The 45496-nt window shown below is 67.0% G+C and carries 46 protein-coding genes and 1 pseudogene (1 of these 47 running past the window's edge); 21 read left to right on the top strand and 26 right to left on the bottom strand.

Features of this window, described 5'->3' with window-relative positions; translation table 11 throughout:
• On the top strand, positions 1-84 hold an 84-nt coding region (locus tag AC56LK_RS20760; RefSeq protein WP_497186378.1), incomplete at its 5' end, for an IS3 family transposase.
• Between the two features lie 47 nt (positions 85-131).
• Here AC56LK_RS20760 and AC56LK_RS20755 read toward each other — a convergent pair.
• The gene (locus AC56LK_RS20755; RefSeq protein WP_497186373.1) at positions 132-2465 is read right to left on the bottom strand and encodes a xanthine dehydrogenase family protein molybdopterin-binding subunit; all 2334 of its coding nucleotides are present in this window, start codon (positions 2463-2465) and stop codon (positions 132-134) included.
• Positions 2422-5610 carry a bifunctional diguanylate cyclase/phosphodiesterase gene (locus tag AC56LK_RS20750; protein ID WP_497186372.1) on the bottom strand — a complete coding sequence of 1063 codons (3189 nt, stop codon included), beginning with the start codon at positions 5608-5610 and terminating at the stop codon, positions 2422-2424. The genes AC56LK_RS20755 and AC56LK_RS20750 overlap by 44 nt, the downstream gene beginning before the upstream one ends.
• Before the next feature lie 187 nt (positions 5611-5797).
• Between AC56LK_RS20750 and AC56LK_RS20745 the strand changes: the two genes are divergently transcribed.
• Positions 5798-6304 (top strand): DUF1993 domain-containing protein, encoded by a 507-nt coding sequence (locus AC56LK_RS20745; protein ID WP_497186371.1) that lies wholly within the window; start codon positions 5798-5800, stop codon positions 6302-6304.
• Positions 6305-6336: 32 nt separating this feature from the next.
• Here AC56LK_RS20745 and AC56LK_RS20740 read toward each other — a convergent pair whose 3' ends face one another.
• Positions 6337-6537 (bottom strand): DUF1289 domain-containing protein, encoded by a 201-nt coding sequence (locus AC56LK_RS20740; protein ID WP_497186370.1) that lies wholly within the window; start codon positions 6535-6537, stop codon positions 6337-6339.
• The gene (locus AC56LK_RS20735; protein WP_497186369.1) at positions 6518-7087 is read right to left on the bottom strand and encodes a DUF1415 domain-containing protein; all 570 of its coding nucleotides are present in this window, start codon (positions 7085-7087) and stop codon (positions 6518-6520) included. Before AC56LK_RS20735 ends, AC56LK_RS20740 begins: the two co-directional genes overlap by 20 nt.
• Positions 7088-7421: 334 nt before the next feature.
• Between AC56LK_RS20735 and AC56LK_RS20730 the strand changes: the two genes are divergently transcribed.
• The 4 genes from AC56LK_RS20730 to selD all read left to right on the top strand — a co-directional run bounded on the left by AC56LK_RS20730 (position 7422) and on the right by selD (position 12843).
• Entirely contained in the window at positions 7422-8747 is a 1326-nt protein-coding gene (locus tag AC56LK_RS20730; protein ID WP_497186368.1) for a transglycosylase SLT domain-containing protein, read from the top strand.
• A gap of 354 nt (positions 8748-9101) precedes the next feature.
• Complete coding sequence (locus AC56LK_RS20725; protein WP_497186367.1) at positions 9102-10679, top strand: DEAD/DEAH box helicase; 1578 nt, start codon at positions 9102-9104, stop codon at positions 10677-10679.
• Positions 10680-10780: 101 nt separating this feature from the next.
• Positions 10781-11779 (top strand): selenoneine biosynthesis selenosugar synthase SenB, encoded by a 999-nt coding sequence (senB, locus tag AC56LK_RS20720; protein ID WP_497186366.1) that lies wholly within the window; start codon positions 10781-10783, stop codon positions 11777-11779.
• 8 nt (positions 11780-11787) lie between these two features.
• Positions 11788-12843, top strand: a complete 1056-nt coding sequence (gene selD / locus AC56LK_RS20715; RefSeq protein ID WP_497186377.1) for a selenide, water dikinase SelD — start codon at positions 11788-11790, stop codon at positions 12841-12843.
• Here the strand turns inward: selD and AC56LK_RS20710 are convergent.
• From AC56LK_RS20710 to egtD, 4 genes are read right to left on the bottom strand one after another with little or no spacing between them, the layout of a single operon-like run.
• Positions 12840-14033 (bottom strand): glycosyltransferase, encoded by a 1194-nt coding sequence (locus AC56LK_RS20710; RefSeq protein ID WP_497186365.1) that lies wholly within the window; start codon positions 14031-14033, stop codon positions 12840-12842. The genes selD and AC56LK_RS20710 overlap by 4 nt on opposite strands.
• A gap of 38 nt (positions 14034-14071) precedes the next feature.
• Complete coding sequence (locus AC56LK_RS20705; protein ID WP_497186364.1) at positions 14072-15007, bottom strand: YihY/virulence factor BrkB family protein; 936 nt, start codon at positions 15005-15007, stop codon at positions 14072-14074.
• Positions 15004-16227, bottom strand: a complete 1224-nt coding sequence (egtB, locus tag AC56LK_RS20700) for an ergothioneine biosynthesis protein EgtB (RefSeq protein ID WP_497186363.1) — start codon at positions 16225-16227, stop codon at positions 15004-15006. Before egtB ends, AC56LK_RS20705 begins: the two co-directional genes overlap by 4 nt.
• Positions 16227-17198: an L-histidine N(alpha)-methyltransferase gene (gene egtD / locus AC56LK_RS20695; RefSeq protein ID WP_497186362.1), complete on the bottom strand. Its 972-nt coding sequence runs from the start codon at positions 17196-17198 to the stop codon at positions 16227-16229. The genes egtB and egtD overlap by 1 nt, the downstream gene beginning before the upstream one ends.
• Positions 17199-17407: 209 nt before the next feature.
• Here egtD and AC56LK_RS20690 point away from each other — a divergent pair, with 209 nt between their 5' ends.
• The 6 genes from AC56LK_RS20690 (at position 17408) to AC56LK_RS20665 (ending at position 21863) form a co-directional block, all read left to right on the top strand.
• Complete coding sequence (locus tag AC56LK_RS20690) at positions 17408-18295, top strand: putative selenate ABC transporter substrate-binding protein (RefSeq protein ID WP_497186361.1); 888 nt, start codon at positions 17408-17410, stop codon at positions 18293-18295.
• A gap of 12 nt (positions 18296-18307) precedes the next feature.
• Positions 18308-19123, top strand: coding sequence for a phosphonate ABC transporter ATP-binding protein (locus AC56LK_RS20685; RefSeq protein ID WP_497186360.1), 816 nt, complete (start codon positions 18308-18310; stop codon positions 19121-19123).
• Entirely contained in the window at positions 19123-19944 is an 822-nt protein-coding gene (locus tag AC56LK_RS20680; protein ID WP_497186359.1) for a PhnE/PtxC family ABC transporter permease, read from the top strand. Before AC56LK_RS20685 ends, AC56LK_RS20680 begins: the two co-directional genes overlap by 1 nt.
• A complete protein-coding gene (phnE, locus tag AC56LK_RS20675) occupies positions 19941-20738 on the top strand; it encodes a phosphonate ABC transporter, permease protein PhnE (protein WP_497186358.1) in 798 nt (265 codons plus the stop codon). The genes AC56LK_RS20680 and phnE overlap by 4 nt, the downstream gene beginning before the upstream one ends.
• A 14-nt stretch (positions 20739-20752) precedes the next feature.
• Positions 20753-21397 (top strand): ABC transporter ATP-binding protein, encoded by a 645-nt coding sequence (locus AC56LK_RS20670; protein WP_497186357.1) that lies wholly within the window; start codon positions 20753-20755, stop codon positions 21395-21397.
• Positions 21398-21575: 178 nt separating this feature from the next.
• The gene (locus tag AC56LK_RS20665; RefSeq protein WP_036211798.1) at positions 21576-21863 is read left to right on the top strand and encodes a hypothetical protein; all 288 of its coding nucleotides are present in this window, start codon (positions 21576-21578) and stop codon (positions 21861-21863) included.
• A gap of 36 nt (positions 21864-21899) precedes the next feature.
• Here AC56LK_RS20665 and AC56LK_RS20660 read toward each other — a convergent pair whose 3' ends face one another.
• The 10 genes from AC56LK_RS20660 to AC56LK_RS20615 all read right to left on the bottom strand — a co-directional run bounded on the left by AC56LK_RS20660 (position 21900) and on the right by AC56LK_RS20615 (position 33754).
• A complete protein-coding gene (locus tag AC56LK_RS20660; RefSeq protein WP_497186356.1) occupies positions 21900-22307 on the bottom strand; it encodes a hypothetical protein in 408 nt (135 codons plus the stop codon).
• A gap of 63 nt (positions 22308-22370) precedes the next feature.
• Entirely contained in the window at positions 22371-23486 is a 1116-nt protein-coding gene (locus AC56LK_RS20655; RefSeq protein WP_497186355.1) for a response regulator, read from the bottom strand.
• Complete coding sequence (locus tag AC56LK_RS20650; RefSeq protein WP_497186354.1) at positions 23483-26530, bottom strand: response regulator; 3048 nt, start codon at positions 26528-26530, stop codon at positions 23483-23485. The genes AC56LK_RS20655 and AC56LK_RS20650 overlap by 4 nt, the downstream gene beginning before the upstream one ends.
• Before the next feature lie 22 nt (positions 26531-26552).
• Positions 26553-27371 carry a substrate-binding periplasmic protein gene (locus tag AC56LK_RS20645; protein ID WP_497186353.1) on the bottom strand — a complete coding sequence of 273 codons (819 nt, stop codon included), beginning with the start codon at positions 27369-27371 and terminating at the stop codon, positions 26553-26555.
• Positions 27372-27488: 117 nt separating this feature from the next.
• On the bottom strand, positions 27489-28469 hold the full coding sequence (locus tag AC56LK_RS20640; RefSeq protein ID WP_497186352.1) for a Ppx/GppA phosphatase family protein: 981 nt from the start codon (positions 28467-28469) through the stop codon (positions 27489-27491).
• A 539-nt stretch (positions 28470-29008) separates the two neighbouring features.
• Complete coding sequence (gene murI, locus AC56LK_RS20635; RefSeq protein ID WP_497186351.1) at positions 29009-29857, bottom strand: glutamate racemase; 849 nt, start codon at positions 29855-29857, stop codon at positions 29009-29011.
• 153 nt (positions 29858-30010) lie between these two features.
• The gene (fos, locus tag AC56LK_RS20630) at positions 30011-30421 is read right to left on the bottom strand and encodes a fosfomycin resistance glutathione transferase (RefSeq protein ID WP_497186350.1); all 411 of its coding nucleotides are present in this window, start codon (positions 30419-30421) and stop codon (positions 30011-30013) included.
• 217 nt (positions 30422-30638) lie between these two features.
• Positions 30639-31478, bottom strand: a complete 840-nt coding sequence (gene bla / locus AC56LK_RS20625) for a subclass B3 metallo-beta-lactamase (RefSeq protein WP_497186349.1) — start codon at positions 31476-31478, stop codon at positions 30639-30641.
• Between the two features lie 75 nt (positions 31479-31553).
• Positions 31554-33374 carry a penicillin-binding transpeptidase domain-containing protein gene (locus AC56LK_RS20620; protein WP_497186348.1) on the bottom strand — a complete coding sequence of 607 codons (1821 nt, stop codon included), beginning with the start codon at positions 33372-33374 and terminating at the stop codon, positions 31554-31556.
• Positions 33371-33754: a BlaI/MecI/CopY family transcriptional regulator gene (locus AC56LK_RS20615; RefSeq protein WP_497186347.1), complete on the bottom strand. Its 384-nt coding sequence runs from the start codon at positions 33752-33754 to the stop codon at positions 33371-33373. The genes AC56LK_RS20620 and AC56LK_RS20615 overlap by 4 nt, the downstream gene beginning before the upstream one ends.
• A 398-nt stretch (positions 33755-34152) precedes the next feature.
• Between AC56LK_RS20615 and AC56LK_RS20610 the strand changes: the two are divergent.
• A pseudogene (locus AC56LK_RS20610) lies at positions 34153-34283 on the top strand (IS30 family transposase); the annotation flags it as partial.
• Positions 34284-34365: 82 nt separating this feature from the next.
• Here AC56LK_RS20610 and AC56LK_RS20605 read toward each other — a convergent pair.
• Both AC56LK_RS20605 and AC56LK_RS20600 read right to left on the bottom strand, forming a co-directional pair.
• A complete protein-coding gene (locus tag AC56LK_RS20605) occupies positions 34366-35538 on the bottom strand; it encodes a GGDEF domain-containing protein (protein ID WP_497186346.1) in 1173 nt (390 codons plus the stop codon).
• Between the two features lie 8 nt (positions 35539-35546).
• On the bottom strand, positions 35547-35822 hold the full coding sequence (locus AC56LK_RS20600; RefSeq protein ID WP_497186345.1) for a hypothetical protein: 276 nt from the start codon (positions 35820-35822) through the stop codon (positions 35547-35549).
• A 99-nt stretch (positions 35823-35921) separates the two neighbouring features.
• Here AC56LK_RS20600 and AC56LK_RS20595 point away from each other — a divergent pair, with 99 nt between their 5' ends.
• The 3 genes from AC56LK_RS20595 (at position 35922) to AC56LK_RS20585 (ending at position 40022) form a co-directional block, all read left to right on the top strand.
• Positions 35922-36668, top strand: coding sequence for a fused MFS/spermidine synthase (locus AC56LK_RS20595; RefSeq protein ID WP_497186344.1), 747 nt, complete (start codon positions 35922-35924; stop codon positions 36666-36668).
• Positions 36669-36811: 143 nt separating this feature from the next.
• Positions 36812-39676 (top strand): bifunctional diguanylate cyclase/phosphodiesterase, encoded by a 2865-nt coding sequence (locus AC56LK_RS20590; RefSeq protein ID WP_497186343.1) that lies wholly within the window; start codon positions 36812-36814, stop codon positions 39674-39676.
• 130 nt (positions 39677-39806) lie between these two features.
• The gene (locus tag AC56LK_RS20585) at positions 39807-40022 is read left to right on the top strand and encodes a hypothetical protein (RefSeq protein WP_497186342.1); all 216 of its coding nucleotides are present in this window, start codon (positions 39807-39809) and stop codon (positions 40020-40022) included.
• 30 nt (positions 40023-40052) lie between these two features.
• On the opposite strand, the gene AC56LK_RS20580 is transcribed toward AC56LK_RS20585, so the two are convergent.
• Together AC56LK_RS20580 and AC56LK_RS20575 are read right to left on the bottom strand one after the other, a co-directional pair.
• Entirely contained in the window at positions 40053-40430 is a 378-nt protein-coding gene (locus tag AC56LK_RS20580; RefSeq protein ID WP_497186341.1) for a hypothetical protein, read from the bottom strand.
• 59 nt (positions 40431-40489) lie between these two features.
• Entirely contained in the window at positions 40490-40627 is a 138-nt protein-coding gene (locus tag AC56LK_RS20575) for a hypothetical protein (protein ID WP_497186340.1), read from the bottom strand.
• Positions 40628-40790: 163 nt separating this feature from the next.
• Here AC56LK_RS20575 and AC56LK_RS20570 point away from each other — a divergent pair, with 163 nt between their 5' ends.
• Both AC56LK_RS20570 and AC56LK_RS20565 read left to right on the top strand, forming a co-directional pair.
• Positions 40791-40988: a hypothetical protein gene (locus tag AC56LK_RS20570; protein WP_497186339.1), complete on the top strand. Its 198-nt coding sequence runs from the start codon at positions 40791-40793 to the stop codon at positions 40986-40988.
• Between the two features lie 128 nt (positions 40989-41116).
• The gene (locus AC56LK_RS20565) at positions 41117-41530 is read left to right on the top strand and encodes a hypothetical protein (RefSeq protein ID WP_497186338.1); all 414 of its coding nucleotides are present in this window, start codon (positions 41117-41119) and stop codon (positions 41528-41530) included.
• A gap of 12 nt (positions 41531-41542) precedes the next feature.
• On the opposite strand, the gene AC56LK_RS20560 is transcribed toward AC56LK_RS20565, so the two are convergent.
• Positions 41543-41737, bottom strand: coding sequence for a hypothetical protein (locus AC56LK_RS20560; protein WP_497186337.1), 195 nt, complete (start codon positions 41735-41737; stop codon positions 41543-41545).
• Positions 41738-41804: 67 nt separating this feature from the next.
• A complete protein-coding gene (locus tag AC56LK_RS20555; RefSeq protein WP_497186336.1) occupies positions 41805-41987 on the bottom strand; it encodes a hypothetical protein in 183 nt (60 codons plus the stop codon).
• 110 nt (positions 41988-42097) lie between these two features.
• Between AC56LK_RS20555 and AC56LK_RS20550 the strand changes: the two genes are divergently transcribed.
• Entirely contained in the window at positions 42098-42991 is an 894-nt protein-coding gene (locus AC56LK_RS20550) for an alpha/beta hydrolase (RefSeq protein WP_497186335.1), read from the top strand.
• On the opposite strand, the gene AC56LK_RS20545 is transcribed toward AC56LK_RS20550, so the two are convergent.
• Positions 42988-43287 carry a 2Fe-2S iron-sulfur cluster-binding protein gene (locus AC56LK_RS20545; protein WP_497186334.1) on the bottom strand — a complete coding sequence of 100 codons (300 nt, stop codon included), beginning with the start codon at positions 43285-43287 and terminating at the stop codon, positions 42988-42990. The genes AC56LK_RS20550 and AC56LK_RS20545 overlap by 4 nt on opposite strands.
• Before the next feature lie 104 nt (positions 43288-43391).
• Here AC56LK_RS20545 and AC56LK_RS20540 point away from each other — a divergent pair, with 104 nt between their 5' ends.
• A complete protein-coding gene (locus tag AC56LK_RS20540; RefSeq protein WP_497186333.1) occupies positions 43392-44423 on the top strand; it encodes a L,D-transpeptidase family protein in 1032 nt (343 codons plus the stop codon).
• Between the two features lie 27 nt (positions 44424-44450).
• Entirely contained in the window at positions 44451-45173 is a 723-nt protein-coding gene (locus AC56LK_RS20535) for a M23 family metallopeptidase (RefSeq protein WP_497186332.1), read from the top strand.
• On the opposite strand, the gene AC56LK_RS20530 is transcribed toward AC56LK_RS20535, so the two are convergent.
• On the bottom strand, positions 45167-45496 hold the end of the coding sequence (locus AC56LK_RS20530; protein ID WP_497186331.1) for a M4 family metallopeptidase. Its footprint extends 1473 nt past the window's final position; the window shows 330 of its 1803 coding nt (coding positions 1474-1803); the start codon falls outside the window, past its right edge; the stop codon is at positions 45167-45169. The genes AC56LK_RS20535 and AC56LK_RS20530 overlap by 7 nt on opposite strands.

The following is a 45496-nucleotide window of genomic DNA, read 5'->3' as shown; positions in this document are numbered from 1 at the left end:
AGGTATTACAATAATGACCGCATCAAACTCAAACTAAAAGGCCTGAGTCCCGTGCAGTACAGGACCCAGGCCATGGGCGCTTAACGACTTAACGTCCAACTATTTGGGGTCAGTTCACTTTGCCGCCCACCCTACGCCAGCCGCAGCGGCAGGCTGCGCAGCCGCTGCCCGGTGAGCTTGAACACGGCGCTCGCCACCGCCGGCGCGACCGGCGGCACCGCCGGCTCGCCCACGCCCTCGGGATGGGCGGCGCTCGGCATCACGATGGTCTCCACCTGCGGCGCCTCGTGCATGCGCAAGACCGGGTAGTCGCCGAAGTTCGACTGCTGCACCCGTCCATGCTTGAAGGTGATCTCGCCGTGCAGCGCGGCCGACAGCCCGAACAGCACGCCGCCTTCCACCTGCTGCGCGACGATGTTCGGGTTCACCGCCAGTCCGCAGTCGATCGCGCACACCACCCGGTGCACGCGGATCTGCTTTCCCTCCACCGAGACTTCGGCCACCTGGGCCACCGTGCTGCCGAAGGAGCGGTGCAGCGCCACCCCGTGGGCGCGCCCGGCCGGCGGGAGGCCGGCGCGCGCCACCGCCGCGTCCAGCGCCGCCAGCGCGCGCGGATGATCGCGCAGCAGCGCGCGCCGGAAGGCGACGCCGTCGCGCCGCGCCGCGTGCGCCAGCTCCTCGATGAAGCTCTCCTTGAAAAAGGCATTGTGTGAATGCCCCACCGAGCGCCAGTAGCCGAGCGGCACCGGGCTGTCCACGATCACGTGGGCGATGCGCTGGTTGGCGATCGCATACTGCATGTCGTACGCGCCTTCGGCCGTGGACTTGTCGGGCCCCACGCCCGGCAAGCCGAGGTTGCGCGGGAAGTACTGGTGGCCGATGGCGCCGCTGGCCGACTTGCTGTCCCAGGCCAGGATGCCGCCTTGCGCGTCGAGGCAGGCGCTGAAGCGCGCCAGCGCGGCCGGGCGGTAGACGTCGTGGGTGGTGTCGTCCTCGCGCGTCCAGATCAGTTGCACCGGGCGGCCGTCCAGCGCCATGGCGACCGTCACCGCCTGCGCCACCATGTCGGCTTCCAGGCGGCGCCCGAAGCCGCCGCCCAGCAGCATGAGCTCGATCGCTACGTCGGCGCGGTCGACGCCGGCCACGCGCGCCGCCACGTCCACCGCCACGCTCGGCACCTGGGTCGAGGCCCACAGGCGCACCTTGCCGTCCACGACCTGGGCGGTGCAATTGATGGGTTCCAGGGCCGCGTGCGCCAGGAAGGGTGCGCGGTATTCGGCCGTCACCGTCGTGGCCGCGCCCTGCACGGCCTGGCTGCCGGTCTCGTGGTAGACGTAGCCGCTGTCGTCATCGAGGGCGCGCGCGAAGTCCGCGAACACCGATGCGCTGGACAGCTGGTCCACCTCGCCGATGTTCCAGCTCACCGGCAGCGCCTTCACGGCCTGCTGCGCCTGCCACCAGCTCGTGGCGACCACGGCGACGCCGACGCCCATGCCGCTGCGCGCGTCCGTCAAGCCTGGAATCGGCACGATTTCCAACACGCCCGCCATGGAGGCGATCTCGCCCGCTTCATGCCCGATGAGCGTGGCGCCGACGACCGGGGCCATCTTGACGGCCGCGTACACCATGCCGGGCACGCGGGCGTCGATGCCGAAGCGCGCGCTGCCGTCGGCCTTGGCGCGGCTGTCCAGGCGCGGCAAAGGCTTGCCGATCAGGCGGAATTCGCGCGGCTCCTTCAGGCGCACGTCGCCGGCATCGATGCCGGCTCCCGCCCGCGCCGCCTCGCTCGCCAGCGCGCCGTAGCCGGCACGGCGCCCGTCGGGGTGCAGCACGAAGCCGTCTTCGGTGCGCAGGCGCGCCAGCGGCGTCTTCCACTGCCGCGCCGCGGCCGCGAGCAGCATGGCGCGCGCCACCGCGCCCGCCTCGCGCATCGGCATCCAGGCGTCCTTCACGCTGGTGGAGCCGCCGGTGAACATGATGCCCAGCTCACGCCCCAGCTTGGCCATCAGCCACTGGGCGCCCTGGCGGGTGCTGCCGGCATCGTCCGGGTGGAAAGGGAGGTTTTCGCGCAGCATGGTGAGGTTGGCGAAGATCTTGTCGATCGGGGCCTGGGCGATGCGCACCGCGCTCAAGGAGACGTCCAGCTCCTCGGCCACCAGCATCGGCAGCGCGGTGTGCACGCCCTGCCCCATCTCGCTGCGCGGCACCACCACCGACACCGTGCCGTCCGGCGCGATGGCGATCCAGCCGTTCAGGGCGACCGCAGCGCCGAGCGCCAGCGGACTGGCGCCATGCAGGCGCTGGCGCGGCGGCTGCAGGCCCCAGCCGACCAGCAGGCTGCCGCCGGCGAGCACGCCGCCCAGCAGGAAACCGCGCCGCGAGAGTCTGCGCCTGGCGGCAGCCTTCCTTTGCGGTGCCGCCTCAGGCTTCGCTTCGTTCGGATACTCCAGCCCCGGTCGATTCATCGTGTCCCTGCACTTGTCCCCAACGCGACAGTATATCGTCAGGCGCCGCCGGGCGGCCATACAGGTAGCCCTGCGCCAGGCGGCAGCCGTGGCGCTGCAGGAAAGCGGCCTGCGCTTCGTTCTCCACGCCTTCGGCCACCACCGACAGGTTCAGGCTCTTGCCGAGCTGGATGATCGCCACCGCGATCGCTTCGTCGTCGGCATCGGTGGCGATGTCCTGAATGAAGCTGCGGTCGATCTTCAGGGTCTGGACCGGCAACTGGTTCAGGTAGGCCAGCGAGGAATAGCCGGTGCCGAAATCGTCGATCGCCAGGCCGACGCCGACCGCGCGCAGGTCGTTGATGTATTCCAGCGCATCGCCCGTGTTCATGATGACCGATTCGGTCACCTCCAGCTGCAGGCGTCCGGCCCCCAGGCCGCTCTCGCGCAGCACCGCCGCCACGGTCGGCGCGATGCTGCCGCGCTCGAACTGGCGCACCGACAGGTTCACCGCCATCTTCGGCACCTGCAGGCCCGAGCGGTCCCACCGGACCATCTGGCGGCAGGCCTCGGCCAGCACCCACTGGCCCAGCTGGTTGATGAAACCCGTATCCTCGGCCACCGGGATGAAGCGCGCCGGACTGACCTGCCCGAGCTCCGGGCTGTTCCAGCGCACCAGCGCCTCGACCCCGACCAGGCGGCCGCTGTCGATGTCGACCTGCGGCTGATAGTGGAGATGGATCTCGTGCTTCTCGATCGCGCGCCGCAGCAAGGCTTCCAGGCGCAGGCGCTCGACCCCCTCGCCGCTCATCGAGGGCGCATAGAACTGGTAGCCGTTGCGGCCGCGCGCCTTGGCCTGGTACATGGCGATGTCGGCGTTCCGCACCAGCATGTTCAGGTCGGTGGCATCCTGGGGGAACAGGCTGATGCCGACGCTGCCGGTGACGAACAGCTCGTGGCCGGACACGGTGAAGGGCTGCTCGAACAGGGTCATCAGCTTGGTCGACACATGCCCGGCGCCGAAGTTCCCGTCGACGTCTTCCAGCAGCACGATGAATTCGTCGCCGCCCAGGCGCGCCAGGGTGTCGCCCTCGCGCAGGCAGCCGGCCAGCGCGCTTGCCACCTGCTTGAGCAGCTCGTCGCCCACGTGATGACCGAGGGTGTCGTTGACGTTCTTGAAGCGGTCCAGGTCGATGAACAGCACCGCCAGCTGCTGGTCCTCGCGTGCGGAACGGATCATCGCGTGCTGCAGGCGGTCGTGGAACAGCAGCCGGTTCGGCAGCGCGGTCAGCGGATCGTGGTGGGCCAGGTGGTCGAGCTTGTCCTGGGATTCCTTGACCTTGGTGATGTCGCTGAACACGCAGACGTAGTGCGTCACCTCGTCCTGGTCGTTCTGGACGCTCGAGACGGTGAGCGATTCGAGGAATCCCTCGCCGTTCTTGCGGGTCTCCCACAGCTCGCCGCGCCAGAAGCCGGTGTCGGCCAGGTCATGCCACAGCTGCTGGTAGATGGCCGGCTCATGGCGGCTGGCGCGCATCAGGCTCGATAGCTGGCCGAGCGCCTCACGCTCGGTGTAGCCGGTGATCTGGGTGAAGGCCGGGTTGGTGGCGACCACACGGCCGGTCGCATCCAGCACCACCACGCCGTCGGCGATGTGCTCGAGCACCGTGGCGGACAGGCGCAGTTTTTCCTCGGCCAGCTTGCGTTCGGTGATGTCGGCGAACACCCAGATGCTGCCCTCGTTGGGGCGTGCGGCATCGAGCGCGCAACCGCTCACCAGCAGCCAGAACACCGAACCGTCGCGGCGGCGGAACTGGATCTCCTCGCCGTTGTCCGGGCCATGCGCGATCTTCGGGTACTTGTCGAGCCACAGGCGCTCGTAGCCGGCGCGGCCCGGGAACAGGATCTCGGTGGCGCGGCCCGGCATCTCGCCCTCGAGGTAGCCGAACAGCTGTTCGGCACGGCGGTTGGCCGAGACGATGCGGCGCTCGCGCACGAACAGCACGCCGAACATCACGTTGTCCAGGATCGCGCCCTGCTCGGTGAGCAAGGCCTCGATGCGCATCTCGTCGTGCTTGCGTTCGCTGATGTCGTAGATGATGCCGTCGACGCGGAAGTCCTCGCTGCCCCACTCGCCCAGCGGCTGGCCGCTTTCCAGCACCCAGCGCTCGATACCGCCGGCGTCGATGATGCGGTACTCGATTTCGTAGGCGCTGCCGGCGGCAAGCGCATCCCTGGTTGCGCGGCGCTGCATGCGCCGGTCTTCCGGATGGACGATGTCGCCCCAGTCGTCGGTGGTGGCCAGCATGAAGCGCTCGGCCGGATAGCCGGATATCTCCTCGATGGCGTCGCTGACGAAGTCGATGTGGCCGCCCGGACGGGCGCGGAACACGGCGCCCGGCACCTGGGTCACGATGGTGCGGAACTGCTCTTCCCGGCGGGCGATGTCGGCGAACAGCTGGCCGATCGCCGTGCGCATGCGTTCCATCTGGCCGCCGAGCCGCCCCAGTTCGTCATCGGCCGGCAGCACGAGCGGAGTGTCGAAGTCGCCGCGCGCAAGGCGGTCCGAAAAGCCGGTGAGCGTGCGCAGCGGCGACAGCAGGCGGCGCCTGAGCAGCAGCCCGATCAGCAGCAGCGACACCGCCAGCTGGATCGCCAGCACCACGGCGTAATTGCGCTGCTTGGAGCGCAGATCTTCCTGAAAATGGTGGTCGCCCATCTCGATGGCCACCTGGCCGATCTTCTGGCCGCGCACCATGATCTCGCGCTCGGCGCGATACAGGCGGACGCCGGCGGGGACCGGATTGTGGCGGCTGATGAAGTCGGCCTGGGCCAGGTCGCGCACTTCGACGCGCACGATGGCGGGATCACGCACGAAGGAATCGACCAGCGCACGCGCCGCTTCTGTATTCATGTCCCATAATGATTCCTGGACGCCCAGGGCCAGGATGTCGGCGTTGCGCTGCAGGGCGTCGTTCAGCGTGTGGACGGTCGCCTCGTGTTCCTTCACGCCGATCAGGAAATAGCCGCCCACCACCGCCGGCACGGCCAGGCCGCCGAACACGACCAGCAGCAGCGCGCCGTAGATCGAGCGGCCGTAGAGCTTGCGCAGCCTGGCGAACAGGCCGCGGACTGGCGCTGGGAGTGAAAAACGTCGCAGGGGCATCGGTGTCGGGCCTGTCCCCGCCGCCTGGCAGGAATTATTATTTACTTTTGGCAATAGCTACGGCCTGATTATGCATCGTGGATGACGAAGCGTCAGCAAATTGCATGTTGCGCAGCGCGGCTTGCGGTGGCAGTGTCGGCAGGACGCGACAAGACTTGTTATGATTGAATCTTTCGGAGGAGTATCTATGAGCCTGTCAATGTATTCCGCATCGGTTCCGGTGTTCCAGAAAATGCTGCGCGCCCTGGGAGGGGTACTGGAAAAGGCCGAAGCCCACGCCCAGCAGAACAAGATCGAGCCGGCGGCACTGCTGCAGGCGCGCCTGTTCCCGGACATGTTCCCCTTGATCGGCCAGGTCCTGATCGCCACCGACTTCGCCAAGGGCGCGAGCGCGCGCCTGGCGGGCCAGGAAGTGCCGCGCTACGAGGACAACGAACAGAGCTTCGCCGAACTCCAGCAGCGCATCACCAAGACCCTCGGCTACATCGAAACGCTGCCGCGTGAAGCTTTTGACGCGGCCGGCGAACGCGCCGTCACCCACGGCGCCGGCGAGCGCGCGCGCCACTTCGAGCGCGGCGACGACTACCTCACCGGCTTCGTGCTGCCGAACTTCTTCTTCCACGTGACGACCGCGTACGCGATCCTGCGCCACAACGGGGTGCCGATCGGGAAGCGCGATTACCTGGGTCTTTGATACAGGTAAGCTGGTCGGCCGGGCCGGCCGGCCTAGGTGTTCCTGCGCGGGTAACCCTGCGCCAGGATGCGTTCCCAGACCCGCTCCTTTTCCTCGGCGCTCATCACCACCCACTGCGATACTTCGGCCACGGTGCGCCCGCAGCCGCGGCAGATCTCGTCGAACGTGGTCGAACACACCGCCACGCAGGGCGTGTCCGGACGCTCCGCCGGCTTAGCGCGCTGGTCCGACATCGAGCTTGTCCCAGCCTTCGTGGCCGAGCGTTTCCATGGTATCGATGTTCTTCTCGAAGATCTCGGCCGCCTCCGGGAAGGCCTCGACCGCACGGTCGATGCTGTCCTCGCGCAGCAGGTGCAGGATCGGATACGGCGCGCGGTTGGTGTAGTTCGCGATGTCGTTCGGGTCGGTATCCGCGAACTGGTAGTCCGGATGGAAGCTCGCCACCTGCAGTTCGCCGTCGAGCTGCATGTCCTCGACCGCCGCATCGGCCACGTCCAGGAATTCGTTGTAGTCCTCGAAATCGCTCAGCACGAAGGGATGGATCAGCAGGGTCGTGTCGACCTGCTCGGCCGGGGTATCCGACAGGTGCTGCAGCTCGTCCATGAGCTGCTCCAGCAGCGCTTCCGGCGTGGTCGCGGCCGAGACGACGTAGCGCACCTGCTCCTTCACATAGACGGATTTGGCGAAGGGGCACAGGTTCAGGCCGATGACGGCCCGTTCCAGCCAGCGGCGGGTGGCGGCGACGATGGCGTCGTCGTCGGCATTCGGGTTTGCAGTACTCATGGGTGACAACTCAAAAAAAACGCGCAGTAGGCGGAAGCCGGATTGTACGCACACTTTGCGCGCCCTCATAGATTGACACCCCCTGGAAGCTAGGCTAGCCATGAAACGGACGAGCAAAACGAGGCTCCCTCCAGCACCGGCCATCCGCAGCATCCCGCCGCGATTTCGCCTGCATCTTCCGGCAATATCCGTTTTCATGATGTCAATTTTTAGAAATGAATTGCAGCAAGAAATTTGTAACGATCGGGACATATGCCTTGACTGACTCAAGCATGACTACGTACACTGCCCTCTTGACCAGTACGTTCGTTCTCGAACGCAACATTGGAAAGCGATGCACGACATGATCCGCAAGACTGTAGCGACTGCCGCGCTGGCACTGCTGGCCACCTCCCCGATCACCCATGCGATGGACAACGCGCCCGCCGGCGCCGCACCTGCCGCCGCCGTACTCAACGCCCGTACCGCCGCGCCGCTGACGCCCGGCCTGCTGAAGGTCGACGAGTACAAGGAAACCGACGTCTGGGGCCGCATCCGCAGCGGCTACGCCATCCCCGACCTCGACAACAGCCTGGTCGCACGCCACACCCAGGCCTACAGCGCACGTCCGGACAGCCTCAAGCGCATCTCGGGCCGTGCCTCGCCCTATCTCTATCACGTGGTGCAGGAACTGGAAAAACGCAGCATGCCGACCGAACTGGCCCTGCTGCCGGTGATCGAGTCCGGATTCAACCCGCAAGCCCTGTCGACCGCGAATGCCGCCGGCCTCTGGCAGTTCGTGCCGGGCACCGGCAAGGACTACAACCTGAAGCAGAACATGTTCAAGGACGAGCGCCGCGGCGTGCTGGCCTCGACCGATGCGGCGCTGAGCTACCTGCAGCGCCTGTACACGATGTTCGGCGACTGGCAGCTGGCCCTGGCGGCGTATAACTGGGGCGAAGGCAACATCCAGCGCATCATCAAGAAGAACCAGGCGCTCGGCAAGGGCACCGACTTCGACAGCCTGGCCGAGCTGATGCCGCTTGAAACCCGCAACTACGTGCCGAAGCTGCAGGCGGTCAAGAACATCGTCGCCAACCCGGCGCAATACAACGTCGCCCTGCCGGCGATCGAGAACCAGCCCTACTTCACCGCCGTCGACAAGACCAGCGACATCGACGTCGCCGTCGCCGCCCAGCTGGCCGAAATGTCGCTCGACGAGTTCCGGGCGCTGAACCCGCAGTTCAAGAAGCCGGTGATCACCGGCGGCGAAAAAACCAAGATCCTGCTGCCGAAGGAAAACGCCGAGAAGTTCCACCTGAACCTGGCCCAGTGGGGCCGCGAACTGTCGACCTGGACCACGCACAAGATCACCGGTGCGCGCGTCTCCATCGCCTCGCTGGCATCGAAATTCGGCACCACCCCGGAAGTCATCCGCCAGGCCAACAACATCCCGGCGAAATCGACCCTCAAGGCCGGCTCCACCATCCTGGTGCCGAAGGCCTCGGCCTCGCAAGCCGGCGACATCGCCGAAAACATCATCGAGAACGCGGTGGTGGCCTTCGAAGCCGAGCGCAGCCCGCGCGTGAAGGCCTCGGCCTCGCGCTACAAGGCCAAGGCAGCTACGTCGAGCAAGAAGCGCATCTCCCGCAACACCTCGTCCAAGCGGAAGCAGCGCTGAAGCGCACTGCAACACGCCCGCCGCGTTCGCACAACTGTGCGAACGCGTGCAGACTTTTTCAAACTCCTGTATAGTGTCGTTTGTGCGCTGCAATAGCAGGTCCGAACAGACAGGATCCAGCAGTTCACCACAGCAGTACCCAAGCAGCATCGCAAGCCTGGCGATACGTTTATCGCCCTCCTGAAAAGCCCTCCCGCCCTGTGTGTCAGCACCAAGACACCGTCCCGGCGCAAAGCTTTTGTGCCGAAATTTCTTTCATTTCTGAGTCATTTCGTAGTGTTGGTTCGCGTTGCTATTTTGCGCTCGTCGTTTCGACACGCGCGATCATGATTTATTCCGAAAGTAAAAGTACACATGAGTTTTGAAGCACTAGGTTTACACGCGTCGCTCGTCAAGGCAGTTGCCACCGCCGGCTATACCAAGCCGACTCCGGTGCAGGAACAGGCCATCCCCGCCGGCATCGCCGGCCGCGACCTGCTGGTGTCCTCGCAGACCGGCTCGGGCAAGACCGCGGCATTCATGCTGCCGGCCCTGCACAAGCTGGCCGGCATGGAACCGGCGCCCCAGAGCCGCACCCCTGCGCAGAGCGCGCAGTCGGCGCGCGCCCGTGGCGAACGCGTCCGTTTCACCCCGGCCCAGCCGAAGATGCTGGTCCTGACCCCGACCCGCGAACTGGCACTGCAAGTGACCACCGCGACCGAACAATATACCTCGGACATGCGCCGCCTGCGCGCCGTGTCGATCCTGGGTGGCATGCCTTACCCGAAGCAGATGCAGCTGCTGTCGAAGAATCCTGAAATCCTGGTGGCGACCCCGGGCCGCCTGATCGACCACATGGAATCGGGCAAGATCGACTTCTCGCAACTGGAAATCCTGGTGCTGGACGAAGCCGACCGCATGCTGGACATGGGTTTCATCGACGATATCGAAAAGATCGTCGCCGCCACCCCGGCCAGCCGCCAGACCATGCTGTTCTCGGCCACCCTGGACGGCGTCGTCGGCAACATGGCGCGCCGCATCACCAAGGATCCGCAGACCATCCAGATCCTGAGCGCGACCAACCGCCACGAGAACATCGTGCAGAAGGTCCACTTCGTCGACGACCTGTCGCACAAGAACCGCCTGCTCGACCACCTGCTGCGCGACGAAACGATGGACCAGGCCGTGGTGTTCACCGCCACCAAGCGTGACGCCGACATGATCGCCGACCGCCTGAACATCGCCGGCTTCGCGGCCGCCGCCCTGCACGGCGACATGCACCAGGGCGCGCGCAACCGCACCCTGGACGGCATGCGCCGCGGCCAGGTGCGCGTGCTGGTGGCTACCGACGTCGCCGCCCGCGGCATCGACGTGCCGACCATCACCCACGTGGTGAACTACGACCTGCCGAAGTTCCCGGAAGATTACGTCCACCGCATCGGCCGTACCGGCCGTGCAGGCCGCAACGGCCTGGCGATCTCGCTGGTGAACCACGCGGAAGGCATGAACGTGAAGCGCATCGAGCGCTTCACCAAGCAGCTGATTCCGGTCGACGTCGTGGAAGGCTTCGAGCCGAAGCGTTCGGCGCCTGCCCGTTCGGGTTCGCGTCCGGGCTGGAAACCGGGCGACGGCCGCAACGCCGCCAAGCCGGCCCAGCGCAGCTTTGCCAAGCCGGGTTATGGCGACCGTGCGCCGCGTGAAGGTGGTTTCGCCGACCGCGGTCCGCGTGAAGGCTTCGGCGCACCGCGTACCGGTGGCTACGGCGACCGTCCGCAGCGTGAAGGCGGCTACCGCCGTGACGCGGCACCGCGCGAAGGCGCACCGGCCGGCGCACCGCGCGAAGGCGGCTACCGTGGCAACCGCCCGGAAGGCGCACGCCGTGAAGGCGGCTTTGCCAAGCCGGCGCATCCGCGCTCGGCCGACGGCACCCGCCGCAGCTTCGGCGAATACTGATCGCTGATTGCTTCATGAAGAATGGCTGCCCTCGGGCAGCCATTTTTTTCGCCTCTACTCCCGTCGTATAATCGCGGTCCCGACTATTGGAGAACCCGGCAGTGCGCAAGCGCATCCTTATCGTCAGCCCCGCCACTGCCCGCGAAAACAACGGCAACTGGCAGACCGCGAGCCGCTGGGCGCGTTTCCTGCGCGGCGCCCACGAGCTGCACATTGCGGGGAGCTGGTCGGCCGACGATCCGGCGCCGGACCTGATGATCGCCCTGCACGCGCGCCGCTCGGCCGCCGCACTGGCCGCCTTCAGCGCGGCGTTTCCCGAGCGCCCCGCGGTACTCGTGCTGACCGGCACTGATCTCTACCGCGACATCGCTGCCGACGCCCAGGCGCGCGCTTCGCTCGATCGCGCCACGGCCCTGGTGCTGCTGCAGCCGGCCGGCCTGGCCCAATTGCCGGAGGCGCTGCACGGCAAGGCCCGCGTCATCTACCAGTCGGCGCCGGCCCTGCGTCCGTGGCGCCCGGCGGCCACGCCGCCCTACCGCGACATCTGCATGATCGGCCACCTGCGCGAGGAGAAAGACCCCATGAGCTTCATCCGCGCCGCGGACCTGGTGGCGCATCCTGCCGCGCGCCTGCTGCACATCGGCGCTGCGCTCGACCCGGCACTGGGCCGGGCCGCCGAGCGTTGCCAGTCGCACAACTTGCGCTACCGCTGGCTCGGCGCCCTGCCCCATGCCGCCGCACGCCAGCGCCTCAAGCGCTGCCACGCGATGGCGATCACGTCGACCATGGAAGGCGGCGCCAACGTGATCATCGAAGCCGTCACCAGCGGCGTGCCGGTGCTGGCCTCCGATATCGGCGGCAACCGCGGCATGCTGGGCGAGGACTACGCCGGCTATTTCACGGCGGGCGACGCGGCCGCGCTGGCGCGCCTGATCGACCGGATCGTTGGCGACGCCGCCTTCGACGCCCTGTTGCGGCGCCAGTGCGCGGCCCGCGCCGCCCTGTTCGCCCCAAGCGCCGAGCAAGCGGCGCTGCGCGACTTGGTGGATAATCTTCTCCTTCATGCGCCAGACGCCAACACCTACACGGAACCACGATGAGCACGACGATGAGCACCACGGCCGAACAACCCATCAAACTCACTTCCTTCTCGCACGGCGGCGGCTGCGGCTGCAAGATCGCCCCGGGCGTGCTGGCCGAAATCCTCAACAAGTCAGCCGGCTTCCCGGTGCCGAAGGAGCTGATGGTCGGCATCGAGACCGCCGACGATGCCGCCGTCTACAAGCTCAACGACGAGCAGGCCCTGATCGCCACCACCGACTTCTTCATGCCGATCGTCGACGATCCCTTCGACTTCGGCCGCATCGCCGCGACCAATGCGATCTCGGACGTGTACGCGATGGGCGGCACCCCGATCATGGCCCTGGCCCTGGTCGGCATGCCGGTCAACAAGCTGCCGCTCGAGACCATCGGCCAGATCATCCGCGGCGGCGAGTCGGTGTGCGCCGACGCCGGCATCCCGATCGCGGGCGGCCACACCATCGATTCGGTCGAGCCGATCTACGGCCTGGTGGTGCTGGGCCTGGTGCATCCCTCGAAGGTCAAGCGCAATGCCGACGCCCGCGCGGGCGATGTGCTGGTCCTCGGCAAGCCGCTCGGCGTGGGCGTGCTGTCGGCCGCGCTGAAGAAGGATGCGCTGGGTGAAGACGGCTATGCGGCGATGATCGCCAACACGACCAAGCTGAACAAGCCGGGCCGCCTGCTGGCGGACATGCCCGGCGTACACGCGCTGACCGACGTCACCGGCTTCGGCCTGCTCGGCCACCTGCTGGAACTGGCGCGCGGCGCACAGCTGTCGGCCGCGCTCGAGATGGACAAGGTGCCGCTGCTGCCCGGCGTGCTGCAGCTGGCGCAGGACGGCTTCTTCACCGGCGCCTCCGGCCGCAACTGGGACGCCTACGGCAAGGACGTGGAACTCGGCGCCGCCATCACCCCGGCCCAGCGCGCCCTGCTGACCGACCCGCAGACCTCGGGCGGCCTGCTGGTGTCCTGCGATCCGGCCAGCGTGGACGAGGTGCTGGCGCTGTTCGCGCGCGAAGGCTTCGCCGATGCGGCGGTGATCGGCCGCATGGAAGCGGGAACGGCGCGCGTCAGCGTCGCTTAAGGAAGCATCGCCTCGAAACGGTCCGCCAGCGCTTCGGCCTGGCGCGCCGGATCGAAATCCGCATGGCGGCCTGCGAACAACGCTGCCGCCGCGCGGTAAGCCTCCCCATCGAGCAGCGCCGCCGTCATCGCCTCCCAGTCGCGCGGACGCGGCATGCCCATCGCATTGATCCCCGCCCTCAGCTGCGCCACGCGGCGCGCCATCAGGAAGCTCTCCGCCGAATGCGGCAGCATCAGCAGCGGCCGCCCGGCCAGCAAGGCCTGGGCCACCAGCGCTTCACCCGCGTGGCTGACCACCAGCTCGCAGCCTGCCAATGCCTCGGGCAGCGCCACCGGCGCCGGCGCGTAGCGGACCAGGGGCTTGTCGAGCGGCGCCGGCGCACCGGCCGCGACCTCGGGCATGTAGCACAGCACCCGGCAGCCCCGCCGTACCAGCGCTCCCAGGACCTCGGCCGATTCCGCCACCCCGCGCCGCAGGTAGGCGAACACGCGCGGCCCCTCGCCAAGTGGCCATTGCGCCGGTCCCGCGGCCGGCTGCGCCAGGTTCGGCCCCAGCCAGGGACCGCCGCCGCTGCGGCCGAAGTGGTCGAGCTCGGGCCAGGTGCACAGCAGCGGGTGGTCGCCGAGCAGCAGGTCGGCGCCCCAGGCCAGCGGCGCTGCGCCATGTGCGGCCAGGACCGTATTGGCGCTGTCGAGCAGGCGCGCTTCGGCCGCGCGCAGGCGCGCCGGCTGCGGCGCCTCCCAGCCGCGCAGCGGCGGCAGCGGCTCGCCGGCGGGCGGCATCGTAAAGCCCGGCCCCAGCGCCGCGCCGGGCAAGCCCAGGCTGCGCGCCGCGAGCAGCGCGGTCGGCGCATAGTCGGCGATGACCAGGTCGGGACGCCCCTGCTGGAACTGGGCGCGCCAGCCCCCGCACAAGCCGGCCAGCGCGTCGGCGTCCAGGTAGCCGCAGGCGAGCAGGATCTCGGCAAGGCTGGCCTGGTCCGGCGGCAGGCCGGCGGTGCGGTGCAGCCAGACCGGGGCCTGGAAGCCGGGGATGTCGAGTCCGTGCAGGAGGCGGCGCGTCAGCACCAGGTCGCGCAGCACGAAGCTCACCCGGTGGCCGCGCGCGCGCAGCGGCAGTGCGATCGATTTGAGGCGGCCGGCGTGTCCGAGCCCGCCGCCGAGTTCCCAGCAAAGAGTAAAGTGCGCCATGCCCGGCAGTGTAGCCTACCGGGAACGGCGATCGGGCGTCAGCCCGGCGGCTCGGTGTGCATCGTCTCAGGCGGCCGGTCGACCTGCCCTTGCCCGACGCGTTCGTACTCGGCGATCACCTGGGCGCCGAGCAGCAGCAGCGTGGCCGCGATCTCGAGGCTGAACATGACCACGATCGCCGTCGTCATCGAGCCGTACACGACGTTCACCTGCGACAGGGTCGAGAAGTACCAGATCAGCACGTGGCGCGCGATCTCCCATAGCAGCGCCGCGGTGATGCCGCCGACCAGGGCATGCCAGATCGACAGGCGCCCGACCGGCATCACCAGGTAGATCGAGGTCAGCACCAGGATTTCGCCCAGCAGCCCGAGCAGGTAGAGCAGCACGCCCGAGACGCCGCCGAGCGACCACTCGAAGCCGAACAGCCAGACGCTCTCCTGGCCCATCACCTCCAGCGTCCCCGCCACCAGGGTGACGATCATGACCCCCAGGCCCAGCGCCAGGATGTAGCAGTACGGGAGCACGGCCGACACCAGGAAGTGGCGGCGCCTGACCGCCACCCGGTGGACGAAGATCACGCTCATCGCGTTCTCGAGCACCGTGAAGGCGAGCGAGCTGAAGAACAGCATGGTCGCGCCCAGCAGCCAGGTGATCAGCTCGCGGTTGCCAAGGAAGTGCGCCACCTCGTCCACGATCGGCCCGGTCTGTCCGGGCACCAGCAGCCCGAGGTAGCGGCGCAGGGTCTCGAGCAGCTCGGCCTGGTCGATGAAATGCGACAGCGCCACCACCACCAGCATCAGGAAGGGCACGATCGACAGCAGCGCGTAGTAGGCCACGGCGCCGGCCAGCAGCAGGCCCTGGTTGGCGCGGAAGCCGCGGATGACCTGGAAGACGAAGGCGAAGGGGTGCGACAGGATCCAGACGTTCGCGCGATGGTCCAGCAGACGCTCGCGCCAGCTCCGGCGGCGGCTCATCGCGCCAGCCTGATCCCGGTGAACTGCCAGCGCGCTCCGGCCGGGAAGAAGTTGCGGTAGCTGGCCCGCGCGTGGCCGCCGGGTGTGGCGCAGGAAGAGCCGCGCAGCACGTACTGGTTGATCATGAACTTGCCGTTGTACTCGCCGATGGCGCCGGCGGCCGGCGCATAGCCGGGGTAAGCCGCGTAGCTGCTGCTGGTCCACTGCCAGCAAGCCCCGAACATCTGCAGCAGGCCGTCGCCTTCCGCCGCCTCCGGGTGCAGGCCGCCGCTGTCCAGCAGGGCCTGGCGTGCGGCGAATTCCCACTCGGCCTCGGTCGGCAGGCGCAGGCCGCGCCAGCGCGCATAGGCATCCGCTTCGTACAGCGAGACGTGGGTGACCGGGCGGGCCGGGTCGAGCTCCTGCACGCCGTGCAGCGTGAACTCGCTCCAGCCATCCTCGCCGGCGATCCAGTACAGCGGGTGCGGCATCTCGCCGGCGCAGACCCGGTCCCAGCCCTCGGCCAGCCACAGCCCAGGGTCGCGGTAGCCGCCGGCCTCGATGAATTCGCGGTACTCGCCGTTGGTGACCAGGCGCGAGGCCAGCTCGAAAGGCGCGACGTAGGTGCGGTGGCGCGGCAGCTCGTTGTCGAAGCAGAAGCCGTCGCCGCCGTAGCCGATTTCGGCCAGGCCGCCGTCGAATTCGATCCAGGACTGGGGCTCCGGCGCCGCCCCCGCTTCCATCGCCTGCGCCGAATAGGCCGGGTACAGCGGATTGCGCGACAGCAGGTGTTTTATATCCGTGAGCATCAGTTCCTGGTGCTGCTGCTCGTGCTGCAGGCCGAGTTCGACCAGCGCCGCCACGTCGGCGCCGGCGCCGGCCGCCAGCAGCCGGGCGATGCGGCGGTCGACGTCGAGGCGGTAGGCGCGCACCTCGTCGAGCGAGGGCCGGGTGAGCAGGCCGCGCTGCGCACGCGGGTGCCTGGCGCCGATGCCGTTGTAATAGGAATTGAACAGCACCCGGAAAGCGGCGTGGAAGGGGGCGAAGCCCTGCTCGTGCGCTTCCAGGATGAAGGTCTCGAGGAACCAGGTGGTATGCGCCAGGTGCCACTTGACCGGGCTGGCGTCGGGCATCGACTGCGCGCAGCAGTCCTCGGCCGACAGGGGTGCGGCGAGCTCGAGCGAACGGCCGCGCACCCGCTCGAAGGCGTGCAGGATGTCTTCGCGCTGCCCGATGCCCATCAGCGGATCGCCTGTGCGTGGATGACCGCGAACCAGCGCTGCGGGTCGGTCCACACGCGGGTGGCCTCGAAGCCGGAGCGTTCCAGCAGCGCGATCGCGTCGGCCTGCTGGTACTTGTAGCTGTTCTCGGTGTGGATGGTGTCGCCGGCCGCGAAGCGGCGGCTGCATGCTTGAGCGCCGCATTGCCAGTGCACGTCCTGGTCGCGCACGGCCTCGAGGTGCATCTCGACCCGGCCGCGCGCCGGATCGTAGAAGCCGTGGTGGCGCCAGGCGCGGATGTCGAAGTCGGCGCCGACCAGGTGGTTCACGTGGCGCAGCACGTTCAGGTTGAAGGCCGCGGTGACGCCGAGGGCGTCGTCGTAGGCGGCGTCCAGCGTGTCCTTGTCCTTGGCCAGGTCGACGCCGATCAGCACCCCGCCGTCGTCGCCGCATTGCAGGCGCAGGCGGCGCAGGAAGCCCTGGGCTTCGTCCGGCGTGAAGTTGCCGATCGAGGAGCCGGGATAAAAGAACAGGCGGCGCTGCGCCGCCACCGTCGGCGGCAATTCGAAGCGGCTGGAAAAGTCCATGCCCAGCCCTGCCATGTCGATGTGCGGGAAGCGCTGGCGCAGGCGCGCCAGGGCATCGCACAGGAATTCGGCCGAGATGTCGACCGCGACATACTGGGCCGGCTGGAGCAGCGGAAACAGCGCGGCGGCCTTGGCGCAGTTGCCGGCACCCAGGTCGACCAGGGTGGCGCCGCTGCCGGCCACGCGCGCGATCTCGGCGCCATGGCGCGCGAAGATGCCCGCCTCGGTGCGGGTCGGGTAGTACTCGGGCAGTTCGCAGATGGCCTCGAACAGCTTGGAGCCGAGGGCGTCGTAGAGGAACTTGGGCGAGATCCAGGCCTCAGGCGCCTCGAGGCCGGCGTGCAGCTCGTCCGCCACGTGGGCGTTGGCGGCGCGCGGGCGGTCTTCCGTGCAGGAGATGTGCATAAGCGTTATCATTCGTGCCGCCATGCCGCACCATGCAGAATGGCCTAGGGATGCCCCAAGCTTGGAGAGCCGAAGCCGGGTTGCCGTTTTGGCCATCATAGCGGAATTCGGCCATCCACCGTTTTCGCCTGCGGTGCAGGCGTGACGACCGCGATTCTTTAATTTCCTGTGCTCAATAAGCCCAATACCAGCTCGATAAGAAAGCCGATATGACCCCATTCTCCCCTTCGCGTGTCCTGAAAACCATGTTCACCGCTACCGCCATGGCCGGCCTGATGTTCGCCGCCGGCGGCGCCTATGCCCAGAACACGCCGGGCGTGCTGCGCGTCTCGGCCATCCCCGACGAAGCGCCGACCGAACTGCAGCGCAAGTTCAACCCGCTGGGCGACTACCTGGCCAAGGCGACCGGCCTGAAGGTCGAGTTCACCCCGGTGACCGACTATGCGGCCTCGGTCGAGGGCCTGATCAACCGCAAGATCGACATGGTCTGGTTCGGCGGCTTCACCTTCGTGCAGGCCAATGTCCGCAGCAAGGGCCAGGTCACCCCGCTGGTGCAGCGCGCCGAGGACGAGAAGTTCCGCTCGGTGTTCGTCACCACCAAGCCGGAGATCAACAAGCTCGAAGACCTGAAGGGCAAGACCCTGTCCTTCGGTTCCGAGTCGTCCACGTCGGGCCACCTGATGCCGCGTTCCTTCCTGCTGGGCGCCAAGGTGAATCCGGACACCGACCTGAAGCGCGTCGCCTTCTCGGGCGCGCATGACGCCACCGTGGCCGCGGTCGCGGGCGGCAAGGTCGATGCCGGCGCCCTCAACATCTCGGTCTGGGAAAAGCTGGTCGAAGCCAAGAAGGTCGACCCGAAGGCGGTGCGCGTGTTCTACACCACCCCCGGCTACTACGACTACAACTGGACCGTGCGCAGCGACATGAGCCCGGCCCTGCAGAAGAAGATCACCGATGCCTTCCTGGCCCTGGACGACTCGACTCCGGAAGGCAAGCAGATCCTGGAACTGCAGCGCGCCACGAAATTCATCCCCACCAGGACGTCGAACTACTCGGCGATCGAAGCGGCGGCGCGCAACGCCGGCCTGCTGAAGTAATCCCCGGGCGCGATGAGCTTCCGGCTCGACAAGCTCACGGTCAGGCATCTGGCGGCGGCACATGTCGCCCCCGCCCTGCATGAACTCGACCTGGCCGTCGCTCCCGGCGAGCAGCTGGCCCTGATCGGCCCTTCCGGCGCCGGCAAGACCACCCTGCTCGCCACCCTGGCTTGCGCCCACCGTCCGGCCCAGGGCAGCTTCGCCGTGTTCGGGCAAGACCCCTGGGCCTTGTCGCAGGCCGCGCGCCACCGCCTGCGTGCGCGCCTGTTCCTGGCGCCGCAGACGCCGCCGCTGCCGCCGCGCCAGCGCGTGGTGACCGCGGTGCTGGCGGCGCGCCTGCCCCACATGAGCCTGTGGCAAGCCTTCGCTTCGCTGGTACGGCCGGGCGATCCGGACGCGGCCCATGCCGCCCTGGCGCGCTTCGGCCTGGGCGACAAGCTGTATGCGCGGGTCGACCGCCTGTCCGGCGGCGAGCGCCAGCGCTGCGGCCTGGCGCGCCTGCTGCTGTCCAGCGCCGAAGCCCTGCTGGTGGACGAGCCGATCTCCGCGCTCGATCCGGCGCTGGCCCGGCACACGCTGGCCACCCTCCAGCAGGAAGCCGCCGAGCGCAAGGCGGCCCTGGTGTGCAGCCTGCACCAGGTCGAGATGGCGCGCGCCCATTTCCCGCGCCTGGTCGGCTTGCGCCAAGGCCGCATCGTGTTCGACGCGCCGCGCGAAGCCGTCAGCGACGCCATGATTGCCGCCCTGTACGAGAACGACCAGGTCCAGCCGCACCCGCAGCACCCGCACGAATCGCCCGACCGGATCGCCGTCGGCGCCTGCTTCTGATGCCCGCCGCCCATCCCGATCCGGCCTGGCGCGGCCGCGTCGCCGCCACGCTCGTGTGCCTGCTGCTCCTGTGGCCGATGCTGGTGGCCAGCGAATTCAAGCCCTGGCTGCTGTTCGACCCGCAAAGCCTGGCGGCGGCCTGGGGCTTTCTTTCCGATTTCCTGCGCCCGGCGCTCGGGGCCGAATTCCTGGCCCTGGTGCTGCGCGAGACCTGGCAAACCGTCGCCATCGCCACCGCCGGCCTGAGCCTGGCGCTGCTGGGGGCGGTCCCGGCCACCATGGCGATCAGCGAGCGCCTGTCCATTTCGCGGCTCGGCACCGGGCGCATGCACCCGGCCGCGGCCCTGCTGCGCCAGTTGCTGCGCTGGGTGCTGGTGCTGCTGCGCAGCGTGCCGGAACTGGTGTGGGCGCTGCTGTTCGTGCGCATCGTCGGCCTCGGGCCGACCGCCGGCGTGCTGGCCATCGCCCTCACCTATTGCGGCATGCTGGCCAAGGTCTATGCCGAAATCCTGGAGTCGTCCGACGCCCGTGCCACCGACGCCCTGCTGGCCAACGGCAGCGGGCGCCTGAGCGCGCTGCTGTACGGGGCGCTGCCGGAGTCGAGCGCCGAACTGGTGTCGTATACCGTGTACCGCTGGGAGTGCGCGATCCGCGGCTCGGCGGTGATGGGCTTCGTCGGCGCCGGCGGACTCGGCCAGCGCATGGAGGAATCCACCAAGATGATGGCGGGCGGCGAAGTCTCGACCATGCTGATCGTGTTCGTACTGCTGGTGGCGCTGGCCGACCTGGTCTCGAAGCTGCTGCGCCGGAGGCTGGGATGAAGCCCGCGCAGTCACCACCACTGCCACCGCCGCGCGCCGCCGGCACGCTGGTACTGCTTGCGGCCCTGGTGGCGCTCGTGGTGGCCAGCTTTGCTTCGCTGCCCCTGCAGTGGGCGGCGTTCTTCACGCCCGAGGCCCTGGGATCGGCATCCGAGTTCCTGTCCGGGTTCACGCCGCCCGAGACCAGCCCAGCCTTCCTGGCGAAGACCGCGTCGGCCCTGTGGGAGACCCTGGCCATGTCGCTGGTCGGCACCCTGCTGGCGGCGGCCGCCGGCATGGCGCTGGCGCTGCCCGCGGCCGGCCGTGCCGGCACCGTCCTGCGCGGCATCACACGGGTCCTGCTGAACGTCCTGCGCTCGATTCCCGAACTGGTGTGGGCCGCGCTGCTGCTGGTCGCGGCCGGCCTCGGCCCCTTCGCCGGCACGCTGGCGCTGGCCGCCCATACCAGCGGCGTGCTGGGGCGCCTGTTCGCCGACGCCCTCGAGAACGCCGAGCCGCTGCCGGAAGCCAGCCTGCGCACCAACGGCGCCTCGGCGCTGGCGGCCTTCCTGTATGCGACCTTGCCGCAAGCCCTGCCGCAAATGCTGTCCTACACCCTGTACCGCTGGGAGAACAACATCCGCGCCGCCGCCGTGCTGGGGGTGGTGGGCGCCGGCGGCCTGGGCCAGATGCTGAAATACCACCTGTCGCTGTTCCAGATGCAGAGCGCGGCCACCGTGGTGCTGGCGATGCTGCTGCTGGTGGCGGCGGTGGATGCCGCCAGTTTCCTGTTGCGCCGCGCGCTGACGCGCTGATCCCAAGGAGAACCATGCTCGTCCTCGACAACCTGAGCAAGTCCTACGGCGGCCGCACGGTGCTGTCCCAGCTGTCGCATACCTTCCGCGCCGGCGAGTTCGTCGCCATCATGGGCGAGTCGGGGGTCGGCAAATCGACCCTGCTGAACATCATCGCGGGCCTGGACGCGCCCGACGCGGGCCAGGTGATCGTGGACGGCACCCCGATGTCGGCGCTCGACGACGCGGCCGCGACCCGCCTGCGCCGCACCCGCATGGGCTTCATCTTCCAGGCCTTCCACGTGCTGCCGCACCTGACCCTGCACCAGAACGTGGCGCTGCCGCTGCTGCTGAACCGTGAGCCCGATGCGCGCGCCGGCGAGATGCTGGCCGCGGTCGGGCTGGCCGGGCGCGGCGCCGACTTCCCGCGCCAGCTGTCCGGCGGGGAGCTGCAGCGGGTGGCGATCGCGCGCGCCCTGGTGCATCGCCCCGCCCTGCTGCTGGCCGACGAACCGACCGGCAACCTCGACCCCGAGACCGCCGCCGGCATCCTCGACCTGCTGCGCCGCGAAACCCGCCAGAGCGGCGCCGGCGCCATCATGGTCACCCACTCCCACGCCGCGGCCGCCATGGCCGACCAGGTCTTGCTCCTGACTCGTTCCGGATTGAAATTAGCGTAAATTCCGCGAAGAAAGAAGCACGATACGGATGAGTTGCGCTCAATTCGTGAATCGTGCGTGGCGTAATCGTAGTAATATCACAACGACCCGCCACCTAAACGTTTACACAACAGGCTGGGCGTATTTCCAGAACAGTCGATCTGTCCCGAATCCATGTGTACAAATTCGGAGAAGCAACATGAGCGTCAGACAGAAAAAACAGGAAATGCTCGCCGCGATGCACCGGGCCCGCGCCCTGGAGCCGTCGAGCTTCGTGCCCAACAAGCTGCTCGACACCCTGATCGAGCGTATGCAGTTGAAGAACGATGCCGAGCTGTGCCGCGTGCTCGAGGTGCAGCCGCCGATCATCAGCAAGATCCGCCACCGCAAGCTCAACGTCGGCGCAACCATCCTGCTGCGCATGCACGAGAAGTCGAACATCCCGATCCGCGAACTGAAGGAGCTGACCAGCGCATCGATCCATTGACGGCGTGCCACGCCGGGCCCTTGGCGCAGGATGCTGCTAGGGCGCGGCCGGGGGCCGTCCGGTCTTAAGCCGCGGCAGCGCCGCCAGCACCGACTTGAGGGTGGCGATGTCGACCTGGCCCAGCAGGGCCACGCCGATGCGCAGCAGCTCGCTCTTCTTGACATCGATGCCGGCGCGCAGGCAGGCCTGCTTGACGTCGGCGAGCACGGCGTATTCCTGCTCGGGCATGGTGAAGCTGTCGCGCACCAGCACCGGGTGCGCGGCCAATGCCCTATCGCGCGTTGCCGGTGCTGCAGCCAGCTTGCGCCGGGCGCGTTTCGGTGCGGGGGCGGCCAGCGACTTCGCCGCCGCTTTGGCGGCCGCCTTGACGGCAGGCTTGGTGGACTTGGCCGGCGTTTTCGGCGTTGGTTTCGCCGCCGGAACGGCAGCTGACTTCCTGGGCATTACCGACTCCATCGTTCAACAAGCTAAACAATATAGTCGATTTGGCCCCTGTCTGCCAGTACGCTACGCCCGCTCCTCCTCGTCGGCAAACTCCTCGGCGATGCGCGCGAATTCCTCTTCGAGCGCGAAGAAGGCGTCGAGCACGTCCGGATCGAAATGCGTGCCGCGGCCCTGGCCCATGATCTCGAGCGACTGCGCGTGCGTGAACGGCGGCTTGTACACGCGGCGCGAGATCAGCGCGTCGTACACGTCGGCCACCGCCATCAGGCGCGCCGACACGGGAATGTCCTCGCCGCGCAGGCTTTCCGGATAGCCGCTGCCATCCCACTTCTCCTGGTGCGAATGGGCGATCTCGCGCGCGAACATCAGGAAGCTGTTGCTGCCGCCCAGGTGCTTCTCGGCCAACATGATGGTGTCGCGTCCGTAGGCCGCATGCAGCTTCATCACCTCGAACTCTTCCGGGTCGAGCTTGCCGCGCTTCTGGAGGATGTGGTCGGGGATCGCGACCTTGCCGATGTCGTGCAGCGGCGCCGACTTGGTCATCAGCTCGATGTTTTCGTCGCTCAGGCTGGCGGCGAAGCGCGGATGGCTGCGCAGCTTCAGCGCCAGCGCGCGCATGTAGTGCTGGGTGCGGCGGATGTGGTTGGCCGGCCCGCCGTCGCGGGTCTCGGCCATCGAGGCCATCGCCAGGATCAGCGCCTCCTGCGCCAGGAGCAGCTGGGCGGTGCGCTGCTGCACCATGCGCTCCAGGTTCTGGTTGTGCTCCTGCAGTAGCTTGCGCGCCGCGCGCAGGGTCAGGTGGGTCGCGACGCGCGCGAACAGGATCGGCGGACTGATCGGCTTGCCAAGGTAGTCCACCGCGCCGACCGACAGGCCCATCGCCTCGTCCTCGATCTGGTTCTTCGCCGTCAGGAAGATCACCGGAATGTCGGTGGTGGCCGGGTTGGCCTTCAGCTGGCGGCAGGTTTCATAGCCATCCATCCCCGGCATCATCACGTCCAGCAGGATCAGGTCCAGGTCCGGGGTCGCGGCGGCGACCTGCAGCGCGGTGCTGCCATTGGTGGCCACCTTGGTGTGGTACTTGTCCTTCAGCAGGCGCGACAGCAGCATGATGTTGTCCGGCGTGTCGTCGACGATCAGGATCGTCGGCCGGTATTGCTTGTCCTGCAGGGCGTTCATATGTGTTCCGCGATGGAGGAAGAAGCGCCCCCGGCCTGGGCCAGCACCAGGCGCGCTTCTTCGAATTCGTAACGCGACAGGTGCGCCTCGAGGCGCGCCAGCGCGCCGGAGCCGAGAAGGCGGCCCAGCGGGGCGCGCACGGTGTCGAAATAATCGGTGGCCTCGCCCGAGAACTCGGCCAGCAGGCGTTCCAGCTGGTCCGCGGCTTCCTGCGCTTGATGCGCATCGTCGGCGGCCGGCTGCGCGCCCGCGGCCGGCGCGGCGGCCGGCACCTCGGGCGCATTGGCGAAGTAGCAGTCGAGCGAGTCCATCAGATCGGCCATGGCGCGTTCGAGCGCCCCGACGCTGCGGTCGAGCTCAATGTCGTTCGGCGCGGGCCTGCAGGCCAGCTCCTCGATTTCCTGGGCCAGCGCCATGAGCTCGCGCGCGCCGATGTTGCCGGCTACGCCGCGCAGCGAATGCGCACGGCTGGCCGCGTCGCGCAGGCGCCCGCCATCGAGGTCGCTGCGGATACTGCAGCCGGCGTCGCGCTGGGAAACGCGGAAGCGGTCCAGCAGCTCGACGTAGAGCGCGCTGTTGCCGCCGACGTTGCGCAGGCCGAAGGCCGAGTCGATGCCGGCCAGGCCGGGCAGCGGGGCCAGGTCGGGCGCAGGCAATGCGGCGCGTGCCGGCATCGCCTTGCCCATCCAGCGCGCCAGCGTGGCGTACAGCTTTTCCGGGTCGACCGGCTTGGTGATGTAGTCCTGCATGCCCTCGTTCAGGCAGCGTTCGCGGATCTCGGACAGCGCATGCGCCGTCATCGCGATCACCGGCAGGTCGTCGAAGCGCGCATCCTTGCGCAGTTCCACGGTGGCGGCGTGGCCGTCGAGCTGGGGCATCTCGAGGTCCATCAGCACCAGGCGGTAGGCGCCCGGCCCGGCATCGAACAGTTTTTCCAGCGCCTGCTGGCCGGTCGAGGCGACGTCCACGTCGACACCCTGGGCCTCGAGCAGTTCGCGCGCGATCTGCTGGTTGACCAGGTTGTCCTCCACCACCAGCACGCGCGCGCCCTGCTGGTGGGCGCGCACCACGCCGGCGCCGGCCGCACCCGGGGCTGCGGCCGTGAACAGGCCGGCCAGGGTGGCCGACAGCGCCGACTGCACGAAGGGCTTGAACAGGAAGCCGTTCACGCCCGCCTCTTCGGCCCTGGCCTGCACGTCCTCGCGCCCGAAGGCCGTCACCAGCACGGTCAGCGGCGGCGCGCACAAATCCTGGTTCGAGGTGATGCGGCGCACCAGCTCGATGCCGTCCATGCGCGGCATGCTGCAGTCGGTCAGCACCAGCCGGTAAGGCATGCCGGCGGCGTCGGCGGCGATGATCGCGCCCTCGGCATGGCGCGCGTCCGAGGCGCACTCGACCCGCAGCGGCAGCGCCGCCAGCGCCTCGCGCAGGATGGCGCGCGCCAGCGCGCTGTCGTCCACCACCAGCACACGCGCGCCGTTCAGTTCCGCCGGCCCCACCAGGGTCGATTCGGGTTCGCCCGAGAGCGCGAAGTCGAGGTCGAAATGGAAGGTCGAACCGGCGTTCGGCGCGCTGTCGACCGCGATGCGCCCGCCCATCAGGCCCACCAGCTGCTGCGAGATCGACAGTCCCAGGCCGGTTCCGCCGTACTCGCGCGTGGTCGAGCCGTTGGCCTGGCTGAAGGCGCGGAACAGCTTGGCCTGCTGCTCCTCGCCGATGCCGATGCCGGTGTCGCGCACCGCGAAGCGCAGCTTCACGCGTCCGGGTTCCGCCCCTTTGAGTGGAATGCAGGACAGCTGCAGCTCGCCCGCGGGCGTGAACTTGACTGCGTTGTTGACCAGGTTGATCAGGACCTGCCCAAGACGCAGCGGGTCGCCCACCAGTTTGCGCGGCACCGCGTGCGGCACGTGGAACAGGTATTCGAGGCGTTTGTCGGCGGCGCGCTGGCTGGTCACGCTGGCCACGTTGCCGAGCACTTCGTCGAGGCAGAACGGCACCTGCTCGACATCGAGCTTGCCGGCCTCGATCTTGGAAAAGTCGAGGATGTCGTTGATGATGCCGAGCAGCGACAGCGCGGCGCGGTGGATCTTGCCGACGTAGTCCTGCTGCTTGGGATTGAGGTCGGTGCGCAGCGCCAGGTAGGCCATGCCGATGATCGCGCTCATCGGCGTGCGGATCTCGTGGCTCATATTGGCCAGGAACTCGGACTTGGCGACGTTTGCCGCTTCGGCGCGCAGGTTCGACTGCGTCAGTTCCTCGGTGCGGGCGGCGATCTTCTGTTCCAGGTCTTCGTTCAGCTCGCGCAGCTGCTGCTCGATGCGGCTCTTCTCGCGCAGCAGGCCATTGGTGACCTGCTCGGCCTGGCGCAGCCGGTTGAGGGTATCGCGGAAGCTGCGCACCGCGGACGACAGGCGCCCGACCTGGTCGCGCCGGCCGATGCCGGACAGGCGGATGTCGGTCTCGCCGCGCGCCAGCTTCTCGAGCGCGTCCTGGATGTCGGCGAAGGGCTGCGACATGCGGCGCCCCACCACGAACACGCAGGCGACGATGGCCAGCGTGAGCAGGATGTTGGCGGCGGCGGTGTGCACGATCTGCTTGCGCAGGTCTTCGTCGATCTGCTGGCGCGAGAAGGCCAGTTCGATGGCGCCGACCGCATAGGTGCGGGTGCCGTCGTGGTAGTTGATGCGGCGCCGCACGCGCAGGTCGGCCTCGGGTTCATCCGGATTGCCGAGGCCCGCGATGAGGGAACCGTCCGGCGCCAGCACGCGCAGTGTCTGGACCTCGGGGGTGGCGCCGAGCGCATCGACCACCGAGTTCACGGCGGCGCTGTTGATGTCGAACAGCGGACGCGCCAGCGCGTGCTGCAGCACCTTGGCCTGGCGCTCGATGCGCTCCTGCAGACGGGCGTCGGCGTCGAGGCGCAGGGTGTGCAGGGTGTAGGTGGTGTACACGCCGGTCGACAGCGCGACCGCGAGCACGATCCCGGCCCCGAGGCGGAACACGATGTTCTGGCGCCAGTTCTCGATCAGGCGGCGCGGCACCACGCCCAGCCGGCCGTGGCGGCGCTTAATGATGCGCTCCCGGGCCGCGTCCCCTCGATGGGCTGGCGCCCAGCGCCTGCTGCTCGCGCTTGCGGTAGGCGGGCGTATTGCGCACCTCCTCGACCGCGTCCCACAGGCGTGACGCCAGCTGCGGCCGGCTCGCTACCAGGGCGCTCGACAGCACCAGATAGTAAGGTTTCTCGATCAGCGGCACCGGCAGCACTTCGAGCCGCTTGCCGTAGGGGCCGCGCATCAGCCGCGCGGCGTCGCCGCCGCCCAGCGCGGCGCCGGCCAGGCGGCCCGCGATCAGTTTCTGCGCCAGCTCGTCCGAGCGCTGGCTGCCGTCGTCGGTCGCCACGCCCTGGGCGCGCAGGAAGTCGCCCACCGAGTAGCCGAGCTGGAAGCCGACCCGCCCGTCCAGGTTGCGGAAGGATTTGCCGTCCCAGTCGAGGCGGCTGCCGCGCCGGCGCACCAGCATGTAGGTATCGATATGCATGCGCTTGGACGGGTCGGCGTGGGGTTCGGACGCGCCGGGCGCCACGCCCGGATAGGCGCCGAGCGTCATGCGCTCACGGTTGAAGCTGACAGCGAAGGCGCCGCCGACCTGGTTCGCCTTGAGCTGCTCGAGGCAGCGCTTCCAGGGCATGCTCTGGTAATCGAAGGTGACGCCGGTGCGCCTGGCGACTTCGGCCAGCAGCTCGAAGTTCAGGCCGCCGCCGTCCAGCGTGCGCCAGGGCCGCACTTCCTGGCGCTCGAAGCACAGGGTGATGTGGTCGGCCGGCGCAGCCTGGGCCCGCGCTTGCAGCAGCAGGCAACAGGCGGCCAGGGCGGACAGGGCTGACAAGGATAAGCGGCGGCGCATGGAAAACGGGTGGCGGGCGTGGTTGAACGAACAACACGAGTATGCCACCAGACGTTTCCGAACAACAGCAAAAATAGAATTTTGACACGAAAACGACAGTCAGCCGCGCAGCGACATCCCGTCTGGCGCCGGCGCCCGCCGCGCCGCTGCGGCGGCCGGGCCGGCGCGCCGGTGCAGGTCCCACAGGGCGCCCACGCGCAGGCCGGCATGCACTGGCACCGCCTCGCCGACGCCGCACTCCTCCACCAGCGCGATCAGGAGCGCCAGGCCGCCCGCCAGGTGCGGCGCGCGCGCCGCCGCCGGCCAGGCCAGGCGTATCCGCGCCACGTGGCCGGCGCGCAGGAAGCGCTGGCGCAGTTCATCCAGCACCGCGGGCGTCAGGCGTCCGCCGTCCAGCCGGTCTTCGCGGGCGATTTCGCTGAGTGCCCGCACGGTGCCGCAGGCGCCGTAAGCTTTTTCCCAATGACGGCCGGCCAGCGCGGTCTCGGCGAAGCGGCTGCGCCCGGAGCGCACGGCGGCGTCGAAGCCGGCGGCGTCGATGGCGCCGTCGGCAAAGAAGCTCAGGCTCTGGCGCACCGCGCCGACCCGGAAGGATTCGATGCGCTCGATGGCCGCGCCGCGTCCCAGCACCAGTTCGGTCGAGGCGCCGCCGATGTCGACCACCAGACGCGCCTCGCCGCCATCGCCGAGCGTGCTGGCCACGCCCATGTAGACCAGGCGCCCGGCCTCGTCGCCGGCGATCAGCTCGATGGGACGTCCCAGCGCCCGTTCGGCGGCAGGCAGGAAGACGGCGCCGTTGCGCGCCATGCGCAGTGCGGCGGTGGCGACCACCCGCACCGCCTGCGGATGCCAGGCGTCCAGGGTCTCCGCGAACTCACGCAGGCAGGCCAGCGCGCGCCGCATCGCGGCGTCGCACAGGCTGCCGTCCTCCTCGAAGGACGCGGCCAGCGCGACCCGTTCGCACAGGGTCGCCTCCAATACCAGTTCGCCCTGCTCGATGCGTCCGACGTGCAGGCGGAAACTATCGGAGCCGAGTTCGACGGCGGCGTAGCGGGAAGGCGTGGGAGTCGGATGGAACATGGGCGGGTCCGGCAGCGGGGATGTCGCAGGATACGTCCGCGATGTGACGGGAATGTGACGCGCCTGGCGTGCACCTGTCACGAATGAAGGCAAAGCGGGGGGGCGACAGGCTTCGTCCACGGATTGCCGATGCATGAGGTGAACGCAACACGCTGGTAAAGCTTCGTCTGTCCTGAAACGGTGCTCAAGGATTACCAGTAGTCTGCACATAGGCGCCCAGCTGGAAACCTCCGCGATATGATTACCCGCTCAAATCTCTGCGTCGAGCAAGCGCTGCAAAGGTACCGCCATCTTCGGAACCTCGTTCATAAGGATGTGTGCTTATGTGACTGGAATGCTGATGATCGCTCTTGGCCGAACCCAGCCGTTGAGTTCAGCATAGCAGGTCGTCACGGAAAAAATCCCAGCCCGTCACGAAGGGCGGAACCGACCAGAACAGACACAGTTATGACCTGCTACTACGAACCGCGCGAAAACAAAGTCCTGGATATCGCTGTATCGTTTGCAGCTCAAGTGCTTCATCGATCCGTTTCGACAGCTTATGCATCAATTTTTCTAACAAACAGCTGCATCCCAAGCAAGTTCGAAAATGCGGCACGTAGCGAGGATGGATCGCCTGTTGTCATTACCTCCAGCCCGCCTTGGCCTGTTGCCGTGGATTGCAACTGGCATTCCAGCAAGCGCCGAGCAACTTGCCGCGCAACTGCCTCACCCGTATCAACGACAGCAACAGGGGTGTGGGCCGTGCTCAAGGCACTCTCCTCAATGAAGTGCTGGATGAACGGATAATGCGTGCATCCCAGTACTAAGGTATCGACGCCTTGTTCGATCAGCGGTGCTACATAGCGGTCGACCAGCTTCGCAGTAATCCGGGAGTGCGTTTTTCCATTTTCGATCTGATCCGCCAGGCCAATGCAAGCTTGTGGCAAAAAACATACCCCAGCCGTGCGCGACAGGTAGTTCTGCAAATGGTGGAATTTGGCGCTGGCAAGTGTCCCCTTCGTAGCCAACACACCAATCTTCCGCGTTCTTGTTAGCTCAACGGCCGGTTTCAAACCAGGTTCGACACCGACGATAGGCAAACCCGGATAATGTTCGCGCAACACTTGGATCGCCGCGCCGGTTGCGGTATTGCACGGTACAGCCAGCGCCTTAATGCCGCGCGTCAACAGAAAATTGGTGATTGAGCGCGAACGCGAAATAATTGTCCGTTCCGGCTTGTCGCCGTAGGGTGCGAAGCCGGCATCAGAAAAATAAATGACATTCTCGTACGGCAGAAGAGCAAGGATATGGCGCAGCACCGATAAACCGCCGACGCCGGAATCGAATACTCCAATAGGGGCATCGCGAATGGACGCACTTACTGGTTTCTGTATCGTCGCCTGCATGATTTGAATCCGCTTAATATTTTGAAAGGTAGATCTACGACAGTCCGTTCCTGGCCGAGGACGGCCATTCGACTCAGCATAGCAGGTCGTCAGATGTCAAAGAATCGCAGACTGTCACGGAGGACCGGATCCGACCCAAATCGGTCGCTCGCCCTAGTCAAAAAAGCGCATGGAATCGTATGGGGCTATCCGGCATTGAGCAAGTCGCGTGTCGAGGTCGCCCACGTGCACCTCAAGCTTATGACCGTCGGGGTCAAGGAAGTAGAACGAGTTTCCCTCGCTGCAATTTTCCTTCCATTCGACGACACGATGTTCCCGCAAGCGCCTTACCAAGATGTCGAACTTGTCTTGCGCTACGCTGAACGCGTAGTGCGTATAGTCGGGTGCCGGTTGCGTGCTCCGCTTCGAATCCAGCGACAAACACAACCACAAGTTTCCTATCGAAAGGTAGGCGCCTGAACGCCAAGTCGCGCGGACTCGACACTCGAGCAGGGAACCGTAGAACTGCAGGCTCCGCTCCAAATTTAGCACCCCTATGGTTAAGTGGTTAAATCCAGATATCATTCTCAAATCCCACAAATAGACGCCCTAGGCGATGCAGCACTCCGCCGCTTCTAGCGTACTGTGCGCGATGAATCTGTACGGGCTTCCGCTGTCGAGTGTCCGGGCCAACGTTCGTCTCCAGGGCTCGCCTTGCGCGTAACGCGCCGAAGCACTGCCTCGTCCATAGGTGGCGCCAGTGCAACGGCGAGCGCGGACAGCTTGGACCATAGGCATAGTGCTACCGCTTTTCTGTGGCCAGTCGCTTATCCAAGCGTTTACGATAGGAGGCAGCCAGGTCGCGGCACGCATTGGGATCGATGAATGCCGAACTCCCGTTCTGAGTCTGGTGTTGCAGGCGACCAAATAAATCGTTTGCCTCTGGGTGTGCAGTCACCAGGATATCGCACGGCATCGCTTCGAAAGCGGCGAAGCCTTCTCGAAGACTGGCGACGGTGTCAGGGTGGTCAGTATAACGATAGCTCGTGGCCGCGTTCGGGCTGACGCTGTCACCGAATACCATGTTCTCGCATCTACCATTAATGCAGGATTTCCAGGTCCAGCTTGTACCGCCTGGCGTATGGCCGGGTGTTGCATGGGCCGTCACGGCAAGCGGCCCCACTGCCACGACCTTGCCGTCGCTGATGCCGTGCAACCTGGTCACCGGTTCGAAGTCAGGCAGCTCTCCGTACTGAGGATCGTCCCTGCTGGCTTTGCCACTGGCCAGCGTTGCCAGATTTGCGTGACCGGCCACCACCGGCGCATTCGTCAGCCTTTGTAACGCGGCGATACCGCCCGCGTGATCGGAGTGCGCATGCGAATTGAGAATATATTTGACATCACTCAACTTATAGCCGAGTGAACGGATATTGTCCGCAACGATCGCGGCGCCTTTCGAGCCTGTCCCATCGATCAGTATATGGCCTTGTGGTGAGGTAATCAGCACGGAGCTGATTCCCGCCGTGCCGACATAATAGGTGTTGCCATACAACGCGAACGGTTTTTGAGGAGTATCCCAACTTACGGGATGGGCGTGAACCGAACTCGAGAAAACGAGAACAGCACTAGCAATGAGCTTCAAAATGACCTCCTTAGGTGGAATCAGATTCCGGGTTGTTAAAGGCAGACGGTGAAGAGCGCCGCCAATCGGGACGAGCTATAGAGAGCTCCGCGCCAACTCCGACAGGAAGGCATCGCGGGTCAGCGGGCCTCCGTAGCGGTCGGAGCGTGCCGGCTGCTCCAGAAGCCGTGCGAACACCAGCGTGCGCGCACCTTTCCGGGCCCACCCGACGAACCAGCCAATCGAATCTTCGCTGCCGTCCTGCCTCCGAGCGTTTGCGGTGCCGGTCTTGCCGTAGACAGTCCAACCGTTTGCCAGAGTGTCGACCTTGAGGAGGCCCGTTGTCATGTCGTAGGCGAGTGCGGATACTGGCAGCCTGTGATTGACGAGTTTGCGTAGGAAGACGGTTTGCTCGACCGGCGAAATCGTCAGTGTTGGGCTTAGTTCGGACAGACTAACCGCGTCGTCCATTCCGGCCCTGACGGGGAGCCCGCGGTTACCGTAGTCGAACGCATCGACGTAGCGGCGTACGCTTGTGGCTCCCAGGCGCAATCTGACCTCGTTCGAATACCAGACAACTGATTCCTGCAGCCAGCGGGATGGATCTGTACCTTGACGCCACGACGGAATCGATGCTGCGTAGCTCGGTTTGTACGGCAAGTAGGGGGTATGTTCATCGCGCAGCACTCCGCTGTCGAAACCCATCAGGCTGATCGCAATCTTGAACGTCGAGGCGGGTGTGACACGGCTATCGCATGTACCGTCGTGCACGACGAAGTCACCACTTCCGGCATCGACGATGACCGTGCAGTCGAGCCGCGACGACGTCCCAGACGAGACGCTCGGCCAAGCATGCGTCAGCTCCAGGTGATGGAGATCGGGCATGCCGGCAGCATGCAAGCCGAGCGCCGGTTGTAGCATCACGTTGGCACACAGTAACGCCGTTATGCAGCCGAGTGTGACCGCACGCGAGGAACTATCCCGGGCTCTGTGTGACGTGCGAATCCGATCGATACGAGCGGACAGCGATACTCCGCCGCCAGGGCCGAAGGCGAGTGCCATGCCAGTCGGACGCTGTTGGAGCTTCAATTGGTCGAGCAATGCTGTCGCATAGGCCTTGCGCTGGCTCTGCGGCCGATCTCGCAACACTTCGTGGTCGCACCCGAATTCCTGCGCGCAGGCCAGGCGGGCGCCGAGCATGCGCACGAACGGGTTGAACCAGAACAGGCTCTGCAGTGTCTGGGACGCCGCACTCCAGTACAGGTCGTGGCGGCGCCAATGTGTCAGTTCGTGTTGAATGATCAGCGCCTGCTGCAATGGATGGAAATCGCGCAGATGGCGCGGCAGTATGAGGAGCGTCCTGAACATACCGTGCAACATTGGCGATATCGGGGCATCGATTTCGATCACGGCTGGCAGCTTCGGTTTCATCTGTCCCACGAATCCGGCGTGACCGGCAAGCTCGACGAGCTGGTCACCGCATCTTGCCAACGCATCCAGCATGCGCACACCATGCCACCAGCGATATAGCGCATGGGTGAGGCCAAGCAGGTAAAGTACCAGCCAGGCACGGCCGGCATTGACCAGCCAAGCGTGCCCGGTTGTGGAGGCAGATGTTGGCTCAGGAGCTGGAGCCGACCTTTCTCGCGGCGGGGTTATTGGCGAGGCCAGTGCTGCCCCGGCCTCGTCGATTTCAATGACGGGCGTCATCCGCAAGCGGTCGGACGTCGGTAAAAGCACGGTCATGAACACGACCGCAATCGCTGCCTGCCCCAGCAGCCACAAAGTGCGCTGCTGGGCGACTGCGGAGAGGTATCGGGAGCACAGCACGACCGCCGCCCAGAATGCGCACCCGGCTACCAGCGAACATGAAGCAGCGAGAAGAATGCGGATTAGCACGACGTCGAGAGGCGTCATCGGGTTTCATCCGTGTCGTTGGGCCAGTGCTGCAACAAATATTCCAACCTGGCCAGCTCCTGCTCGTCAACCAATTTACTGCCAGTGAACATCGTTACTGGCAGCGGCGTGTCGATTTCCATTACCCGCTTGCCGAAGTCGTGCGCGAAGGCGGCCAAGGTGTCTACTTTATCCAGGACCGCTTCATATACCTGCACGCCGTGATGGACCTGTTGGCCGACCATCCCCTTTTCCAACATGCGCTCGAGCGTCTTGCGGGTCGACGAATACGACCAGCCGAGTTCGCGTTCGACCGAATCGTGGATTTCGCGCGCGCTCATGGGCTGCTTGCGCCATAAAGCCTTTAGGAGGATTAGCTCTGTGAGCGAGGGAACTGACATGGAGGCTCTCGAAATGTGACATATGCCGCAATTATGCGACAGTTGTCGCATGCGAGCAAGCACAACGACGTGATTGTCGGTTTGTTAGTTTCGCCCTTGCGCGAAGCAGCCCATCACGATCGACCTTTTTCGAGCCGAAGTTGCCGTTCACGTCAGGCGAAAAAGCGCCTGTCGTCGTAAGGAAGTAGACGACATTGAGCAAGCCGACTGCCGATGTCGCCGACATGGACCTCAGGTTTGCGTCCCTTGGGATCCAGGAAATAGACGGACCTCCCCTCGCTGCAGTTCTTTCTCCTTTCGACGACACGGTGACCGCGTGAACGTTCGCGGAAAACGTCGAACATGTCTCCGGTAACGCTCAACGCATAGTGCGTATAGTCGGGGCCGGCTGTGAGCTCCTGAGTCTCTCGATGTACTCGCAAGAAAATCTGGACGAGGTAGCCAGGCTGCTGAACGAGCGTCCGAGGAAACACTCAACTATCAAACGCCCGCGCAACGACTTCACGAATGTGTTGCATCGACCGATTGAATGCGCATCCGATATTGGACTCAGGCAGATCTGTTTACCGTTACATCGCTGCCAGCGCAAACAAGAGAATCCGTCAGCCGGCCTAAGCCTCAACCGTCGCCGCCACCGCCTGACTAACCCGATTCCGCCCCGCCCCCTTCGCCGCGCGCAGCGCATCGTCCGCACGCTGGAACAGGGTCACGGTGCTGTCTTCCGGCCGGATCACGGTGACGCCGAAGCTGGCCGTCATGGCGATCATCGCGCGCTCGCTCTTGACCGGCGAGCTGGCGATCGCGGCGCGGATGCGTTCGGCCACCAGCACGGCCTCGTCAAGCTGGGTGCGCGGCAGCAGGATCGCGAACTCGACGCCCACCAGGCGCCCCAGCAGGTCGGAATCGCGCAGCTGGCGCTTGCACAGCTCCACCACGTGGCGCAGGACGGCGTCGCCGGCCGGGTGGCCGTAGCCGTCGTTGACGCGCTTGAACTGGTCGAGGTCGAGCACCACCAGGGCGGTCGGCAGGCCGGGGCGGCGCGCCAGGGCCATCCAGGGCGCCAGTGCATTGAAGAAGCCGCGCCGGTTCGGCACGTCGGTGAGCGGGTCCACCACTTCGAGGCGCGCCAGCTCGCGCCCGACCCGTTCGCGCGCCAGCAGCAGCACGCCGAAGCCGTTGGCCAGCATCAGAAGGTAGAGCGCGGCGCTGGACAGCTGGCGCAGCAGTTCGCTCGAGAGCCAGCGCCAGCCACCCGGCAGCAGCAGCACCGACAGGCCGCGCGCCGCCACCACCAGCGCCAGCACGAAGCTAGCCAGGGCCAGGAAGCGCTGCAGCAGGCTGGCCTGGCGCCACCCGGCGGATAGCGCCGCGGCGCCGTTCAGGTAGAGGGCGCCGAGCAGCAGCGAGGCGGCCAGGCTGCGCAGGCCCTGCTCGTCGATCAGGTAGCAGACGAAGAAGGCCAGGATCGCCAGTCCGCCCGCCAGCAGCGTGGGGCGGCGCCAGCCGTGGCGGCCGGCCTCTTCCCAGGCCGCGCCGGATTCGATGGCGACGCCGGCGAACAGCAGGGCATAGCCGCCGGGCAGCGCCAGGGCCTCGGGCACCACGCCGGCGCTGCCCAGCGCCAGCACGGTCCAGGCGCCGGCCTGGACCTGCTTCGACAGCGCCCAGGCGCTCAGTGCCGGCGGCCGCACCGGGCCGTGGTCGAAGAAGGTCAGCAGCGCACACAGGGCCAGGTTGCCCAGTGCCAGCACCAGCACCATCGTGGTCGCGTCCAGGTTCGTCATGAGTCCAGTCAGAATTCGTGTTCGACCAGGGTGGTGCCGTCGCCGACCTTGCTGGCCCAGGCGCGGCTGAAATAATCCTGCTCCTCGGCAGACGGCGGCGCCTGCCAGAACACGATCAGCGTGCCCTTGTGGTCATGCAGCTGGGTCAGCTTGTCGACGAAACCGGTGTTGCCGGCACTGTCGGCCAGGGCCATCGCGTAGCCGTACACGCGCTGCAGGCGTTCGAGGCGGTCGGACTCGGTCTGGGCGTTGGTGGCGGTGATCGAAGGATGGTCCAGGAACATGGGAGTGGTCGGCTTGTTCGAATGGTCAGCTTATCAGAAAGCGATGCCGCAGAACAAGCCGCAGCGCGCAACAGCCACGCACTCCCCTATACTGGCGTCATGCCCACCCCACCCATCGTCACCACCCGGGGCGATCGCCGCACGCTGGAGTTCACGCCCGGCGACGTCCAGAGCGCGATGCGGCTGTCACGCCCCGCCGCCCTGGTGCTGCCCTATGCGCGCGCCATGATGTGCTTCGCCCTGCTGGCGCCGCGTCCACGCCACATCGTCATGGTGGGCCTGGGCGGCGGTTCGCTGGCCAAATTCTGCCATCGCCACTTTCCCCGGACTCGCATCACGGTGCTGGAAGTGCGGGCCGACGTGATCGCACTGCGCGAACAATTCCATGTCCCGCCCGACGATGCACGCTTGCGGGTGCTGCATTGCGACGCTGCGCACTGGCTGGCCCATGCCGACGACGCCGGCGCCGACGTCCTGCTGGTGGACGGCTTCGACGCCAGCGGCCTGCCGCCCACCCTGACGAGCGCCGCCTTCTATGCGCACTGCCGGCGCGTCCTGCGTCCCGGTGGCGTACTGGCGGCAAACATCTTCACTTACGATCCTGACTATGTGACCGCCGTGCAACGCCTGCAGGCGGCCTTCGACGGCCATGGCTGTTGGCTGTCCGGCATTGCCGGCAACAACCAGATCCTGCTGGCCCAGCGCCCGCGTGCTGCCGGCGCCGCCCCCGGCCGCCCCCTGCGCCTCCTGCGCGACCTGCTGCGCAACCGCGGCCTGGGCGCCGCGCCGCTCAACCGCCTGTTGGCGCGCTGCGTCCTTGCCTGGCTGACATGGCGCCGCCATTGAGCCTGTGCTGGCGGTGTGACAGTCCGCGACATTTCGTTTGCCCAACTGCATCCGGTTGTGACACACTTCCATCCTGATGCCTGTTGGCAAGCTTTGATGCAGGCTTGGCCCGACAGCTTTTTACGGACTTTCTGGAAGCTTCCATGGTGCGTCGCCTGTCTCTGTCGCTGACTCTCGCGGCAGCCCTCACGCTCGGGGGCGGCCTTGCCGTATCCGGCGCCCTGTTCCTGGGGGTGAGCCACCTCGAGTACGACAACATGTCGCTCGCATTCGCCCAGCGCGCGGACGAGCGCGTGGCGGCCGTACGCCAGGGTATCGACCAGGCAGTCGAAGTGCTGACCGTGACCAACCAGCTGTTCGCGCGCGGCGAGCCGGTCAGCCGCGAGCATTTCCGCGACTTCACCGCGGCCCTGCTCCAGCGCCACCCCTATATCCAGGCCTTCAATTTCCACCGCACGGTTGCGGGCGAGCAACGCGCCGCCGTCGAAGCCGAGTTGCAGCGCATCCGTCCGGGCACCGTGTTCACCGAGCTGCAGCCCCAGGGCCTGGTGAAGGCGCCGCAGCGCGCACGCTACCACATCGTCGATTTCATCGAGCCGATGGCCGGCAACGAACGCGCCTTCGGCCTGAACATCACCGAGAACGTGCAGGTGATGAGCGCACTCGCGGTAGCCAGGGGCGAGGGGCGCGCCGCCGCCACCGATCTGTTCCAGCTGGCGCAGGACGAGCAGAAGCAGCCGGCCTTCAGCCTGATCATGCCGGTGCTCGACCGCCATGGCAGCCTGGCCGGCGACACCGCCATCGTCATCCGCGGCCCGGAGCTGGTGCGTGCCTCGCTGGCCGCCACCGGCCTGCTCGATCCGCGCGAGGCCTCGGGCGAGATCTTCGTGTCGGTCTATGCCGGCAACCAGGCCAGCCCGGCAAACCTGATGTTCTCCACCGGCGATACCCGCAAGCCGGCCGACAGCTGGCTGGCCGGCTTCCTCTCGACCGGCCATACCGGCCACAGCGCCAGGACCCTGCGCATCGCCGCCAAGTCCTGGCACGTCGAGGTGGCCAGCGCGCCGCGTCCCTTCCTGCAGGACCACATGGCCTCGAGCGCCCTGCTGGTCGGCGGCATCCTGATGACCCTGCTGGGTACGGCCTTCGTGCAAGCCTCGGGCCAGCGCGCGCGCAAGGTGCAGCAACTGGTGCGCCAGCGCACCGCCGACCTGCGCCGCACCAACCGCCGCCTGGTCGAGGACATGGCCGCGCGCGAACGCGCCGAACGCGCCCTGCAGCAGAGCGAGCAGCGCTTCCGCCAGCTGGTGTCGATGTCCTCGGACTGGTACTGGGAACAGGACCGCGAGCTGCGCTTTACCATGGTCACCGGCGGCTTCACCGAGAAAGCCGGCGTGGCCGTCGAGACGGTGCTCGGCAAGACGCGCTGGGAATACGTGCCCACGCTGCTCGAGACCGAGGCCGGACGCGCCCACATCGCCCAGGTCAGGGCCCACGAACCCTTCGCCAACCTCGAATACAAGGTCGTCGACGAGCACGGCGACACCCGCTGGTTCTGCGTCAACGGCCAGCCGGTGTTCGACGACGGCGGCGCGCTGCTGGGCTACCGCGGCACCGGCAGCGACATCACCGAACGCAAGCTCACCGAGCAGCGCGTGCACCACGTGGCCCAGCACGACGTGCTGACCGGCCTGCCCAACCGCTCGCTGCTGCAGGACCGCCTCGGCCAGGCGATCGCCTTCGCCAACCGCAGCGGCCGCCCGATGTGGGTGATGCTGATCGACCTCGACCGCTTCAAGTTCGTCAACGACTCGATGGGCCACAAGGCCGGCGACGTGCTCCTGATGACGGTGGCGGCGCGCCTGACCGGCTCGCTGCGCGACACCGATACCGTGGCGCGCCTGTCGGGCGACGAATTCGTGGTGATCGTCTCCGAGCACCACGACGAGCCGCTGGGCGCCGAGATCGTGCAGCGCGTGATGGATTCGGTGGCCCAGCCGGTCATGCTCGGCACCAAGGAATTCTTCGTCACCTGCTCGATCGGGGTCGCCGTCTACCCGAGCGAAGGCACGCCCGCCGACAGCCTGATCGAGCACGCCGACATCGCGATGTACAGCGCCAAGAAGATGGGGCGCAACAACTTCCAGTTCTACACCCCGGCCATGAACGAAGCGTCGATGGAGCGCGTGCGCATCGAAAGCGCGCTGCGCAACGCCCTCGACCGCAACGAATTCGTGCTGCATTACCAGCCGCAGGTCGACCTCAAGACCGGCCAGATCGTCGGCATGGAAGCGCTGATCCGCTGGAAGCATCCGGAAATGGGCATGGTGCCGCCGGTGCGCTTCATCGGCATCGCCGAGGAGACCGGCCTGATCGTCCAGATCGGCGCCTGGGTGCTGCGCACCGCCTGCGCCCAGAACAAGGCCTGGCAGGATGCCGGCCTGGGCCGGCTGCGGGTAGCGGTGAACCTGTCGGCACGCCAGTTCGGCGCCCCAGACCTGATCGCCAACCTGGAATCGGTGCTGGCCGACACCATGCTCGACCCGGATTGCCTGGAAATCGAACTGACCGAAAGCCTGTTCATGAGCGACGTCACGCCGGCGGTGGAGCTGCTGCACCGCATGAAGTCGCTGGGCGTGAACCTGTCGATCGACGATTTCGGCACCGGCTATTCGAGCCTGTCCTACCTTTCGCGCTTCCCGATCGACGTGCTGAAGATCGACCGTTCCTTCGTTGCCGACATTACGCACGATGCCAACGACGCCGCGATCGTCACCTCGATCATCGCGCTGGCCCACAACCTGAAACTGGCCGTGATCGCCGAAGGCGTCGAAACCGCCGAGCAGCTCGACTACCTGCGCAGCCATGGTTGCGACGAAATGCAGGGCTATTTCTTCAGCAAGCCCCTGGCGGCCGAGGACTTCGAACAGCTGCTGGTCCAGCGCCGTGCGCTGCCGCCGCCGCGCCGGGAAGCGCAGGAAACGGCTGATGACCCTGCTCTGGTCTGATCCAGATCAAGGTTTTCTATTGCATTCTCGAAATAAGTTCCGAAAAGCCATTTATTTATAGCTAATACAACATTGTTAGCGATAGAATAGCCGTGTCTCTTTTGCAACCCCAGATATACGGATATCCATGATGATGAATGACTTAGGTGAGCTGAAGGCCTCCGCCGACGCCAGCGTCCGCCGCCAGCGCACCGACATCCGCACACGCGACCTGGTCAACCAGGCGATCGCCTCGGTCCCGACCCTCGGACTGCAGCGCGCAGCGGAATTCCTGGCGACGATGAACGTGCCGGCGGAAGTGGCGGTGCGGGTGCTGGTGTATCCGAACCGCCGCCGCGCCAACTAGGCGGCAGTCCGGTAGTCAACGAACAGCGCCCTAGCGGCGCTGTTGTTGTTGTTGCTGTGCGATATCGGCCAGCGATTCACGGCCTCTGTCGGTCAGGAGGTAGCCGCCGGTTTCCAGCGGCGCAATATGCGACTTGGCGCTGAGGAAACGGGCCACATCGCCATCCACGCTCGCCGCCGGGTCGGCGGCCAGCGCTTCCAGTGCGCGCACGCAGCGGCGCAGGAACAGCACCTGCTGGCCCTTCTCCGTCAGCACGATCCGCCCGTCGCGGGTGCTTTCCATCATCTTCAATCCCGACAGGCGTTTGGCATTGCGTCCCACGCAAGCGCCCGGATTGTCGCGTTTCACGCCGCGGCGTACCAGTTCGAGGGCGTCGTATTCGTCCGTCGTCAGTTGTTCGTTTTTCATTCTGCTTTTCTATTCGTCAGGGGCGCCATGGTACAAGGCGCGCCGGCCGAGAGCAAGCATCAGCGCAGTGCGCGCAGGGCCAGCCAGCCAAGGCCGGCGCTGGCCGCGAGGCCGACGGCCAGCGCCAGGCGCGCCCGGCGCGAGTAATACAGGGGGCTGCGGCCCAGGTAGATGGTGTTGTACAAGGTGTGGCCCATGGTCTTCTCCGGAGTCGCTGGCTGGTCTTGTGTCTCGAACCATTATAGGCAAGCAAACGTGTCAGGAACATGACATGGATCGGCCCGCCTGCGGCCTGCCGCGCGCCGACGCCGGAGGACCCCTGCTAGGATCGTCCTTATCGACAATCCACTGGAGCGCACCATGAACGACCCGACCCGCCAAGTCGATCCCGCGGCAAACGGCCCGAACGTGTTTCACGAAGCAGATATCGGCAGCGGCGAGAAATCGCCTGGAGAACTGGAAACCGAGGAAATGATCCGCCAGATTCCCCCACTGCCCGCATCCGGCGGCAAGACCCGCCAAGAATCGTCCACCACGCCCGAGAAGTCCGGCGCCTGAGCCGGGCAGGCTCCCCCATCAGTCCCGCTTGCACCCGCGCGCATCCATCCTATGCTGGAAGGGCAGCCCGCCGGGCTGCGGCACGCCTGCGCGCAGACGCGGGCGGCCGGACATCGAGGGAGCTCATCATGAACCACCGCATCGTTCTCAGGAGTGCAGCAGTCGTCGCCGCCCTGTACGGCATCATCCAGGTCATCGCGCCGAACGCGCTGATGGCCATGTACGGCTCGCCCTTGCTCGAAGGCTCAGGCGTGTATTTCGCCATGCTGGCGGGCGCCCTGCTGCTGGGTTGGGCAGTGATGAACTGGGCCGCCAGCACTGCGCCGCAGATCGCGGAGATCCATTATGTCCTGTTGGGGAACCTGGCGATGACCAGCATCGCCCTGCTTGTCACCCTGTTCAGGCAACTGAGCTACGCGGAGACGCCCGTGTCGGGGTGGCTGAACGTGCTGATCTTCCTGGTCTTCTCGGTGCTGTTCGGCTGGCTCTACAAGTCCAGCCCGGCCGGCTACAGGCTGCACGCCCGCACCAGGCCGGCCTGAGGAACGCGGCGCCTAGCCGGCGCGGATCGGCGCTTCCGGGAAGCGCGGTTCCTCGACCGGCGCGTTGACCGGGTCCGGAACGTCGTCCGGCACCGGCGGACGCGGGTCCGGTGTCGGCTTCGGATCATGGACGTCCGGTTCCGGGGTACTGTGGGCATGCACGGGGGATGAGCCGTGCAGCTTGTTGTCTTGAGCAAGCATGGTCATGGTCAGCCTCTCGGAAGGTGGTGACAGGGGTTCAGGCATGCCGCGCCAGGCGGCATGCCCGGCGCGGTCAGCGCTGCGCCTTCTGCTTGGCGCCGCCGCCGGCGCCCTCACCCTTGCCGGCCTTCTGGCGCGACATGTGGTCATGGCTGCTCTTCTCGGTCTTGCCGGCGCGCTGCTTGGCCAGGTCTTCTTCGGACATGTTGTCCGACTGCTTGTTGGTCTGGTTGGCGCCCGATTTCGATTGGCTCATTGCACTCCTCCTTGTTGACGTGGTTAGCTTGGATGCAGCCTAGCATGGATGCCGAGGCCGGGTTTTCAATCGTGCGCTATAGTGGCTGCCCAACGATTTCCTGACCAACGATGAATCTCCGTCCCCTCCTGCTGGCCGCCCTGCTCGCGGCCGGCATGCACAAGGCCTGCGCCGCCACGCCCATGACACTGGCCGACTACCTGGCGCTGAACGGGCCGGACCCGAGCGCGCGCCTGGCCTACGGCGCGGCGCCCTCGCAGTATGCGGAACTGTTCCTGCCCGCCGGCAGCGGCCCCTTCCCGGTGGCCGTGCTGGTGCATGGCGGCTGCTGGACCAGCAAGTTCGGCGGCATCACCCAGCTGCGCAACATGGCGGGCGCGCTGGCGGCGCGCGGCATCGCGGTCTGGAACGTCGAATACCGGCGCAGCGATGAAGCGGGCGGCGGCTATCCCGGCACCTACGAGGACATGCATGCGGCGCTCGCGCTGCTGGCCGCGCAGGCCGGGCGCTACCCGCTCGACCTGCAGCGCCTGGTCGCCGTCGGCCACTCGGCCGGCGGCCAGCTGGTGCAGTGGATGGCGGGACGCGGGCGCATCACGAGCGGCCCGCTGTACCGTGCCAGTCCCTTGAAGGTGCCGGCGGTGGTCAGCCTGGGCGGCCTGGCCGACCTGCGCAACGAAGCGGCCCTGATCAAGTCCAGCTGCGGACGCGACACGGTCGAGCTGGCGGGCTCGCCGGGCCCGGGCCGGCCGGACGTGTTCGTGGATACGAATGCGGCGGAACTGATGCCGAACGGCAGCCGCACCTGGCTCGTCACCGGCGAGCTGGACACCATCTCGCCGCCGCGCGTGGCGCAAGACTACGCGGCGCGGGCGCGCAAGGCGGGCGACGCCGCCGAGGTCGTGATCCTGCCGGGCGCCAGCCATTACGACGAGGTGGCGGCGACATCGCCCGCCTGGCCGCAGGTCCTGGCCGTGATCGAGCGCGCCCTGGGCCGTCCTTAACGTTCCCAGGCGATGCGGCGCGCCAGCGGCAGCGCGAGTTCGAGATCGCCGCGGGCAGCCGCCACGCAGGGAAGCAGATAGCCTTCGCGCTTCTCGTCGAAGGACAAGCCCGGCCACTCGATCAGGTGGACGGCGGCGCCGCTGCGCACGCGGCAGATGCAAGTGCGGCAGGTGCCGTTGCGGCAGGAGCTGGGCAGCGCGATGCCGGCTGCCTCGGCCGCCTGGAGGATGCTGCTGTCCTCATCCGCCTCGAAAGCGATGCCGCTGGGGTGCAGCACGATGGTATGGCTGGTCATGGCCGGAATTGTAGCGCGGCTGCTTGAGTTCGTTCTCGCACAGACCCGGGCGGGGCGCGGGCCTACTCTGAGGTTTCCAAAAGCAAGCATTGCAGGAAACCAAAATGATCAAATCGCACGCCCTTTCCGTTCTCGCTGCCGCCCTGCTGGGCGCCCTTCCCCTTGCCCAGGCCCAACAGGCCGTACTGGCATCCACTCCTGTTCCCGCACCCGCGCCGGCGCAACAGCAACTGGCCGGGCCAGCCTCCACCCAGGCCGCCGCCCCCGTCCGCCGCGCCGCTGCCAAGAAGGCCGAATTCGAACGCAACCTGCGTGCCCAGGTCCTGCTCGACCGCGCCAACCTGTCGCCCGGCGAGATCGATGGCGCCTACGGCTCCAATATGCGCCAGGCCCTGAGCACCTTCCAGACCTCGCGCAAGCTGCCGGTGACGGGCAAGCTGGATAGCGCCACCTGGAATGCCCTGAATGCCGACAGCAGCCCGCACCTGGTCACCTATACCCTGGTCGAGGCCGACGTCGCCGGCCCCTTCCGCCCGGTACCGGAAGACATGATGGACAAGGCCAAGCTGCCCGAGCTCGGCTACGCCAATGTCCTCGAGGGCCTGGGCGAGAAATTCCACGCCAAGCCCGACATGCTGGCGCGCCTGAACCCCGGCAAGGACTTCGGCCGCGCCGGCGAGCAGATCCTGGTGCCGAACGTGCATGGCAAGCAGCCGCTGCCGAAGGCGGCCAGGATCGTGGTCAAGGAAGGACCCAAGGTGCTGCAGCTGCTCGACGCCGGCGGCGCCCTGCTCGCCCAGTACCCGGTGTCGACCGGCAGCGCCAACGATCCGCTCCCGATCGGCACCTGGAAGGTCAACAGCGTGCACGCCAACCCGACCTACCACTACAACCCGAAGCTGTTCTGGGACGCCGAGCCGGGCGACAAGAAGGCCAAGGTCCCGCCGGGCCCGAACAATCCGGTCGGCGTGGTCTGGATCGACCTGTCCAAGGAACACTACGGCATCCACGGCACCCCGGTGCCCGGCCACGTCGGCAAGACCGAATCGCATGGCTGTATCCGCCTGACCAACTGGAGCGCCGCCGAAGTGGCGGGCGCGGTCGGCGCCGGCGTCGAGGTGGTACTGGAAAGCTGAACCCCGCAATCCCCAAAGGAGGATGACATGAGATGGCTGATGACCTTCCTGCTCGGCGCCCTGGTCGGCGCCGGCGGCCTGTTCGTACTGTTGCGCGCCGTACCCGACGACCCGGCGCCGGTCGTGGCGGCGGCGCCGCCGCCCCCGCCCGCACCGGCCGCGCCGGCCGATCCCCAGCCATCCGGATCATCCATGGTGCAGACCGACCTCAGCGAGGCGGACCTGCCGCTGCGCCCACCGTATAGCGCGGCGCAGCCGACCCGGGCGCAGTCGCCGGCCGACGCGGTGGCAGGCGCGGTGCAAGGCAAGCTGCTGGTGCCGGTACAGGGCATCAAGGCCGCCGGCCTGAGCGACACCTACGACCAGCCGCGCGGCAACCAGCGCCACCACGAAGCCCTCGACATCATGGCGCCCAAAGGCACGCCGGTGCTGGCCGCCGCAGACGGCAAGGTGGCCAAGCTGTTCACCAGCAAGCCGGGCGGCACCACCCTGTACCAGTTCGATCCGAGCGAGAAGTACGCTTATTACTACGCGCACCTGGACCGCTACGCCGACGGCATCAAGGAAGGCATGGAGATCAAGCGCGGCGACGTGCTGGGCTATGTCGGCGTGAGCGGCAATTCCGACCCGAACGCGCCGCACCTGCACTTCGCCGTGTTCGAGCTCACGCCCGAGAAGCAGTGGTGGAAAGGGACGCCGCTGAATCCCTTCCCGCTGATGGCGGACGGCCAAACCGTCGCGGCTCAGTAAGGCGTCGCGACGGCCCCCGCTTCATCGACATCGGCACCGACGTTGATCGCGGCATAGGCGCGCTGCACGGCGATCGCTTCACGGCCGGCCTTGCCGTACAGCTCCTCCGCCGCCTCGATCATCTTGGCGCGCGCGTCGGTGTAGTTGGTCGACGAGGTGAACTTGGTGGTATTCGCGTGGAACCAGATGCGGAAGGCCTTGTCCGTGCCGATGCCCGTCATGGCCTTGGGCTGCTTGACCAGGTACTTGCTGTAGTAGTCGCCCGCGCTGTCGTCCTTCGAGCCGCGCGCCAGGAAGTAGAACATGCGGTTGTTCGGACCGCT

The sequence above is a fragment of the Telluria sp. ZB4P36 genome, from assembly GCF_059685865.1.
This window is presented reverse-complemented; position numbering and strand designations above follow the sequence as displayed.

Coding starts and splice junctions, on each gene's coding strand:
- AC56LK_RS20755 (WP_497186373.1), bottom strand. CDS start 2,465: ATGAATCGACCGGGGCTGGAGTATCCGAACGAAGCGAAGCCTGAGGCG.
- AC56LK_RS20750 (WP_497186372.1), bottom strand. CDS start 5,610: ATGCCCCTGCGACGTTTTTCACTCCCAGCGCCAGTCCGCGGCCTGTTC.
- AC56LK_RS20745 (WP_497186371.1), top strand. CDS start 5,798: ATGAGCCTGTCAATGTATTCCGCATCGGTTCCGGTGTTCCAGAAAATG.
- AC56LK_RS20740 (WP_497186370.1), bottom strand. CDS start 6,537: ATGTCGGACCAGCGCGCTAAGCCGGCGGAGCGTCCGGACACGCCCTGC.
- AC56LK_RS20735 (WP_497186369.1), bottom strand. CDS start 7,087: ATGAGTACTGCAAACCCGAATGCCGACGACGACGCCATCGTCGCCGCC.
- AC56LK_RS20730 (WP_497186368.1), top strand. CDS start 7,422: ATGCACGACATGATCCGCAAGACTGTAGCGACTGCCGCGCTGGCACTG.
- AC56LK_RS20725 (WP_497186367.1), top strand. CDS start 9,102: ATGAGTTTTGAAGCACTAGGTTTACACGCGTCGCTCGTCAAGGCAGTT.
- selD (WP_497186377.1), top strand. CDS start 11,788: ATGAGCACCACGGCCGAACAACCCATCAAACTCACTTCCTTCTCGCAC.
- AC56LK_RS20710 (WP_497186365.1), bottom strand. CDS start 14,033: ATGGCGCACTTTACTCTTTGCTGGGAACTCGGCGGCGGGCTCGGACAC.
- AC56LK_RS20705 (WP_497186364.1), bottom strand. CDS start 15,007: ATGAGCCGCCGCCGGAGCTGGCGCGAGCGTCTGCTGGACCATCGCGCG.
- egtB (WP_497186363.1), bottom strand. CDS start 16,227: ATGGGCATCGGGCAGCGCGAAGACATCCTGCACGCCTTCGAGCGGGTG.
- egtD (WP_497186362.1), bottom strand. CDS start 17,198: ATGCACATCTCCTGCACGGAAGACCGCCCGCGCGCCGCCAACGCCCAC.
- AC56LK_RS20690 (WP_497186361.1), top strand. CDS start 17,408: ATGACCCCATTCTCCCCTTCGCGTGTCCTGAAAACCATGTTCACCGCT.
- AC56LK_RS20685 (WP_497186360.1), top strand. CDS start 18,308: ATGAGCTTCCGGCTCGACAAGCTCACGGTCAGGCATCTGGCGGCGGCA.
- AC56LK_RS20680 (WP_497186359.1), top strand. CDS start 19,123: ATGCCCGCCGCCCATCCCGATCCGGCCTGGCGCGGCCGCGTCGCCGCC.
- phnE (WP_497186358.1), top strand. CDS start 19,941: ATGAAGCCCGCGCAGTCACCACCACTGCCACCGCCGCGCGCCGCCGGC.
- AC56LK_RS20670 (WP_497186357.1), top strand. CDS start 20,753: ATGCTCGTCCTCGACAACCTGAGCAAGTCCTACGGCGGCCGCACGGTG.
- AC56LK_RS20665 (WP_036211798.1), top strand. CDS start 21,576: ATGAGCGTCAGACAGAAAAAACAGGAAATGCTCGCCGCGATGCACCGG.
- AC56LK_RS20660 (WP_497186356.1), bottom strand. CDS start 22,307: ATGCCCAGGAAGTCAGCTGCCGTTCCGGCGGCGAAACCAACGCCGAAA.
- AC56LK_RS20655 (WP_497186355.1), bottom strand. CDS start 23,486: ATGAACGCCCTGCAGGACAAGCAATACCGGCCGACGATCCTGATCGTC.
- AC56LK_RS20640 (WP_497186352.1), bottom strand. CDS start 28,469: ATGTTCCATCCGACTCCCACGCCTTCCCGCTACGCCGCCGTCGAACTC.
- murI (WP_497186351.1), bottom strand. CDS start 29,857: ATGCAGGCGACGATACAGAAACCAGTAAGTGCGTCCATTCGCGATGCC.
- fos (WP_497186350.1), bottom strand. CDS start 30,421: ATGATATCTGGATTTAACCACTTAACCATAGGGGTGCTAAATTTGGAG.
- AC56LK_RS20620 (WP_497186348.1), bottom strand. CDS start 33,374: ATGACGCCTCTCGACGTCGTGCTAATCCGCATTCTTCTCGCTGCTTCA.
- AC56LK_RS20615 (WP_497186347.1), bottom strand. CDS start 33,754: ATGTCAGTTCCCTCGCTCACAGAGCTAATCCTCCTAAAGGCTTTATGG.
- AC56LK_RS20605 (WP_497186346.1), bottom strand. CDS start 35,538: ATGACGAACCTGGACGCGACCACGATGGTGCTGGTGCTGGCACTGGGC.
- AC56LK_RS20600 (WP_497186345.1), bottom strand. CDS start 35,822: ATGTTCCTGGACCATCCTTCGATCACCGCCACCAACGCCCAGACCGAG.
- AC56LK_RS20595 (WP_497186344.1), top strand. CDS start 35,922: ATGCCCACCCCACCCATCGTCACCACCCGGGGCGATCGCCGCACGCTG.
- AC56LK_RS20590 (WP_497186343.1), top strand. CDS start 36,812: ATGGTGCGTCGCCTGTCTCTGTCGCTGACTCTCGCGGCAGCCCTCACG.
- AC56LK_RS20585 (WP_497186342.1), top strand. CDS start 39,807: ATGATGAATGACTTAGGTGAGCTGAAGGCCTCCGCCGACGCCAGCGTC.
- AC56LK_RS20580 (WP_497186341.1), bottom strand. CDS start 40,430: ATGAAAAACGAACAACTGACGACGGACGAATACGACGCCCTCGAACTG.
- AC56LK_RS20575 (WP_497186340.1), bottom strand. CDS start 40,627: ATGGGCCACACCTTGTACAACACCATCTACCTGGGCCGCAGCCCCCTG.
- AC56LK_RS20570 (WP_497186339.1), top strand. CDS start 40,791: ATGAACGACCCGACCCGCCAAGTCGATCCCGCGGCAAACGGCCCGAAC.
- AC56LK_RS20565 (WP_497186338.1), top strand. CDS start 41,117: ATGAACCACCGCATCGTTCTCAGGAGTGCAGCAGTCGTCGCCGCCCTG.
- AC56LK_RS20560 (WP_497186337.1), bottom strand. CDS start 41,737: ATGACCATGCTTGCTCAAGACAACAAGCTGCACGGCTCATCCCCCGTG.
- AC56LK_RS20555 (WP_497186336.1), bottom strand. CDS start 41,987: ATGAGCCAATCGAAATCGGGCGCCAACCAGACCAACAAGCAGTCGGAC.
- AC56LK_RS20550 (WP_497186335.1), top strand. CDS start 42,098: ATGAATCTCCGTCCCCTCCTGCTGGCCGCCCTGCTCGCGGCCGGCATG.
- AC56LK_RS20545 (WP_497186334.1), bottom strand. CDS start 43,287: ATGACCAGCCATACCATCGTGCTGCACCCCAGCGGCATCGCTTTCGAG.
- AC56LK_RS20540 (WP_497186333.1), top strand. CDS start 43,392: ATGATCAAATCGCACGCCCTTTCCGTTCTCGCTGCCGCCCTGCTGGGC.
- AC56LK_RS20535 (WP_497186332.1), top strand. CDS start 44,451: ATGAGATGGCTGATGACCTTCCTGCTCGGCGCCCTGGTCGGCGCCGGC.